The sequence below is a fragment of the Paenarthrobacter nitroguajacolicus genome, from assembly GCF_051027655.1.
GTDB lineage: Bacteria > Actinomycetota > Actinomycetes > Actinomycetales > Micrococcaceae > Arthrobacter > Arthrobacter nitroguajacolicus.
The window spans coordinates 3192775-3247740 of the sequence record NZ_CP073234.1 but is presented as its reverse complement, the minus strand read 5'-3'; the positions used below and the strand labels follow the sequence as shown (position 1 = coordinate 3247740).

Annotated in this window: 59 protein-coding genes (2 of these 59 cut by a window edge); 37 read left to right on the top strand and 22 right to left on the bottom strand. The window is 61.1% G+C overall.

Annotation, left to right across the window (positions count from 1 at the left end; genetic code table 11):
- The 3 genes in view from KCX59_RS15385 to KCX59_RS15375 are tightly spaced (at most 54 nt apart) and all read right to left on the bottom strand, a layout consistent with a single transcriptional unit that may run on beyond the window.
- A protein-coding gene (locus KCX59_RS15385; RefSeq protein ID WP_026539896.1) for an Lrp/AsnC family transcriptional regulator crosses the window boundary here: on the bottom strand, nucleotides 1-388 show its 5' portion. Its footprint begins 119 nt before the window's first position; only the first 388 of its 507 coding nucleotides appear in the window; the start codon lies at nucleotides 386-388; its stop codon lies beyond the left edge, outside the window.
- Between the two features lie 54 nt (nucleotides 389-442).
- A complete protein-coding gene (locus tag KCX59_RS15380; protein ID WP_091468831.1) occupies nucleotides 443-1084 on the bottom strand; it encodes a TMEM175 family protein in 642 nt (213 codons plus the stop codon).
- A 31-nt stretch (nucleotides 1085-1115) separates the two neighbouring features.
- Entirely contained in the window at nucleotides 1116-2345 is a 1230-nt protein-coding gene (locus KCX59_RS15375) for an MFS transporter (protein ID WP_179019787.1), read from the bottom strand.
- Between the two features lie 100 nt (nucleotides 2346-2445).
- On the opposite strand from KCX59_RS15375, the gene KCX59_RS15370 reads away from it, so the two are divergent.
- Entirely contained in the window at nucleotides 2446-3420 is a 975-nt protein-coding gene (locus KCX59_RS15370) for a LysR family transcriptional regulator (protein WP_091468826.1), read from the top strand.
- Here KCX59_RS15370 and KCX59_RS15365 read toward each other — a convergent pair.
- Nucleotides 3395-4426, bottom strand: a complete 1032-nt coding sequence (locus tag KCX59_RS15365; RefSeq protein WP_179019788.1) for a nitronate monooxygenase — start codon at nucleotides 4424-4426, stop codon at nucleotides 3395-3397. The two genes, KCX59_RS15370 and KCX59_RS15365, sit on opposite strands and share 26 nt — an antisense overlap.
- A gap of 41 nt (nucleotides 4427-4467) precedes the next feature.
- Between KCX59_RS15365 and KCX59_RS15360 the strand changes: the two genes are divergently transcribed.
- The gene (locus KCX59_RS15360) at nucleotides 4468-5403 is read left to right on the top strand and encodes an N-acetylglucosamine kinase (protein WP_178997077.1); all 936 of its coding nucleotides are present in this window, start codon (nucleotides 4468-4470) and stop codon (nucleotides 5401-5403) included.
- An 11-nt stretch (nucleotides 5404-5414) separates the two neighbouring features.
- Here the strand turns inward: KCX59_RS15360 and KCX59_RS15355 are convergent, their stop codons facing one another.
- The gene (locus tag KCX59_RS15355; protein WP_179019789.1) at nucleotides 5415-6446 is read right to left on the bottom strand and encodes a pirin family protein; all 1032 of its coding nucleotides are present in this window, start codon (nucleotides 6444-6446) and stop codon (nucleotides 5415-5417) included.
- A 50-nt stretch (nucleotides 6447-6496) separates the two neighbouring features.
- On the opposite strand from KCX59_RS15355, the gene KCX59_RS15350 reads away from it, so the two are divergent.
- From KCX59_RS15350 to KCX59_RS15305, 10 genes are all read left to right on the top strand, one after another.
- The gene (locus KCX59_RS15350) at nucleotides 6497-8293 is read left to right on the top strand and encodes a glycoside hydrolase family 35 protein (protein ID WP_179019790.1); all 1797 of its coding nucleotides are present in this window, start codon (nucleotides 6497-6499) and stop codon (nucleotides 8291-8293) included.
- 29 nt (nucleotides 8294-8322) lie between these two features.
- Complete coding sequence (locus KCX59_RS15345; RefSeq protein WP_178997072.1) at nucleotides 8323-8775, top strand: NUDIX hydrolase; 453 nt, start codon at nucleotides 8323-8325, stop codon at nucleotides 8773-8775.
- A gap of 46 nt (nucleotides 8776-8821) precedes the next feature.
- Nucleotides 8822-8980 carry a hypothetical protein gene (locus KCX59_RS15340; protein WP_179019417.1) on the top strand — a complete coding sequence of 53 codons (159 nt, stop codon included), beginning with the start codon at nucleotides 8822-8824 and terminating at the stop codon, nucleotides 8978-8980.
- A 28-nt stretch (nucleotides 8981-9008) separates the two neighbouring features.
- Nucleotides 9009-10190, top strand: coding sequence for a ribosome small subunit-dependent GTPase A (gene rsgA, locus KCX59_RS15335; protein WP_178997068.1), 1182 nt, complete (start codon nucleotides 9009-9011; stop codon nucleotides 10188-10190).
- Between the two features lie 154 nt (nucleotides 10191-10344).
- On the top strand, nucleotides 10345-11439 hold the full coding sequence (locus tag KCX59_RS15330) for an ABC transporter ATP-binding protein (RefSeq protein WP_091468810.1): 1095 nt from the start codon (nucleotides 10345-10347) through the stop codon (nucleotides 11437-11439).
- A complete protein-coding gene (locus KCX59_RS15325) occupies nucleotides 11439-12179 on the top strand; it encodes an ABC transporter permease (protein ID WP_179019791.1) in 741 nt (246 codons plus the stop codon). The genes KCX59_RS15330 and KCX59_RS15325 overlap by 1 nt, the downstream gene beginning before the upstream one ends.
- Nucleotides 12176-12919, top strand: a complete 744-nt coding sequence (locus KCX59_RS15320) for an ABC transporter permease (RefSeq protein WP_179019793.1) — start codon at nucleotides 12176-12178, stop codon at nucleotides 12917-12919. The genes KCX59_RS15325 and KCX59_RS15320 overlap by 4 nt, the downstream gene beginning before the upstream one ends.
- Nucleotides 12916-13872: an ABC transporter substrate-binding protein gene (locus KCX59_RS15315; protein ID WP_091468803.1), complete on the top strand. Its 957-nt coding sequence runs from the start codon at nucleotides 12916-12918 to the stop codon at nucleotides 13870-13872. Before KCX59_RS15320 ends, KCX59_RS15315 begins: the two co-directional genes overlap by 4 nt.
- Nucleotides 13873-13992: 120 nt before the next feature.
- Nucleotides 13993-15213, top strand: coding sequence for a pyridoxal phosphate-dependent aminotransferase (locus tag KCX59_RS15310; RefSeq protein ID WP_179019794.1), 1221 nt, complete (start codon nucleotides 13993-13995; stop codon nucleotides 15211-15213).
- A gap of 53 nt (nucleotides 15214-15266) precedes the next feature.
- Entirely contained in the window at nucleotides 15267-16121 is an 855-nt protein-coding gene (locus KCX59_RS15305; RefSeq protein WP_179019795.1) for a polyphosphate kinase 2 family protein, read from the top strand.
- A gap of 19 nt (nucleotides 16122-16140) precedes the next feature.
- On the opposite strand, the gene KCX59_RS15300 is transcribed toward KCX59_RS15305, so the two are convergent.
- Together KCX59_RS15300 and xseA are read right to left on the bottom strand one after the other, a co-directional pair.
- Nucleotides 16141-16392, bottom strand: coding sequence for an exodeoxyribonuclease VII small subunit (locus KCX59_RS15300; protein ID WP_178997058.1), 252 nt, complete (start codon nucleotides 16390-16392; stop codon nucleotides 16141-16143).
- A 40-nt stretch (nucleotides 16393-16432) separates the two neighbouring features.
- Complete coding sequence (gene xseA / locus KCX59_RS15295) at nucleotides 16433-17710, bottom strand: exodeoxyribonuclease VII large subunit (protein ID WP_179019796.1); 1278 nt, start codon at nucleotides 17708-17710, stop codon at nucleotides 16433-16435.
- A 182-nt stretch (nucleotides 17711-17892) separates the two neighbouring features.
- On the opposite strand from xseA, the gene KCX59_RS15290 reads away from it, so the two are divergent.
- Both KCX59_RS15290 and KCX59_RS15285 read left to right on the top strand, forming a co-directional pair.
- A complete protein-coding gene (locus KCX59_RS15290) occupies nucleotides 17893-18756 on the top strand; it encodes a hypothetical protein (protein ID WP_178997054.1) in 864 nt (287 codons plus the stop codon).
- A 50-nt stretch (nucleotides 18757-18806) separates the two neighbouring features.
- Nucleotides 18807-19892, top strand: coding sequence for a 4-hydroxy-3-methylbut-2-enyl diphosphate reductase (locus KCX59_RS15285; RefSeq protein ID WP_024817476.1), 1086 nt, complete (start codon nucleotides 18807-18809; stop codon nucleotides 19890-19892).
- A 90-nt stretch (nucleotides 19893-19982) separates the two neighbouring features.
- Here the strand turns inward: KCX59_RS15285 and KCX59_RS15280 are convergent, their stop codons facing one another.
- A complete protein-coding gene (locus KCX59_RS15280; protein WP_178997051.1) occupies nucleotides 19983-21257 on the bottom strand; it encodes a DNA recombination protein RmuC in 1275 nt (424 codons plus the stop codon).
- 111 nt (nucleotides 21258-21368) lie between these two features.
- On the opposite strand from KCX59_RS15280, the gene ychF reads away from it, so the two are divergent.
- A complete protein-coding gene (ychF, locus tag KCX59_RS15275; protein ID WP_179019797.1) occupies nucleotides 21369-22454 on the top strand; it encodes a redox-regulated ATPase YchF in 1086 nt (361 codons plus the stop codon).
- Nucleotides 22455-22888: 434 nt separating this feature from the next.
- Here the strand turns inward: ychF and KCX59_RS15270 are convergent, their stop codons facing one another.
- Nucleotides 22889-23314 carry an Lsr2 dimerization domain-containing protein gene (locus KCX59_RS15270; protein WP_179019798.1) on the bottom strand — a complete coding sequence of 142 codons (426 nt, stop codon included), beginning with the start codon at nucleotides 23312-23314 and terminating at the stop codon, nucleotides 22889-22891.
- Between the two features lie 465 nt (nucleotides 23315-23779).
- Here KCX59_RS15270 and KCX59_RS15265 point away from each other — a divergent pair, with 465 nt between their 5' ends.
- The 3 genes from KCX59_RS15265 to KCX59_RS15255 all read left to right on the top strand — a co-directional run bounded on the left by KCX59_RS15265 (nucleotide 23780) and on the right by KCX59_RS15255 (nucleotide 25708).
- Nucleotides 23780-24397: a hypothetical protein gene (locus tag KCX59_RS15265; protein WP_179019800.1), complete on the top strand. Its 618-nt coding sequence runs from the start codon at nucleotides 23780-23782 to the stop codon at nucleotides 24395-24397.
- 142 nt (nucleotides 24398-24539) lie between these two features.
- Complete coding sequence (locus KCX59_RS15260; protein ID WP_218649820.1) at nucleotides 24540-25340, top strand: hypothetical protein; 801 nt, start codon at nucleotides 24540-24542, stop codon at nucleotides 25338-25340.
- A gap of 41 nt (nucleotides 25341-25381) precedes the next feature.
- On the top strand, nucleotides 25382-25708 hold the full coding sequence (locus tag KCX59_RS15255) for a hypothetical protein (protein WP_179019804.1): 327 nt from the start codon (nucleotides 25382-25384) through the stop codon (nucleotides 25706-25708).
- Between the two features lie 51 nt (nucleotides 25709-25759).
- Here the strand turns inward: KCX59_RS15255 and KCX59_RS15250 are convergent, their stop codons facing one another.
- From KCX59_RS15250 to KCX59_RS15235, 4 genes are all read right to left on the bottom strand, one after another.
- Nucleotides 25760-25897, bottom strand: coding sequence for a hypothetical protein (locus KCX59_RS15250; RefSeq protein WP_179019806.1), 138 nt, complete (start codon nucleotides 25895-25897; stop codon nucleotides 25760-25762).
- Entirely contained in the window at nucleotides 25894-26058 is a 165-nt protein-coding gene (locus KCX59_RS15245) for a hypothetical protein (RefSeq protein WP_179019808.1), read from the bottom strand. The genes KCX59_RS15250 and KCX59_RS15245 overlap by 4 nt, the downstream gene beginning before the upstream one ends.
- On the bottom strand, nucleotides 26058-26294 hold the full coding sequence (locus KCX59_RS15240) for a hypothetical protein (protein ID WP_179019810.1): 237 nt from the start codon (nucleotides 26292-26294) through the stop codon (nucleotides 26058-26060). Before KCX59_RS15240 ends, KCX59_RS15245 begins: the two co-directional genes overlap by 1 nt.
- A 68-nt stretch (nucleotides 26295-26362) precedes the next feature.
- Entirely contained in the window at nucleotides 26363-26602 is a 240-nt protein-coding gene (locus tag KCX59_RS15235; protein ID WP_179019812.1) for a hypothetical protein, read from the bottom strand.
- Between the two features lie 224 nt (nucleotides 26603-26826).
- Here KCX59_RS15235 and KCX59_RS15230 point away from each other — a divergent pair, with 224 nt between their 5' ends.
- Nucleotides 26827-27039: a hypothetical protein gene (locus tag KCX59_RS15230; protein WP_434122464.1), complete on the top strand. Its 213-nt coding sequence runs from the start codon at nucleotides 26827-26829 to the stop codon at nucleotides 27037-27039.
- A gap of 231 nt (nucleotides 27040-27270) precedes the next feature.
- Here KCX59_RS15230 and KCX59_RS15225 read toward each other — a convergent pair whose 3' ends face one another.
- Nucleotides 27271-27720, bottom strand: a complete 450-nt coding sequence (locus KCX59_RS15225; protein ID WP_179019815.1) for a hypothetical protein — start codon at nucleotides 27718-27720, stop codon at nucleotides 27271-27273.
- Between the two features lie 40 nt (nucleotides 27721-27760).
- The gene (locus KCX59_RS15220; protein ID WP_179019817.1) at nucleotides 27761-29119 is read right to left on the bottom strand and encodes a replication-relaxation family protein; all 1359 of its coding nucleotides are present in this window, start codon (nucleotides 29117-29119) and stop codon (nucleotides 27761-27763) included.
- Between the two features lie 699 nt (nucleotides 29120-29818).
- Between KCX59_RS15220 and KCX59_RS15215 the strand changes: the two genes are divergently transcribed.
- The 8 genes from KCX59_RS15215 (at nucleotide 29819) to KCX59_RS15180 (ending at nucleotide 36047) form a co-directional block, all read left to right on the top strand.
- Nucleotides 29819-30097, top strand: coding sequence for a hypothetical protein (locus KCX59_RS15215; protein ID WP_179019819.1), 279 nt, complete (start codon nucleotides 29819-29821; stop codon nucleotides 30095-30097).
- On the top strand, nucleotides 30097-31038 hold the full coding sequence (locus KCX59_RS15210; protein WP_179019821.1) for a hypothetical protein: 942 nt from the start codon (nucleotides 30097-30099) through the stop codon (nucleotides 31036-31038). The genes KCX59_RS15215 and KCX59_RS15210 overlap by 1 nt, the downstream gene beginning before the upstream one ends.
- Nucleotides 31039-31230: 192 nt before the next feature.
- Nucleotides 31231-31842 carry a hypothetical protein gene (locus tag KCX59_RS15205; protein ID WP_179019823.1) on the top strand — a complete coding sequence of 204 codons (612 nt, stop codon included), beginning with the start codon at nucleotides 31231-31233 and terminating at the stop codon, nucleotides 31840-31842.
- A 324-nt stretch (nucleotides 31843-32166) separates the two neighbouring features.
- Nucleotides 32167-32406, top strand: a complete 240-nt coding sequence (locus KCX59_RS15200) for a hypothetical protein (RefSeq protein WP_179019824.1) — start codon at nucleotides 32167-32169, stop codon at nucleotides 32404-32406.
- 125 nt (nucleotides 32407-32531) lie between these two features.
- A complete protein-coding gene (locus tag KCX59_RS15195; protein ID WP_179019826.1) occupies nucleotides 32532-32840 on the top strand; it encodes a hypothetical protein in 309 nt (102 codons plus the stop codon).
- A gap of 755 nt (nucleotides 32841-33595) precedes the next feature.
- Nucleotides 33596-35554: a hypothetical protein gene (locus KCX59_RS15190; protein ID WP_179019828.1), complete on the top strand. Its 1959-nt coding sequence runs from the start codon at nucleotides 33596-33598 to the stop codon at nucleotides 35552-35554.
- A 44-nt stretch (nucleotides 35555-35598) separates the two neighbouring features.
- Nucleotides 35599-35844 carry a hypothetical protein gene (locus tag KCX59_RS15185; protein ID WP_179019830.1) on the top strand — a complete coding sequence of 82 codons (246 nt, stop codon included), beginning with the start codon at nucleotides 35599-35601 and terminating at the stop codon, nucleotides 35842-35844.
- 2 nt (nucleotides 35845-35846) lie between these two features.
- Nucleotides 35847-36047, top strand: coding sequence for a hypothetical protein (locus KCX59_RS15180; protein WP_179019832.1), 201 nt, complete (start codon nucleotides 35847-35849; stop codon nucleotides 36045-36047).
- Between the two features lie 80 nt (nucleotides 36048-36127).
- Here the strand turns inward: KCX59_RS15180 and KCX59_RS15175 are convergent, their stop codons facing one another.
- Both KCX59_RS15175 and KCX59_RS15170 read right to left on the bottom strand, forming a co-directional pair.
- Complete coding sequence (locus KCX59_RS15175) at nucleotides 36128-36640, bottom strand: GNAT family N-acetyltransferase (RefSeq protein ID WP_179019833.1); 513 nt, start codon at nucleotides 36638-36640, stop codon at nucleotides 36128-36130.
- Complete coding sequence (locus KCX59_RS15170; protein WP_179019835.1) at nucleotides 36640-36993, bottom strand: ArsR/SmtB family transcription factor; 354 nt, start codon at nucleotides 36991-36993, stop codon at nucleotides 36640-36642. Before KCX59_RS15170 ends, KCX59_RS15175 begins: the two co-directional genes overlap by 1 nt.
- 86 nt (nucleotides 36994-37079) lie before the next feature.
- Here KCX59_RS15170 and KCX59_RS15165 point away from each other — a divergent pair, with 86 nt between their 5' ends.
- The gene (locus KCX59_RS15165) at nucleotides 37080-38399 is read left to right on the top strand and encodes an FAD-dependent oxidoreductase (protein ID WP_370629255.1); all 1320 of its coding nucleotides are present in this window, start codon (nucleotides 37080-37082) and stop codon (nucleotides 38397-38399) included.
- A 54-nt stretch (nucleotides 38400-38453) separates the two neighbouring features.
- On the opposite strand, the gene KCX59_RS15160 is transcribed toward KCX59_RS15165, so the two are convergent.
- From KCX59_RS15160 to KCX59_RS15145, 4 genes are all read right to left on the bottom strand, one after another.
- On the bottom strand, nucleotides 38454-38861 hold the full coding sequence (locus KCX59_RS15160) for an arsenate reductase ArsC (protein WP_179019839.1): 408 nt from the start codon (nucleotides 38859-38861) through the stop codon (nucleotides 38454-38456).
- A gap of 14 nt (nucleotides 38862-38875) precedes the next feature.
- On the bottom strand, nucleotides 38876-39871 hold the full coding sequence (locus KCX59_RS15155) for a metalloregulator ArsR/SmtB family transcription factor (protein WP_179019841.1): 996 nt from the start codon (nucleotides 39869-39871) through the stop codon (nucleotides 38876-38878).
- Nucleotides 39868-40959, bottom strand: coding sequence for an ACR3 family arsenite efflux transporter (gene arsB, locus KCX59_RS15150; RefSeq protein WP_179019843.1), 1092 nt, complete (start codon nucleotides 40957-40959; stop codon nucleotides 39868-39870). The genes KCX59_RS15155 and arsB overlap by 4 nt, the downstream gene beginning before the upstream one ends.
- 62 nt (nucleotides 40960-41021) lie before the next feature.
- Nucleotides 41022-41843: a hypothetical protein gene (locus KCX59_RS15145; protein WP_179019845.1), complete on the bottom strand. Its 822-nt coding sequence runs from the start codon at nucleotides 41841-41843 to the stop codon at nucleotides 41022-41024.
- A gap of 169 nt (nucleotides 41844-42012) precedes the next feature.
- Here KCX59_RS15145 and KCX59_RS15140 point away from each other — a divergent pair, with 169 nt between their 5' ends.
- From KCX59_RS15140 to KCX59_RS15125, 4 genes are all read left to right on the top strand, one after another.
- On the top strand, nucleotides 42013-42657 hold the full coding sequence (locus tag KCX59_RS15140) for a hypothetical protein (protein WP_179019847.1): 645 nt from the start codon (nucleotides 42013-42015) through the stop codon (nucleotides 42655-42657).
- 2 nt (nucleotides 42658-42659) lie between these two features.
- Nucleotides 42660-43571, top strand: coding sequence for a recombinase family protein (locus KCX59_RS15135; RefSeq protein WP_179019848.1), 912 nt, complete (start codon nucleotides 42660-42662; stop codon nucleotides 43569-43571).
- A 226-nt stretch (nucleotides 43572-43797) separates the two neighbouring features.
- Nucleotides 43798-44943 (top strand): DUF262 domain-containing protein, encoded by a 1146-nt coding sequence (locus KCX59_RS15130; protein ID WP_179019850.1) that lies wholly within the window; start codon nucleotides 43798-43800, stop codon nucleotides 44941-44943.
- Nucleotides 44940-45467, top strand: coding sequence for a HEPN domain-containing protein (locus tag KCX59_RS15125; protein ID WP_179019852.1), 528 nt, complete (start codon nucleotides 44940-44942; stop codon nucleotides 45465-45467). The genes KCX59_RS15130 and KCX59_RS15125 overlap by 4 nt, the downstream gene beginning before the upstream one ends.
- Nucleotides 45468-45605: 138 nt before the next feature.
- Here KCX59_RS15125 and KCX59_RS15120 read toward each other — a convergent pair whose 3' ends face one another.
- Nucleotides 45606-47546 (bottom strand): hypothetical protein, encoded by a 1941-nt coding sequence (locus tag KCX59_RS15120; protein WP_179019854.1) that lies wholly within the window; start codon nucleotides 47544-47546, stop codon nucleotides 45606-45608.
- Between the two features lie 288 nt (nucleotides 47547-47834).
- On the opposite strand from KCX59_RS15120, the gene KCX59_RS15115 reads away from it, so the two are divergent.
- The 5 genes from KCX59_RS15115 to KCX59_RS15095 all read left to right on the top strand — a co-directional run.
- Complete coding sequence (locus tag KCX59_RS15115) at nucleotides 47835-50366, top strand: hypothetical protein (RefSeq protein WP_179019856.1); 2532 nt, start codon at nucleotides 47835-47837, stop codon at nucleotides 50364-50366.
- Nucleotides 50367-51151: 785 nt separating this feature from the next.
- Entirely contained in the window at nucleotides 51152-52834 is a 1683-nt protein-coding gene (locus KCX59_RS15110) for a peptide ABC transporter substrate-binding protein (RefSeq protein ID WP_178997017.1), read from the top strand.
- 124 nt (nucleotides 52835-52958) lie between these two features.
- The gene (locus tag KCX59_RS15105; RefSeq protein WP_017200386.1) at nucleotides 52959-53888 is read left to right on the top strand and encodes an ABC transporter permease; all 930 of its coding nucleotides are present in this window, start codon (nucleotides 52959-52961) and stop codon (nucleotides 53886-53888) included.
- Complete coding sequence (locus KCX59_RS15100) at nucleotides 53878-54822, top strand: ABC transporter permease (protein ID WP_091468781.1); 945 nt, start codon at nucleotides 53878-53880, stop codon at nucleotides 54820-54822. The genes KCX59_RS15105 and KCX59_RS15100 overlap by 11 nt, the downstream gene beginning before the upstream one ends.
- Before the next feature lie 10 nt (nucleotides 54823-54832).
- Nucleotides 54833-54966, top strand: partial view of a dipeptide ABC transporter ATP-binding protein gene (locus tag KCX59_RS15095; RefSeq protein ID WP_178997016.1) — the start only. It continues 1576 nt past the right edge of the window; the window shows 134 of its 1710 coding nt (coding positions 1-134); its start codon is at nucleotides 54833-54835; its stop codon lies off the right edge, out of view.

Below are 54966 nucleotides of genomic sequence, written 5' to 3'. Positions count from 1 at the left end.
TATTGGCGACGGCGATGTGCAACAGGTAGTCCACTGAACCGGTGGTGTGGAAAGTGGAAATGACGGCCGGGAGTTTGGGAACCCGCGCCGTAAAGCGGTCGATTTGGTCACGGTCATGGGCGCGGAGGCGAACCGCAATGAGGGCCTGAACAGAACGGCCGATGGCCGGCAGGCTCAAGACCGCTTCAAATCCCTCAATGATTCCCCGTTCGGAGAGCGCCCTGGTGCGCATCAGGGCAGTGGAGGGGGCGATTCCTACAAGTTCAGCCAGCTGCTTGTTGGAGATCCGGGCGTCGTCCACCAACGCGGCGAGGATTCGTTCGTCGATCGCGTCGAGCGGCTCTGCGCTGCCCGGGCTTGACCGAACATTCTTCGTGGGGTTGCTCACGGATCCTCCTGAAATTGCCTTTTGTCCATCCTAATCCGTGAAATCTTCAGGTGACTATCGTTTGGCGGGGCGTCGGCGGGCCCATCTCCGATCAAGCCGTTGGAGAGGCTCACTAAGCAGCATCACCAGCAGCGGCCAGTTTCCTGCGCCCGGAATGACAAGGGCCAAAACAAGCGCCAACAGGAAAAGTCCGGAAACGATGCCGCTCGCTCGAATTCCTGACACCGCATCGGCGTCATCCATGGTGTGGAGATCGGGGTGGGTCCGCAAATAGGCACGGGCCAGAAGGAGCATGAGGCTGGTGGCGAACAGGGTTCCAATGTAGACAAGGGGCTGCGCCCAGTCAGACTGCATCTGGGTGGACAGTGATGTGGCCACGGGCATCACCACAATGGTGAACATCCATGCCACCGTCAGCCACAACAAGCCCGGGTCCACGCGCTTGACGCTGCGGAACAGCTTGTGGTGGTGCACCCAAAAAACGGCAATCAGGATGAAGCTTAGGACAAACCCGAGCAGGGCGTACTGTTCTTCCGCCAACCACTCGGCCGTTGTGCCGTCGTGGTCCGCCAGTTCACCCACACTCTCCATGAGGGGCAGGATCAACAACGTCAAAGCAATCGCCACCACGGCATCCGTAAACGCCTGCAAACGCTCCGGCGACGACAGTTCCCGGCTTTTCGTGACCTGTGTCATGCCTCCGATTGTAGGGGCAGCCCGGCTGAAATCAGCGGGAGTTTAGCCGTGGGCGGTGCACTATCAAGGTGACTGCCGCCGTCGTACATGACAGTGCGATGACGCTCAACGCCAAAGCCGGCCACCCAAACGCCTGAAAGGCAAGTCCGCCGGCCCAACCGATGACGCTGGAACCCAGGTAGTAGGACAGGTTGTACAGTGACGCTGCCTGCGCTCGGCCCGTGGTGGCGATAGCTCCCGTCCATCCGGACCCAACGCTATGGGCAGCGAAGAAGCCGCCAGTGAAGATCACCAGCCCGGCAAGGGTGGCTGCGAGGTTCTCCACCAACGTCATTGCCAAACCTGCCGACATGATGGCAATACCTGCCACCAGGACGTTCCGCCGACCGAACCTGGTGGTCAGCCCCGCGGCCCATCGTGAGCTGATGGTCCCGGATAGGTACGCCAGGAAAATTAGGCTGACTACGGTGGCAGGAAGTCCAAAAGGTTCGGCATGCAATCGGAATCCGAGGTAGTTGTAAACGGCAACAAAGCCACCCATGAGCAGGAAGGCCTGCAGGTACAGCGACACCAACTTGGGATTACTCGAGTGCCGGCCGAGGGTTCGCAGGGCGCCGCGAAATCCCATGGGCGGGGCGGGGCTGAACCGGCGTTGCTTCGGAACAAGAACCAGGAACAAGACTGCTGAAGCGGTGGCCAGCAGGGAAACAGCCAGCGCCGCGGCGCGCCACCCCCAAAGTTCTCCAACAGGTCCGGCGACCAGACGCCCGGCCAAACCACCCAAGGTAGTTCCGGCAACGTAGGTTCCCGCGGCGAGGGCGGTATGGATTTTAGTAACTTCCTCATTGAGGTAGGCGATGGCGATGGCCGGGATTCCGCCCAGGGCCATACCTTCCAGAGTTCGGAGCCCCAACAGCCAGGGCACTGTGGGTGCCAGAGGCACCAGCAACCCCAAGAGCGTGGCGACGGCGATGCCGATGGCCATGGCGCGGACCCGGCCAATCCTGTCGGCCACAAAGGACCACGGCAGCACAGTGACTGCCAAGCCCACAGTGGCGAGGGAAATGCTCAAGGCCGCTTCGGCCGCCGTGATCCGGAGGTCCGCGGCCATGAGTGGAAGTACGGCCTGCGTGGAGTACAACTGCGCGAAGGTCGCAACCCCGGCAAGCGCCAAAGCGGCCAGGACGCGACTATAACCGCGGGAACCTTTGACGTGTCCGTCCCAGGAGTCGGTGCTGGGCTTGGAGGTTGCTTTGCTCACCGAGCCAGATTAGGGCTGGGTGGACACCATGTTCCAATGCATAGGTCACTTAGGATTGATGCAATAGTGCATGAATTGATCCTGCCAATAATGGAGCTTTATGGAACCCGATCACCAACAGCTCGTTCAACTGCTCCCTCTGCTGCCTGTCTTGGCGGAACTCGGCCGGACGGAACACATGACCGAAACAGCCGAGATCCTCGGCGTTCCACAGTCGACAGTGAGCAGGGCTGTTGCACGGGCCAGCGCCATCGTGGGGATGGACCTCCTGATCCGCGAGGGTCGTGGCATTCGCCTGACACCGGCCGCGCGGACGCTGCTGCCCTACATCGAAGCAGCGCTGGAGGACTTCCAAGCCGGGCTGGACAGGGTGCGGCACGAATCTGACGTTGTGAGGGGCAGGATCGGGGTTTCGTTCCAACACACCTTCGGTGAAGCCACCCTTCCCTTGCTCATCAGCGCCTTCCGCGCCCACCACCCGCACACGGTGTTCGAACTCTGGCAGGGTCCACGCGACGATTGCCTCAGGCAGCTGGCTAACGGGGACATGGATTTCGCGTTGACGGCACCCATCGCGCCGGAGGGGCGGGGTATTCGTGCTCTGCCTTTGTACCGCGAGCCATTGCGCGCGGTGCTGCACTACCGGCACCCTCTGGCCGGAAAGTCCAGCGTCCGCCTCTCCGAACTCCGGCACGAACCGTACATCACCCTCCCGGAGGGGGTGGGCCTTCGGGCGTTGGGCGAAGCGCTCCTGCGCGAAGCCGGATTCAGGCCGCGGATTGCTTTTGAAGTCCAGGAGTCCACCTCTGCCCGTGGATTGGTCTCGGCCGGGCTGGGCTTTAGCATCCTGCCGCCAGCGGGACCCGGTTCAGGGACCGGCCAGTTCCTTCCCGAGGCCGAACTTGGGCTCGTTGAAGTCGCTATCGAATCGGACCTGGCATTCCGGCAGATCGGTATCGCCTGGAGGGAGCGGAGTTTCGAACCGGACGCCGTCAGGCTGTTCCGGGAACTCGTGGTCACCGAGGGCGGCGACTTGCTCGCCGAACTTGTCAGAGCCCGTTCAGGAACTCCCTGACCACGTCCTTCGCAGATCCTTCCCTGGCCTGCTGCCAGCCGGTCCCTGCCCACAGGTTGAGGCGATGGGGATCACCTGCCGCGGATGATGCAGCCCGGACGGGACTGGTGAGGTGGTGGATGGCCGGATAACCCTCCGGCGCGTCCTGATGGTCGCGGACGAATTCATTGACCAGCGAACGTGCCCAGCGCCCCGTGAATGCCCGGGTCATTGCTGTCCCCGTGAAGGCAGGGTCACCCAGCGCGTCCTTGTGCGGTTTCCGTGCACCGCTCTCGTCAGTCCGAACCAGGGCGGTCCCGACTTGCGCTGCTACCGCGCCACCGGCCAGCACGTCGCGCAGCACTGCGGTATTCATGATGGCTCCGGCAGCGATGAGGGGAAGTCCGACGGCGGCACGCACCTGGGCCACCAGTTCCGCCGTCGTACGGGCTGCTGGTCCCTGCCGGCCAGGCAGGAAGGCTGCCGTGTGTCCGCCCGCGGAGCTGTGCTGCACTGCGATGGCATCGGGGCCCTCCTCTGCAGCCGCAAGAGCCTCGTCCACACTGGTAACACTGGAAATGACCCTGGTGCCTGCTTTTTGCAGGGCCTGGACCACCGGCTTTCCCGGCAGGCCGAAGGCGAAGCTCACGAACTCCACGGGGTCGGCCAGCAGGGCATCGATCTTGTCCTGCCAGGCGTCGTCGTCATCGAGCCGGAGGGGAGGTAGCGTCACGCCGTAACGGGCCGCCTCGGGTTCCAGTTCCGCCCGGTATGCCTCAAGTTCCGCCCGTGCTTCAGGACCGGGCGGGAGCTGGCTTGGGTCCGGTACGAACACGTTCATGCCAAACGGAATATTAAGTTCCCGCGTGGCAGCAATTTCAGCCGTCATGGCTTCGGGGCTCTTGTAGCCGGCAGCGATGAAACCCAGTCCACCACCCTCATGAACTGCTTTCACCAACGCCGGCGTGGACGTTCCCCCGGCCATGGGAGCTGCAACAAACGGTGTACCAAACAGGGATTCAGGCATGTGCGGTTTCTCCTCCGGACGCTCCAAGCTAGTCTTTCACGGTGAACAATCCTGACTCTGCCCAGCATTCCCACGCCGCCCCGGAAGCCGTGAGCGGCACCGTCATCGGGCTCGACATCGGCGGCACGAAAACCCGCGGCGTGCGGTTCCTCAACGGATCGCCGATCCGGGATGAGAGCGCAGGCAGCTCCAACGTTCAAAACGTTAGCCGGGAAGTGGCCGCAGCGAACCTCGCTGAGTTGTTCGGGAAAATCGGTGGCGGCCACATTGACCAGGTGTACGCCGGTGCAGGGGGGATCGATACGGACGAAGACGCCCAGGCGCTCGCCGACCTCATCGCACCGCACGCCCCGGGCGCCCGCATCACAGTGGTTCACGACTCACGGCTGTTGCTGGCGGCTGGGGGAGCGGGCACGGGCGTCGCGGTCATTGCCGGGACCGGCTCGGCCGCGTGGGGAAAGAACGACGCCGGCGAGGAAGCCCGGGCAGGTGGCTGGGGCTACCTCCTGGGCGACGAAGGAAGCGGCTACTGGCTGGGGCGCGAGGCCGTCCGGCACAGCCTGCGCCGGATGAACCAAGGCCTGGAGCCTGACCGGCTCAGCCGTGCACTGTTGGACTCCGTCGGTGTGGAGGAACCCGGCAAGCTAATCGCACTGTTCCACTCCCCGGACACCGGCCGCCGCTACTGGGCGCAGCAGGCCCGGTTGGTAGTGGAAGCCGCCGACGCCGGTGACGACATGAGTCGGGCACTAGTGGAGCAAGCAGGCCGCGACTTGGCTGAACTCGCCGAACAAGCCGTCCGCCAATTGGGCCTGGACGGTCCAGTGATCCTCGGCAGCGGACTCGGCATGAACGTCCCGCGGCTCCAGGAAGCGTTCAAGGCCAGGCTGGCCCAACACGGCATTACTGATGTGCGCATTCTTCAACAGGATCCCGTGTTCGGCGTCCCGCGGCTCGTAGCGGAGCAGCGGGACTAACCGTACGAAACTTAGCCGCGGGTTCGTGGCCGTAGCTTGACGCCCGGGAGCGGCGGGGCGGGAATGCGGCCAGCCTCCGGTCCTGCGTCAGGACCATGCCCGGGGACGAAGCCGAAGCGTGAGCTGGCGGCAGCGTCGTCGTCGAGCGATCCTTCGGCTTCCCACTCCTCACGGGCCTTTTCCACTTCCTCATGCGTCCTGCCCACGAAGTTCCACCACATGAGCAGGTCTTCGCCGAACGGTTCGCCGCCGAGGAGCATGAAGCGGGTGTTCGGCTGCGCCTGGGCGGCAAGGCTGGACCTGCCGGCCCCCAAGTAGGCCAGGGGACCAGCCTCGATGTCCTGGCCATCGATCACGACGTGGCCATCCAGGACCAGTACGGCGTGCTCAAAATCGGGCCGCAAGGGCAATTCGAGGGAGCCCGTGCCCGTGATGTCGGCTCCAACAATCGGGCTGAACATCGTGGCGGGGGAGCGCTGTCCGGCGAATTCGCCCACCATCACGGTGGCCGTAAAGCCTTCGCCCACCGCTATCGGCAGGTCCCTCACCTGTTCAAATGACGGCGCACGGTGCCTGTGCTCGTCCGGAAGGGCAACCCACAGCTGGAGTCCTCGGGACATCGGAATTTCTTCCACCAGCGGACTGGACCCGGTCTCGGTAGTGGCCGGAAGGACGGAGAACTCGGAATGGGAGATGCCATGGCCTGCCGTCATGATGTTCAGCTCGCCGGGCCTGACCACTACATCGCTGCCAACGCTGTCGCGGTGCCGTACGGCGCCTTCCAGGGGCCATGTGACAGTTTGAAGTCCGCAGTGTGGGTGGGGGAGTACGCTCATGGCCACCCGGTCCGGCCCGAAACTGTCCAGGAAACACCAGGCACCCACGGTCGGCAGTCCCCGCTGGGGCAGCGTCCTCATGACGTTCATGGCGCGCACGCCGCCCAAGGGAACCTCGCGCTCGGGCCACAACTGAACGCAGGGACCTTGACCTTCCGGCACAGCGGGGCAGACTTCCTCTGCGGGGGAAGTATCAAGATTGGTCATGTGATCATCGCCTGTGCATAAATGTTGGAAATTGAGCTAATCTGTTCCACGTGAACAACGCCCTCCTGAGCTACCGAGACGCCGTCCTTTACCGTTCGGGTGAACCGTATCGCATCCTCGCCGGAGCCATCCACTACTTCCGTGTTCACCCGGACCTGTGGCAGGACCGGCTGCGTCGACTTAAAGCGATGGGCGCTAACACGGTGGACACATATGTTGCCTGGAACTTCCACCAGCCTACGCGCGATGAGGCGCCGGACTTCAGTGGTTGGCGGGACCTGGGCCACTTCATTGACCTGGCGGCCGAGGAGGGGCTCGACGTCATTGTCCGCCCTGGCCCGTATATCTGCGCCGAGTGGGACAACGGTGGCTTCCCCGCCTGGCTGACCGGCATTCCCGGCATCGGCCTGCGCTGCATGGACCCGGAATTCACAGGTGCCATCGAGAAATGGTTCGATCAGCTCCTCCCGATCATCGCCTCACGGCAGGCGTCAGCGGGCGGTCCTGTGGTGGCCGTTCAGATTGAAAACGAATACGGCAGCTACGGCGACGACCACGAGTACATCCGCTGGAGCCGACGCGTCCTGGAGGATCGCGGCATCACTGAGCTCCTGTTCACGGCCGACGGCGGCACGGACTATTTCCTCGACGGCGGTTCCATCGAGGGAACCTGGGCGACCGCAACGCTGGGAAGCCGGGGCGACGAAGCGGTGGCCACATGGCAGCGACGCCGGCCCGGCGAGCCGTTCTTCAACGTTGAGTTCTGGGGCGGCTGGTTCGACCACTGGGGCGAACACCATCACCGCCGGGACGCCGAGGACGCCGCGTTGGAAGCACGCAAGATGCTCGATCTCGGTGGCTCACTCTGCGCCTATATGGCCCACGGCGGGACTAACTTCGGCCTCACTTCCGGCAGCAATCACGATGGCACCATGCTGCAGCCGACGGTTACCAGCTACGACTCAGACGCGCCCATCGCAGAGAACGGGGCCCTGACGCCCAAGTTCCATGCTTTCCGCAGGGAGTTCTTCCTGGCACAGGGCATAGAGGAGCTACCCGACCTCCCTCTGGAGTTGTTGGCTGACGCACCGGTACTTGCGGCGCAGTCCTTGCCTCTGACCGCGGGCCCGGATCTGCTGGAGCTTGTGCGGGAAGCCGGCAAACCTGTCAGCAGCGTGAGGCCACTTAGCTTCGAGCAGCTGGGACTCGACGCGGGCATGATCCTCTACGCCGCCGAAGCCATCCTTCCTGGCCGCCCGGACGCTCCCTCGGAGAGCCGGCTGAAGATCACTGGCCTGAATGACCGTGCCTACGTGTGGGTGGACGGCACCTTTGCTGGTGTCCTGGACGACGTCAACGGTTCCGAGGGGTTGCCCGTCAGCGGCACGGGCATCCTCGCCAAGCTTGAGATCCTGGTGGAGAACCTCGGCCGCATCAACTACGGACCTCTGACGGGTCATGGGAAGGGAATTCTGGGCGGTGTCCTCGTCAACCAGCGCTACACGTTCCACTGGACGCAGACACCTGTTGCACTCGCGGACTGGACGCAGGAAGACCTTGAGGGGTTGGCAGGCGTCGACTTCGAGGTCCGGGAACCGGCCGACACTTACATTGCCTTGCCCGACTCGGGGAAGGGCTTCGTCTGGCTCAATGGCTTCCTCCTGGGCAGGTACTGGGATAAGGGCCCACAGGTGACGCTCTACGCACCGGCTCCTTTGCTTAAAACCGGCCGAAACAGCATTAAGGTGCTGGAACTCGGGAAACCAGGGACCGTCGTCGAACTTCGCGAAGCGCCTGACTTGGGTCCGGAAGAAGCAGGTACGATCTCGGCGGCCGAGCTTCCGTAGAGTCCGACCCGAGGATTTATGCTGACTCCATGACCCTCCAGTTCGATACCCGCCCAGCCGCTTACGCCGTGATTGTCCAAGAGGACAAGATCCTGCTTGCGTACTGGAAACAGGACGGCAAGGAAGGCTGGACGCTACCGGGCGGAGGCCTGGATCTGGCGGAACATCCGGTGGACGGTTGCAGGCGTGAAGTCTTCGAGGAAACCGGGTATGAAGCGCGCATCGATCGCATGCTGGGTATCGACGTCGGCCATTGGCCTGCTGATGTCCGCCCCGACGGTTCGGTCAAGGATTTTCAGGCCATCCGACTGGTCTACGAGGCAACGGTGGTGGGCGGAGAACTGACCCATGAGGTGGACGGGAGCACCACGCACGCCGCGTGGATCCCCCTGAAGGACATTGGGAAACTTAACCGGGTGTCGTTGGTGGACACAGCACTGCGCCTGCACCGGGAGCGCCCGGCGGACGGGAAGCTGAGCTAAGCCAACCGGAAGGTGGGCCATAAGGCCTAGCCAAAAGGGCCCGATGTTGGCTACGCTGAACATCGTTGCCGGCCCATCAGCTGCCGGCCTGGATGCCGAGGAGGTGGATTTGATGATTGCCACGATCTTGCGCGCCCCGCACTACGTTGCGGCGCGCCGTCATCAGCCCACCATTCCTGCCCCGGCATCAGCCTGCCAAAACTAGGCGGCCGGGCCTCCTCAGAGGCATTACATTGAACACTTACGCTTCAAGCGACCCTTCTTTTAGTTCCATCAAGCAGCTGCCCACTCACCCATTAAACGGACCAGTGGAGTACGGCTTCACCGACAAAACCGCGGAGCTTTTCCGCGCCCACAGCGCCCCCGGGAACCAGGAAACGGCCACACCCGGCCGCGTAGTGCGCCTGGACAGGAACCGGGTCCTCGTCGCATCGGCCCAAGGTCTCCTGCATTTGCCCTATCCCACGCATGGGCTTGTTCCGGCTACCGGAGACTGGGTATGGCTAGGCCACAACAACGCTGGCGAGCCCGCCGTCGTCGAGGTCCTTCCCCGCCATTCGGCGCTGAGCCGCAAGCGGGCCTTTGAAGCCTCGTCGGAAGAACAGATACTGGGCAGCAACATCGACATTGTTGCGGTGGTGGTCCCTGTGGACCGTCCGCTGACCCATAACCGACTTGAACGGACATTGGTGGCTGCGTGGGACTCCGGCGCCACGCCGCTGGTGGTCATCACCAAGGCTGACCTCGCCCACCTCGCGGACGACGTCGTGGAGGAAGTCATCCTTCAGGCCGCGGGCGTTGACGTCGTTACCACCTCCGCGGAGCAGGGCGATGGCCTCGACGAATTGATGCAGCGAATTCCTCAAGGCGCCACCTTGGTTCTCCTGGGTCCTTCCGGTGCCGGGAAATCGACGCTTATCAACGCCCTCGCGGGGCGTGAGCTCCAGCAGACAGGCGAGGTCCGGGCAGGCGACGGCAAGGGCAAACACACCACCACCTCGCGGGAGTTGGTACCTCTGGCGGGCGGCTCCGTGCTGATGGATACGCCGGGAGTCCGCGGGTTCGGGCTCTTCGACGCCGACGAGGGCATGGACGAGATGTTTGGCGATCTGGAGGAACTTTTCTCCCGGTGCCGCTTCACGGACTGCGCCCATCAAGCAGAGCCGGGATGCGCAGTCCAGGAGGCGCTCGCGGAGGAAACCCTGGATCCCCGGCGCTGGGCCAGCTACCTGAAGCTGCAACGCGAACTGGCGGCCTTGGCCAGGAAGCATGACGCTGCGGCTCGCCGTGCCTACCAGCGCGAATGGCACCAAAGGGTGATGTCAGCGGACCGAGGCCAGCGTGCAGCGGAACGTTACAAGCACGACCAAGCCGAGGAACGGACCGGAAAGGGCGGCAAGCGACGAAAACGCTGAACATTGCCGATTCATTACGGAACTCGTGGCGACGCTGACATCGTCGGTGGTGCTGGCTACGCTGGGTGAAGATTGCTTTGCAGCCAAGTAATAAGAGTGCATATGATCATCTGGCTCTACCGATGTTCTCTACCACAGATAGGTAAGCCCGGGTATGGCCGAAGCCATGATTGATTTCAAGAGCGTCACCAAGCAATACCAGGGCGGGCAACCGGCGGTGGATTCTCTCACCATGTCCATCGACAAGGGCGCCATAACCGTGTTTGTGGGCCCTTCGGGCTGCGGAAAGACCACTTCCCTGCGCATGATCAACCGAATGGTGGAGCCCACCAGCGGAACCATCACTGTTGCAGGGGAAGATGTCTCCCAGGTTCCCGCGGCCAAGCTCCGCCGCTCCATGGGCTATGTCATGCAGTCATCCGGCTTGCTTCCGCACCGATCCGTGCTGGATAACATCGCCACCGTTCCACGGCTCAACGGCGTACCCAAGGCGGCTGCGCGGAAACGCGCGGAGGAACTGCTCGACGTCGTCGGGCTGGCTTCCGTCTTGGGCAAGCGATACCCGTCACAACTCTCGGGTGGTCAGCAGCAGCGCGTTGGAGTTGCCAGGGCGCTCGCTGCTGATCCGCCGGTCCTGCTGATGGACGAACCTTTCAGCGCAGTTGATCCTGTGGTCCGTGACGAACTGCAACAGGAACTTCTGCGTCTGCAGCGGGAACTGGCCAAGACCATTGTGTTTGTCACGCACGACATCGACGAAGCCACTGTTCTTGGTGACAAGGTGGCTGTCTTCGCCGTCGGGGGCAAGCTCGCGCAATACGCGGCTCCTGAAGAGATCCTTCGGGCACCTGCGAATGACTTCGTGGCCTCCTTCGTGGGACGCGACCGCGGCTTCCGCCACCTTGCCTTCAACGCCGCAGACGCCGTGACGCTGCACCCTGTCACCATGGTGAGTCCTTCCGACGGCCACCATGCGGGCCGCCAATCGGGGGAGTGGGCGCTGGTTGTCGACGACGATTCGCGGCCGCTCGGATGGTCTTCACCGCGGGACGGCGCCGGGCTGATCCCCGGAGGTTCGCTCTTCCGCAAGGGAGATACGCTGCGGCGCGCGCTGGATGCGGCGTTGTCGTCGCCGTCGGGCCTTGGCGTCGCGGTTGACGACGACGGCCGGGTGGCCGGAGTCCTGAAGGCGCCGGAAGTCCTGGCACTTATCGAAGAAGTCCGGCACCACAGGGAGGACGCCACCTGATGGAGTGGTTCCTTGCCAACAGTGGCATGGTCCTGGGGTTGGCCGGTCAGCACATGGTGCTCGCGATCATTCCCATGATCTTCGGATTGCTGATTTCGGTCCCCTTGGCCCAGCTGGCCAGGCGCAACAGCACGCTCAGGTCAGTGGTGGCAACAGCAACCTCATTGCTGTACACCATTCCCTCGCTGGCCCTGTTCATCATTCTTCCCACCATCCTTGGCACGCGTATTTTGGATCCGCTGAACGTGGTGGTGGCACTGACCATCTATGCCGTGGCATTGCTGGTCCGTGCCGCGATGGACGCCTTCGACTCCGTGGATGATGACCTCCGAAACGCTGCCGTTGCCATGGGTTTCAAGCCCCTGGCCCGCTTCTTCCAGGTGGACCTTCCGTTGTCTTTGCCTGTGCTGTTCGCAGGACTTCGAGTGGTGTCAGTCAGCAATATCTCCCTGGTGAGCGTGGCGGCCCTGCTTGGTGTGGGCAACCTTGGGGTTCTGTTCACTGACGGCCTGCAGCGCACGTTCATCACCGAAGTTGTGGTGGGCATCATCGCAATCCTGGTGTTGGCGCTGTTGATGGATGCGGTTCTGGTGGTGTTGGAGCGGCTCTTGACGCCATGGACCCGTGCGGCAGGTGGAAGTTCGTCGCGTCCGGATGGAAACGCGTTGCTCACCGAGCCCAAAGCGGGACCCGCGAAGCCGCACGCGGCCCTTCGCCCGGACTCGGGGGCGTCCGCATGAACATCTTTGCTGAGACCATTGCCTGGCTGACAAACCCCAAGAACTGGACCGGCAGCGGTGGAATCCCCACCCGCTTGCTGGAGCACTTGCAGTACAGCGCACTGGTGCTACTCATCGCCGCCGCCATTGCAGTGCCAATCGGTCTCTACATCGGGCACACCGGGCGCGGCCGCGTTGTCGCAGTGGCTGTCGCCGGAGCATTGCGTGCCCTCCCGACGCTCGGTTTGCTGGTCCTCTTCGCGTTGCTCGCCGGGAGTGGCTTGATGCCTCCAGTGTGGGCGCTGGTCATCCTCACAGTGCCGCCGCTTCTGGCCGGGACCTATGCCGGCATTGCCAGCGTTGATGCCACGGTGGTGGACGCTGCCCGGGCCATGGGCATGACCGAACTTCAGATCCTGTTCCGCGTGGAACTGCCCAACGGACTGCAGGTGATGTTCGGCGGCATCCGCACCGCGGTTCTGCAGGTCATCGCGACAGTCTCTGTGGTTGCCTACCTTCCGTTGGGTGGGCTTGGCCGGTATCTGTTCGACGGCCTCGTGCTGCAGGATTTCCCCAGGATGCTCGGAGGCTCCCTGCTCATCGCGGGGTTGGCCATCGCAGTGGACCTGATCCTGGCCGGCATACAAAGGCTCGTCATCTCGCCCGGCCTGACCCTCGACTCAAGCGGCCGCCAGAAGGCAGCCGACGATCTCACAGCCACGGTTCCCGCCGGGGCTGCCGTTCAAGGAGGTACATCATGAAAAACCCCGTCCCCATGACTCTTACGCGCCGTGGTCTCGGCGGCCTTGCCACTGGACTGGGTGTGGCCCTCGCGTTGAGCGCCTGCGGCGGCAGTCCCTTGGCCACGCCTTCCACCTCGGCGCCCAGCGGTTCCTCCGCCGGAGGCTCACTGGTAGTCGGTTCGGCAGACTTCCCGGAGAGCCAGGTCATCGCAGAGATCTATGTGGGTGCCCTCAACGCGGCTGGTCTCACGGCCACGTCCAAGCCGAACATCGGGTCGCGCGAGATCTACTTCAAGGCTGTCCAGGACGGCTCCGTGGACCTCGTGCCGGACTACTCCGGCAACCTTCTCTCCTATGTGGACACGGAGGCCGCTGAGGTATCTGCCGAGGACGTCTACAAGGCGCTCCCGGGCAAGCTTCCGGAAGGCCTCGCGGTCCTGGAGCCGGCCAAGGCCGAGTCCAAGGACGCCATGGTGGTCACCAAGGCCACGGCGGAGAAGTACCAGTTGAAGTCCATCGAGGACCTGGCCAAGGTCTGCAAGGACTTCACCATGGCTGCACCGGCCACCTTCGAGACCCGTGCCTACGGCTTCCCGGGGCTGAAGGCGAACTATGGTTGCGAGCTCAAGGGCCTGCAGCCCTTCAACGACGGCGGTGGCAACCTGACCCTCCAGGCTCTCCTGGAGGACAAGGTTCAGGTGGCGGACATCTACACCACCACGCCGTCCATCGCAGATAACGACCTCGTCGTCCTGGAAGATCCGAAGAACAACTTCAAGGCACAGCAGGTCCTGCCGTTGGTCAAGGAAGCCAAGATGACGGACAAGGCCAAGGAAGCGCTCAACAACGTTTCCAAAATCCTTACCACCGACGACCTGATCAACCTGAACCGCGCAGTAAGCGGCGACCAGAAGCAGTCGCCCAAGGATGCCGCAGCCGCATGGCTGAAGGACAAAGGCATCGTCAAGTAGTACCTGAACAAAACCGCGTACGACGGCGGTGACGGACCCGCGCGGGACCGTCACCGCCGTCGTCGTATGTGTGAGTCAGGTCTCAGCTGAACTCCATCACCCGTGTGGCATATTTGAGGGATGGCGAATTTCAAGCAGTCCACCAAGCTTCATAATGTCCTCTACGACATCCGTGGACCGATTCTTCAGGCCGCCCAGCAAATGGAAGCGGAGGGTCACCGAATCCTCAAACTGAACATCGGAAACCCGGCCCCTTTTGGTTTCGAAGCGCCCGACGCCATCTTGGTGGACATGATCCGCCACTTGCCCAACGCTCAGGGCTACAGCGATTCCCGCGGCATTTTCTCGGCCAGGACCGCCGTCTCGCAGTACTACCAGACGCGCGGCATCCAGAACATCCACGTTGACGACATCTACCTCGGCAACGGTGTCAGTGAGCTCATCACCATGTCCCTCATGGCACTCCTGGACGACGGTGACGAAGTGCTGATTCCTACGCCGGACTACCCGCTGTGGACGGCATCTGTAGCCCTCGCCGGCGGCCGACCCGTGCACTACCTCTGTGATGAAGAGTCCGGATGGCAGCCGGATCTTGAGGACATGGAATCCAAGATCACGCCGCGGACCAAGGGCATTGTGGTGATCAACCCCAACAACCCCACCGGCGCCGTCTACCCGGAGGAGACCCTCAAGGAGATCGTCGCGTTGGCAGAGAAGCACGGACTGGTTCTCTTCGCTGACGAAATCTACGAGAAAATCCTCTACGAAGACGCAGTTCACGTTAACCTCGCCGGGCTTACCGGTGATGACGTCCTGTGCCTGACGTTCAGTGGCCTGTCCAAGGCCTACCGCGTCTGCGGATACCGCGCGGGTTGGATGGCGATTTCCGGGCCAAAGAAGGAGGCCGCCGATTACCTTGAGGGCATCAACCTGCTGGCCAACATGCGCTTGTGTGCCAACGTACCTGCACAGCACGCCATCCAAACCGCGCTCGGCGGCTACCAGAGCATCAACGATCTCATCCTTCCCGGTGGCAGGCTCCTGGAGCAGCGCAATAAGGCCTACGACCTCCTGAACGCCATCCCCGGCGTCAGCACCCAGCAGGCCAGGGGTGCCCTTTATCTATTCCCGAAGTTGGACCCAGAGGTCTACCACATCAGGGACGACGAGAAGTTTGTCCTGGACCTGTTGAAAGAACAGAAAATCCTGGTGTCCCATGGGCGTGCGTTCAACTGGGTTCGTCCGGATCACTTCCGAATGGTCACCTTGCCCAACGTCAAGGACATCGAAGAAGCCATTGGCCGCATGGCGGACTTCCTGTCGAGGTACCCGGGCAACTAGCCTGAGGTCCATAGCCGCGCCACGGGGGCGCGGCCGGGCAGAAAGGCATGCCAATGGCTGCTGCAGTTGAGTTCGCCAAAAGTCCGGCCGAGGTACTCAGGGTGGGCTCGGGGTTTACGCTGGCAGGCGTGGACCCTGAATCCACCCCGGGCTACACCGGTGTGAAAGCTGATGGCAAGGCGCTGCTGGCCGCCCAAGATACACAGCTTGCCGAACTGCAGGAAAAGCTCTTTGCCGAAGGCAGGGCGGGCAGCGGGAAGCGGCTCCTGTTGATACTCCAAGCTATGGATACCGCCGGGAAAGGTGGCATCGTCAGCCACGTAGTGGGCGCCATGGATGTGCAAGGCGTTCACGTGTCCGCGTTCAAGGCCCCAACTGACGAGGAAAAGTCGCACGACTTCCTGTGGCGGATCGAAAAGCAGGTTCCCGAGGCTGGGATAGTGGGAGTCTTCGACCGCTCACACTACGAAGACGTCTTGATTCACCGCGTCCACGGGTGGGCCGACGCTTCCGAGCTGGAGCGCCGGTATGCCGCGATCAATGACTTCGAGGCCCGCCTTGCCGACCAGGGAACCACCATCGTCAAGGTCATGCTCAACATCGGCAAGGACGAGCAAAAGAAGCGCCTCATTGCCAGGCTTGATGATCCCACCAAACACTGGAAATACAGCCGGACTGACCTCGCCGAGCGGGCGTTCTGGGATGACTACATGGACGCGTACAGCACGGCGTTCGAGAATACGTCAACCGAGATCGCACCTTGGCACGTGGTGCCCGCCAACAAGAAGTGGTACGCCCGCATCGCCGTCCAGCAACTGCTGTTGGATGCCCTGGGTGGTTTGCAACTGGATTGGCCCAAGGCTGACTTTGATGTCGCTGCTGAGCGTGCCCTCGTGATGGAGTCGTAAGCCGCCTCCATCAGGGATATCAGTCGGAGACGGCGGCAGCCCCGCCCTCGCTGTTTGCATCACGGGCCGTGGCAAGACGCTTGCGTGCGCCCTCAAGCCAGTCCTCGCAGCGTTTAGCCAGTGCCTCGCCACGCTCCCAGAGCGCCAGTGATTCTTCGAGGCTGGCTCCGCCGGCCTCCAAGCGCCCTACGACGGCCACGAGTTGTTCGCGGGCTTCCTCATAGCTCAAGCTGTCCAGGGAATCCGGTGCCGTTGGATTGTTCTCAGTCATGGTGTCCTTTGATGTGGTGGTGACGGTGGCTTCAGCAGTCTTAGTGTTCGACGAGTTGTCCTTGGCCGGCGGAGACAGCCCTGAAACGGCCCTCAGCTACGCGGATGCTTAGCGGCGTCCCGTCCGGTGCCTCTTCTGGGCTGCTCACCACGTGGTGCCCCGCCTGGTCCTCGCCGAGGAGCTGGACAACGGCATAACCGCGGTTCAGGGTCTTTTGTGGTGAAAGGGCACGGACCTGCGCACGCAAGTGGTGGACTTGGTCCAGCGCCCTAAGGACCGCAGTGCTGACCGCTGAATGGGTCCTGCGCTGCAAGCGGTGGATATCTTCGGAGCGGGCATCCACCATCGAAGCAGGAGTGGCCAATACGGGCCGGGACCTCAGTGCATGGAGTCGATCAGTCTCGCGGTCCACCATGCGGCTGATACCTCGGCGGAGATGGTCCCGGGCCTGGCGAACCATGGCCAGTTCTTCGGCCACATCCGGAACTATGCGCTTGGCCGCGTCTGTGGGTGTTGACGCACGTAAGTCCGCCACGTCGTCCAGGATCGGACGATCAGCTTCATGGCCGATTGCACTAACAATCGGAGTGGTCGCGGCCGAGACGGCTCGAATGAGGTCTTCATTGCTGAATGGCAGGAGATCCTCCAGCGCGCCGCCACCGCGGGCGAGGACAATGACATCCACGTGGGGGTCGGCATCCAGTTTCTTTAGGGCCGCGATGATCTGCGAAACGGCGGTGTTGCCTTGGACAGCCACTTCGCGAACGTCAAACTCAACTGCTGGCCAACGCAACGCTGCATTGCGAAGGACGTCCTTCTTGGCATCGGAATCCCGACCGGTGATGAGGCCGATGCGGTGGGGGAGCAACGGGAGTTTGCGCTTCCGCGAATCCGCGAACAGTCCCTCGGCTGCCAAAGCCTGGCGAAGTCGTTCGATCCTTGCCAGTAGATCGCCCAGGCCTACCGGACGAATGTCCTTGACGGACATGTTCAAGCGGCCGGTCTTGACCCAGAAGTCCGCCTTGACCAAGGCAACCACCCGGGAACCCCGTTCCAGGGGTATCTTCTGGCGGTCAAGCACCGTTGACCAGACCGATGCCGGAAGTGAAATTTCTGCGTCAACATCACGCAGGGTCAGGAAAGCGTTACCGCCCCGGCGGTTCAGTTCAATGACCTGACCCTCGATCCATGCAGCCGGAGCCCGCTCTATGTGTGCCTTGAGCTTGCGGGACAGCAATTGCAGGGGCCAGGGGTTGTCCGGGCTGGTTTCGGCGGCAGTCCCCGGCAGCGTGGATCCCGGTGTCGCTTCAGCGGACATGGTGGGTCCATGGCTGGTTCAGTCGCCGTGTTTTTTCCTGCATTGTCATAGTCCTCGCTCAGGGGTGCGGCTGTGGTTGCCAACCGGCCTTCCAACTCTATCCATAGCTTGGGCGACGCCTCCGACATTTTTTCTGCCATGTGGACAGACCTAGGATGGTGCCATAGCCCCCGAGCCTGAGGATGACCTTGCGTACTTTTGTTTCAGCATTGGGAGTTATCCTCGCCTTAATCCTTACGGCTGTGGCCGTTCCAACGGCATGGATTGACCAGAACATCGTCAAAGAAGAGGGCTTTGTTCGCATAGCAGGTGAATTAGGCAACGATCCGGAATTCCAAGACCGCCTGGCCACGGCCGCTGTTGGAACCTTCGAGTCCTCCGTGGATCTTCCAGGACCTATCCAGTCCTTGGCGGCCGACGCGCTCCGCAGCGCTGCATCGGGCATGCAATCGTGGAGCGACTACCCTCAAGCGTGGGAAGAGACAGTACGCAACAGCCACAGGTTGAACTTCGGCGCAGCGAACCAACCTGAGGAGGCCGCCACCACCACTGCCCTGGTCCTTGATATCAGCCCTTTGGTTCGGCTCATTCGTGATCATTTTGCCGAGGCCACCCGGATTCGGATTGATGTTCCTGCGGAAAGTCTGGTGTCCCTGGGGGAGCCCTCCCACCGCCAATTGGTGGAGCGGGTGGCGGCATTCGCACCCCTGTGGTGGGTGGCCGCACTCGGTGCCCTGATATCCATGCTCCTGGCGCTTGTCGCCGCGCGCCGGCGGTCCTTGGTGTTGGTCTTCCTCGGACTGGGCGGCTTGGCGCTTGCTGCTCTCTGGACGGCCGGGGCGGATCTTGCCGGGGGAGTGGTTGGCAGTCTGTCCAGCGCAAACGGCGTGGCTGAGCTGTTCAAGCAGGAGTTCCTCACGGCAGCCAAGGCAGGCTTCGGGGAGTGGATCCTCATGGCAGCGGTGGCGTCCGGTGGAGTCTTTGTGGCCGGCATCATAGCTTCCGTTGTGTCAGGGCGACGAGGGTCACGTTCGGCCAGCAGCTAAAGTCCTACCCGATAGCAGGGAGGCAAAGTCCGGCCCGGTAGCATGGAGGAATGACCAGCACAGCAGTTTCCATTCCTATGCCCACGGTGCCCCGTAGACGCCGTTCCCCGGAAGAGGTTCAGGCAGCGGCGCCCGTCACGGGCCCCAAGAAGGTTCTGTTGGCGGCTCCCCGCGGTTATTGCGCCGGCGTGGACCGGGCTGTCATTGCTGTGGAGAAGGCCCTGGAGCACTACGGCCCTCCCGTTTATGTGCGCAAGCAGATCGTTCACAATGTGCATGTGGTCAGTTCCCTCGAGGAACAAGGAGCCATCTTCGTCGAGGAGACCGACGAGGTTCCCGAAGGTGCCTTGGTCATCTTCTCGGCACACGGTGTCTCTCCTGCAGTGGTCCAATCAGCCGAGGACCGCGGACTGCGTACCATCGACGCGACGTGCCCACTGGTGACTAAAGTCCACAAGGAAGCCGTGCGCTTCGCCAAGGAAGACTACGACATCCTGCTCATCGGCCACGAAGGCCATGAGGAAGTCGAAGGAACCGCCGGTGAGGCCCCGGAGCATATCCAGATCATCAACGGACCGCACGAGGTAGACAAGGTCACCGTGCGGGATCCGGAGAAGACCATCTGGCTTTCGCAGACCACTCTCAGCGTGGACGAAACCATGGAGACGGTTCGCCTCCTTAAGGACCGGTTCCCCACGCTGCAGGATCCGCCCAGCGATGACATTTGCTACGCCACCACAAACCGTCAGGTGGCCATTAAGAAGATCGCACCGCAGGCTGACCTCGTGATCGTTGTGGGTTCGGCCAACTCGTCCAATTCCGTGCGATTGGTTGAGGTAGCCCTCGAATATGGTGCTAAGAGCTCGTACCGAGTGGACTTCGCCAATGAAGTGGACGAGTCCTGGTTCGAGGGCGTCGCCACCGTGGGCGTGACCTCCGGCGCTTCTGTCCCTGAAGTGCTCGTCAAAGATGTTCTGCGGCTTCTGGCTGACTACGGTTACGGCGAGGTCCAGGAAGTGGTGACAGCAGAGGAAGACCTGCTTTTCTCGCTTCCAAAGGAACTGCGGGCCACCTTGAAGAAGGCCGGCGACGTGACACGTGCCCTTGGCGGCCGTGGAAACCGTCAGACCTCCTAGCTCTTTCTCCATACAAAACTGGCCCGCCATGGTCGCCTTCCTACGGGAAAGCTTCCACGACGGGCCAGTTTCGTTAGGAGGGGTTACGTCCTAAGCGGCTGACTCCTGGTCTTCGCTGTCCTCGTGTTCGCTGGTCGAGTCCTGGTGCCCGAGGGTGTCCACGGCGAGCAGTTCAGGGGCTGCCAAGGCGCGGGGGACAGCCTCCACAGACATGGGAGCGGCAAGACCCGCATCGTCCATGGTGTTGAGCTTGCGCGCGGTCGGGAGTACCCGAGCCTCCAGCGTGCCCACCATGGCGTTGTAGCGATCCACGGATGTCTTCAGTGAGCTTCCCAACTTGCCGACGTTCTCGCCAAGTGTGCCCATGCGCTCGTACAGTTGCTTGGCGAGCTCGAACAGCTCGTGGGCGCTGTCCGTTAGGACGTCCTGTCGCCAAGTGAAGGCAACCGACTTGAGGACCGCCAGCAAAGTCCCGGGCGACGCCAGAACCACGTTCCTGGACAAGGCATGTTCAAGCAAGGCCGGATCGGATTCGAGGGCTGACGCCAGAATGGATTCCGCCGGTAGGAAGCAGATCACCAGCTCAGGCGAGTTCCCCGGAATGTCCCAGTATTTCTTGGCCGCCAAAGCGTCGATGTGGGCCTTGAGCGCCTTTGCATGCTGTGCCAGCAGAGTCTTGGAGTCATGGTTGACGGTAGGTCCCACCGACTCGCCGAACGAGCCGTCTCCGTGGAGTTGTTCCTGCGCGGCGAGGTAGGAAGCCAGCGGTACCTTGGCATCCACCACCAGTTGCTTGCCCCCGGGAAGCTGGACCACCAGGTCCGGCCGCAGGGTGTTGTCACTACGTCCGGAATGAACCTGCTCATGGAAATCCACGTGCCGGAGCATCCCGGAGGCCTCCACCACCCTGCGCAGCTGCACCTCGCCCCACTGGCCGCGGGCGCTATTGGAACGGAGCGCTGAGGCCAAAGCATGGGTTGACCGCAGGAGCTGTTCGTCGGACGAACGCGCATCCTGAAGTTGCTGGGCGAGTTGCCCGTACTGCTCCACCCTGTCCCGTTCGAGGAGCGAAACCTGTTGCTGGACTGCCGTCAGCTTTTCCGCCACGGGAGCGAGCGCACGCAGGACGCTGCCGTCAGAATTCCTTGCTGCGTTCAGCTCACGGTTTTGTGTAAACAAAAGCCGGCGTTCGGCGTCGGCCGCTGCCAGCTGTGCCGTCACCTCCGAAAGCCGTGACGAAACGGCGTCGAAGTCTTCTTCCAAGCCGGCGCCCCGACGCCGGAAGACAACATAGCCGGCCGCGAGGCCAACCGCAGCGCCAATCATCAGCATGAGCAAGGCCAAAACCAATCCAAATCCATCCATGTAGCAACCCTGTCACAGGGGTACGACAGTTTTAGCGAGGCTGCAGCTGCAGGCACGAATTGGAGGAGTGAACAACCGCGGACACGGTTCCAACGGGTAGAATCAATGCTCGTGGCTCTTACTATTGGCATCGTCGGACTGCCCAACGTCGGCAAATCAACTCTTTTCAACGCACTGACCCGTAATCAGGTGCTCGCGGCGAACTATCCGTTCGCAACCATCGAGCCCAACGTCGGAGTGGTCAACCTTCCTGATCCCCGTCTGGCGAAGCTGGCGGAGATCTTCGGTTCGCAGAAGTTGCTTCCCGCTCCCGTGTCCTTCGTGGACATCGCCGGCATCGTGAAGGGCGCCTCCGAGGGCGAAGGCCTGGGCAACAAGTTCCTTGCCAACATCCGCGAGGCAGAGGCCATCGCGCAGGTCGTCCGCGTATTTGACGACCCCGACGTGATCCACGTCGACGGCAAGGTTGATCCGCGCTCCGACATGGAGACCATCAACACCGAGCTGATCTTGGCAGACCTTCAGACGATCGAAAACGCGATCCCGCGCATCGAAAAAGAAGTCAAGATCAAGAAGCGTGAAGCAGCCGAACTCGCCGCCATCAAGGCAGCCCAGGCAGTTCTGGAACGCGGCGACACCATCTTCTCCTCCATCAAGAGTGACAAGCTGGAGATGGGGCACCTCAAGGAGCTCGGACTTCTCACTGCAAAGCCCTTTATCTACGTCTTCAACGCCGATGAAGGCATTCTCGGCGATCAGGAGAAGCAGGACGAACTGCGAGCCCTCGTTGCGCCGGCAGATGCCGTGTTCCTTGACGCCAAGCTCGAAGCCGACCTCGTCGAACTGGACGAGGAAGAAGCACGCGAGATGTTGGAAATGAACGGCCAGAGCGAATCCGGCCTGGATCAGCTGGCGCGCGTCGGTTTCCACACCCTTGGCCTGCAGACCTACCTCACGGCCGGTCCCAAGGAAACCCGGGCCTGGACCATTCGCCAGGGCGATACCGCACCGCAGGCTGCCGGCGTGATCCACTCTGACTTCCAGCGTGGCTTCATCAAGGCCGAGGTTGTCTCCTTCGACGACCTCATCGACGCCGGTTCCATGGCCGAGGCAAAGTCCCGTGGCAAGGTCCGCATCGAAGGCAAAGAGTACGTGATGGCCGACGGCGATGTGGTGGAGTGGCGTTTTAATGTCTAGAAGCGCGTAAACTCGCGCTTTTTTCGGGCCGGTTTGACACGGAAATGATGTCACATCGGCCCTTCTGTGTCAGCTTTGTGTCAAGATCCTGAGCCTGACACAGTGCCAGGCTGCGATCTCAGCCCGTCGATGGTCGAGGCGGTTCGATTGATCGATTCGACGCTGTGAGTGCCCGAGGTCGCCCCCTACAGGCTGGAGCGACACCGTCCGTCGCTGTAACTGAGCAGGGGGAGTGGGGGCGGTGTCGTTCTCTCGCGGTATCGAATGGCAGGACTGACGGCGAGCGCGCTGCACACACACACGAGCCCGGGGCAATGTTGCCCCGGGCTTTGTCGTAGCTGCCTGCTCATGCGCCCATCATCACGAGATCGATCGATCACCCCGGCCTGCCAGGATCAGCGCCGAGATCGCCTCCTATGGTCAGCGAGGTTGTGTCAGCGCTTCGAAGGGTGCTGGGGTGCGGTGTCGTAGGCGGGAAGGCCGTAGTGCCGTTCGTAGATCTCCCGGAACTCCTTCTTGAGCGGTCCCATCTGGTTGAACTCGATGCCCTGCTCTTGCAGCCATTCCCTCGCGGCCACCGTGTCATAGGGCTTCTTACCCGCTGCCAAATTACGCTGTGCCTCCGCCTGGAGGAGCTGTGCGCGGGCTCGCTCGGTTTCCCCGAGGGGCACCGCCGGGGCTGCTACCTCTCGTGCCTTCTCGATGTAGGGAGCGAGTAACTTCGCCAGTTCCTCCTCGTGAGCGTTGGTCAGGTCGATCTCGAAGTGCCTGCCGAGGAAGCCGAAGCTGACCGACCCCCCGCCTTCTGGAGGGATCGGAGTCCCGTCGAGGTCATCGACTTTCATCACCACATCTGCCATGGGTTCATCTTATACTCGCGGACACTTCTCCACCAGTGACGGGAGCGAGTCTCATAGACTCTGAAGAACCCAGAGAGTCCGATTTGGCCCCTTCGTCGGGCTTCGTCCAAAAGTTTTTTCAGAAATTTTCTGCAGATCGGCTGGACTCGCCCGCGGAATCATGCGGCAAAACCGGGCATGAACCCCGTGTCCCTTGGGGGTGGCGGAGTGGTGGCCATTTTCGGCTTGAGTCTCAGAGACTGATTCTGTAAAGTCGAAGACACGAAGCAACCCCGCGGAGGAAACGAGGAACCGGTCAAGAGCTTCTGAACCTTGACAACTCAATCAGATTTTTCAGAGAGGGGCCCCGAGCGGCTCCCTCAAGAGCGCGCCATTGGCGTAACAACAGACCTCGGCGGAGCGCAGGCTCCGTCCGACCCACAGAAACCGGCTCACGCGAGCCACCAACTAACAAGGAGGCCCACCATGGGCAAAGCAGCACGCAACAAGAAGAACAGCAAGCACAAGAAGACAACACGGCGTTTCATGCTCGAGAGTCGCGACCCCGCCGCCGAGGGATCCTTTGCGGCTGGGGGTGAGATCAATCGCATCCACGAAGTGAACCGGTTCCTCCTGGATATGTTGACAACGGGAGACGAGATCTGGGCAGATCTGGATCTGATCGGGAGAGTGAATCGGCTCACGCCGCGTGAGTTTGATCTAGCAGTTGACTCGCTGCTGCACGATCCCAAGATCGCGACTTTCCGCACGGAGGGTGGCCATACGATGCGCGGCTACATCGCTGGCCGAATTGCCGAAGGAAGCCTGGACGCAGAGTACATCCCGGCGCTGATCATCGTTGAGTTCCACGCACGGGCGCTCATCAACGCGCTGTACCAGGTCCACGAGGCCTTTGGGTACAGTCTCGGCGCATCCGAGTTCAACCAAGTTTCGAATGCCGTCGGCAGCTACATGGGGGCTCTGGCAGCCCAGTTCCCTGACCTCAACTTCGCGGAGATCGAGCGGGCGGCCGAAGAGAAGGCCCGCTGGAGAGCGGCAGATGTGCTTCTCCACGCGGTGGCCTTCCCGAGCGCAGCCGCCTAGCCCTGAGCAGTACTGGGGTCGCTACTCACAGCGGGTAGCGACCCCTTTGAATCACTACAGATTGGAATCAACCATGCAACACACTCAAAGCAAGCCGAAGCACACCCACGCTCATCACAGCTCACCCTTTGCTGGGCAGCTCGTGAAGATCGCGCTAGTCCCCACCCCTGAACACGCTCAGCGCTACAGCCGAATGGATCAGAGGCCTTATCTTCCTACGGAGACTCCCTGGGCCGAGTTCGATGCTGAGTCCTACGCGATCTATGCGTCAGGCGCCTCAGCCGTCGTGGAGGTAACGCTTCGAAACCAACCGAACTTTTACCCCTCGCTGCTCTGGGGTGATCGAGTCAAGGTGCAGGTCGGAGGTGGGCGACAGCCCACGGTGACGCCAAGTCCAAGCATTGCTGAGGTCGAACGGGATGCACAGTTCGAAAGCTCGCCGATCGACCGCGCAGTAGATCTGGCGCACGGAATCCTTGCACTCACCAGCGAGCAGAGCCTCACGCAGGCTGAGCTTCTGACCGGCTTCTATCGAGCGGCAATCGCAGCAATTCCGGGACTCATCGCCCAGGACTTCATCTCCGATCTCGGGAGCGCAACCCGAGGGGAACTTCCACCCGTGGCGGTCGTTGGCGACATGCTGAGCTGGCCGCTCGCGGAGATCTTCATCTCGCTCTCCCTTGACCGCGAGGCAGAGAAGATTGGTTCGAATCAGCGCTACGACACGACAGTTGGTGAGTTCCGAGCTGGGCACTCTAGCGACCCTCGGCTTACAGAAATCCACAGGGCACTGGTCGCACTCGAAGGGACTTTTGGCCCCGTCGATTGGGACGCGGTTTACGCGCAGACTCGGCGGCTGGCCGTGCGTGTCATGAGTCATCTGCGCGGTGCGATGTGGCTCAAAGAACTCGACTGGGCGACCGTACTCAAGATGCACGGATAAGCAGACATTTCACCGTTAGACAACTACGAAAGGAACCAACTATGAGCACAACAACCACCGCAACAGATGCCGAGATCATCGAGTTCTTTGCCGAGAACTTCGACCTGCCCGAGGATGAGCAGAACATTGACGGGTGCTGGCACGCACTCCTCTGCGAGATCGCGCCCCCGCTCGAAGACCCAGACATCCTCATGGGTGGCTTTCGCGATTCGCTTGCCGATACCGAGCGCGCTCACTGTGATCACACCTGCGATTGCGCCTACTTCAAGCGGGTGCAGCGAGCGGCTGAACTCTTCGGGCTAACAGCCGAGCAAATCGCGGACGGCGACTACGAGCTTGCACCGCGATTCGCAGACCAGCTCGAATGAAACAAGCAAGAGCCCCGGCCAATGGTCGGGGCTCTTTGTGTCAGTGCGAGGCTAGCGCGCCAGCCGATCAGCGATCCACTGCGCTCCGTCGTGGAGCCAAGGCCCGCTGATCTCCCAGCCGTCCTGGATCGCCTGAAGCATGATCTCGACAGCCTGCCGAAGCAGCTCCATCAGCTCGAAGAAGGTCACGACTTGTCCCTCACGGAGTAGAGCAAGGGCACGCCGTTGCCGACGATGACGGAGTAGACCTCCTGGCCCTGGGCCTCAGCATCGGCCAGAGCCTTCTTGAACTCGTCCATCAGCTCGGGCTTGATGTGCTTGTGGGCCTCGCTTGCATCGTAGGTTGCCATCAGTTCTCCTCCTCGTCGGGGCTGTAGAAGAGATCCGTGGAGGGTGAGTCGATGATCGAGCCGTAGGTTGCGCCGTAGTGCTGCCCGTTGTTGAGCACAATCACGGAATCAGCGCCGTAGACCTCGATGGCCTGTTCGACCTCTTCGAGGAGCCGGGCCAGCGTGAAGCTGGTGCTGATCTGATCCGGGGCGTAGCCCTGGTTGTCGGAGATGTTGAGGAGAACCTGCGAAGCCATGATCTGCTTTCTGAGTGGGTGGTTAATGAGGAAGGGCCGGGGATGATCCCCGGCCCTGCTGGTTCCGATCAGTCCTGCTTCTTGAGCGTGTCGATCCGGTCGGCCAGCTCGTTGAGAACCTTGATCGCCGCGTCGCGCTTCGCGGTGGCCTCCTCCTTGCTCTTGGCGTAGAAGGGGCGGGTGCGCTGTGCATCGTCGACGAGGCCGCCGACCTCGTGGCGGAGCCGAGCGAACATGCGAGTGAGGTCCTTGCGGTCGAACTCGTCAGCCTTGACGGAGGGAGCCTGGGGAGCGGTGGTGGTTGCCATGATGGTTGCCTTTCGAGCGGTGGTTGTGGTGTGAACATGGCCAACAATATTGAGAAGCTACTAGGAGTCAACTCCTCTGCAAAAATACTTTTGACCTGGGTTTTCCCTTTCGCCAGGCTCCGCGTATCGCCGCCGCATGGACAACTACTGGAAGCAGTATCAGCTCACGCTCGACCGCATCGAGAAGGAGAAGCCGCAGACCTTTGATGGGGTGAAGGCCATCCTTGATCTCTTCGAACCTCCCTCGTCCGGGGAGGCCTTTCTTCCCCGGCGGTGCTGATGAAACGCTCGGTGATTCTCTCTCAAAGGCTGGCTGGCACATCGACTGGCGAGAGGGCGACTACCTCTGGCTCGGTACATCCAAGACGGGCGAGCTCATCAGCTATGTGGAGGGCGATCTCTACCGGGGCAACGCCTTCAAACCGCGCCGAGACTGACCATCGGCAGGATGCAGAAAAACTGTTCTGAGCGCGCCCGCTACAGCCCCGATGTCATCGATCGTCTGGACTGTGCTCCAGCCTTAGGCGGACAACCGTGGGCTGAGAGTGGCCATCCTCGATGACGATTCGAGGAGCATCGATTCTCAGAGGAACATGACGACCTCTCCAGGCACAAAAGACGGCGGCGAGGGTGGTAGATCCTCGCCGCCGTTGGTGTGCGCGCACCTATCAGCTCGCCTCCTCCCAGGTGCTTGCTGTCTGGGGAGAGTTCAGCCTGCCAGTGTGGCCAGGAGTCCACATGTCCTCCATGTTGCTGATCCCGATCTCCCGCTCTACAAAGTGTCGAGCGGTGTCCTTGTCGCCGTACTCTCGGATCAGCTCATAGGCAGCGTTCCAGCGGATGAGCCGTTCGCCCTCATCGAGGTAGCGACCGAATCGGCGGATTTCGATCTCTGTCTTGAATCCGTCGTCTGTCAGTAGCGCCTCCATGTCATCCACGAGATCGAGCAGCTTGCCGGGGTACTCATGCAGACTGGAGCCGTCAGGGTGCACTCCTGAGAAGGCGTACCTGACCGCCTTCTCCAGCGGCACCCAGCCAGAATGAGGGAGGCTCGCCTTGCCGACAAGCTCTGCTCCAGCAGCCACAGCGGTGATGAATGGGCTGAGTTTCTTTTCCATTATGACCTCCTCAGGTCAGTAGAAGGTCTGTGGTAGGTCGTCAGAGCGTCCAGGCTTTACCGTCGAAGCGGTTTCCGGCGGCGTCTTTCAGCTCAAGGATTCGAACCAGGTACCTTTGATCTCGGTTCTCCAAGACCTCCTTCGCAGCGCGTTTCACAGCCGTGCTGATCGCTGGAGTGGGTGTGAGGTAGGCGAGGACATCGAGAGATGCGAAGCCGTGATCCGTCTTGTTTTGCCAGAAACTGTTGAGGATCTTCTTCAGCTCGACCGGCTGCTTCGCTGAAAGCTCGACCTCAACGCCGATGGAGACGGGCTTGTCCAGGTCATGGCGTAGGTGTTCGAGGTCGATCACAAGGTCGGCTGGGTGGCTCTCCTTGGTGGTGCTCGCATGGACCTTTTTGTTCACGACGGTCCAAAGAGCGGGGTAAGCATGCATCACTTCGGATGCGTGAAGGTGGCCATTCCGCACATCCATGGTGGCTCCCTCTCGGATATCTCGAGCGATTTCGACCGGCTTGTACTTGCCCCTCTTGTCGAAAGTTGCCCGCGAGTACTCACTGTTCATGTAGTACTCAGGGACAAGGAATGGGAGCAGATCGATGCCGGTAGCCAGCTCGACCGGTGCGAGCTTGAGTAGATCTGACTTGCCTCCGACGAGTTGAGCGATCACATGATTCACCGCGAGCGTGTGCTCAAGCTTGCTCGGAACTCCCTTGCCAGCGTGGTATCTCTTCGAGATTCGATGATCAGTGATGCCCATGAAGTCCAGAACTTCGTAGCCCTTCTGTGTCAGATACCAGAGCTGAGTCATGCCGAAAACCTTGTCTGAGCCAATCAGGCCGATCTCCTTGAGGCCGAGCGCTCGCTTGTGAGCGGTCGAAGTAGCCACATTGAGAGCGATGCCGATCTGCTTCGAAGTGCTGAATCCACACTTCCGAACCAATGCCATCAGCAGGTAGTCAGCAGGGCGGAGAGCTGTTCTTCCATACTTGGGAGCAGCCGGATTCACCTTCCGCTTACGCTTCTTGGCTGTCGGCTCAGCGTCTGATTCGACCGCTTCCACAGTCTCCTCAGCGGCAGTAGCGGTCTGCTTAGGTGCTGAAACAGGTGCGTTGGGAGTCGGCTTCGGTGGCTCCTCATCATCGAAATCGTCCATATCTCCAGCGAGAATCGCGTTGTATTCAGCCGTCTCGGCCTGCGAGTCTGCGCCGATCGTGGCGCTGTCGGATGTTCTATCTGCACCGATGGTGGCGTTTTCAGCGGTCTTGGACTCTGGCTCAGTGCTGTTCTCAGGCTGTTGGATGGTCCCTGGCATCATCTGGGTGATGGAATCATCTTCCTCGTCCAGAAGGAAGTTTGGGACGCCTGAGTCGGTGTTCTGGGTGTCTGTAGCGGTCATCTCTGTTCTCCTCTGTGATGAGATCGGCGCTTAGGATCGTTCTCCTGGCTGTTTTCTCGCCAGCAAATGTTCCTTGCGAGTCCCATATCAAAGGAGTTGCAGCGAAGGTTGCAGTAGAAGCGCGAAAAGGTATGCAGCGGGAGCGCGAACTGCTTTTGCTGGTCCTACTGACGCTCTTACGCCATCAGATTGGCGCGAGATCTCGCCTTAGAACAGCTCTCCTAGAACCGGCTGTAAAAACAGGTTGATGAGCTTCAGCAAGGAGCGGAAGCCGGAGCAGCGGCGGCCAGTATCCAGTGGTCTTTATTTTTTGCTGACGCTTAGGATGCGTCTCCTGCTTGATCCTAAGCGCGAGTCAACAGGAGTTGTTGGCAACGGTCAACCTTGGACTAGGAGGATGACGCTCACCGATGTTCTATCTGCACCGATGGTGGCGCGTCGTCGGCTGATAGTAGTCGCTGGGGTGATTCACCATGGAAAGAGCAAAACCACTGGGTGAGTGGGTCGGCTACCACGCCGATCCTGAATGGCCTGAGCCAACAGTGTGCTGGCCGCCCTGTAGCGACTGCCGCTCGGGCATGATCCGCTACGAGGACGAAGAGGAAGCCGAAAGGGTACTCGCAGAGCTTCGGCGCTGATGTTCTATCTGCACCGATGTTGATATGCCCTCCGACTCAACACGAGAAGGAGGAATCGATCATGGAGCAACTAACACCGGCAGAGAAAGCAACTCTGGCGACTCTGGTCTTTCACTTGCCCTGGGGAGCCGCTGAACCCGGGTGGTGCGAAGACCCAGAGACATGCTCGCTCGGTGGCGGCCATGTGGTCGGGATCGAAGCGGCAGAACAGATGCGACCGAACCGAGACGCGGCCGCAGCCAAGCTACTGCCATCGTTCACAAAGAAGGATCTCCCGATGCTCCGGGAGAGCGAGCGCACCGGCAGATCAATCTTCGAGCTACGCAAGGAGGGCTGGTGATGGCTACCGCAACAAAGACCAGGCTCCACTACTCCCCGGAACTCGGTAGGTACATGCGCTGTGTCGCCCTGGAGAGCTGTCCCTACGGTGACGCGCACACCGATGTGGCAGGGATCGCAGACGCTGGCGGTGGGCAGGCTGTGCCCAATGGACGGACGCTCGATGTCAGCCCGATGATCGACGGCCACTACACAGTCGGTACCCCCAACAGGACGCAGACCTTCACCCAGGAGGGCCGGAAGCTCACTCCTGTTGAAGCTCGACGGAGGCGGCGAGAGCTGGAGAAGCGAGCCGAACAGGCGAAGGCTCAGGCCGGGGAGGCGGGAGCGGCGACCATCGATCTCGGTCCACGAATCAAGGAGTTCGAGCTAGCCGAGACAACCACGGACCCGGGAGTTCTTTCGATGCTCGCCGGTTCAAAGGATCCGGCTGTTCGGCTCGTGGTGCTCCGCAATCCAGCGGTTGCTACATCTACCCTGGAACAGCTCGCCATGAGCGAGGATCAGGGCTGGAAGGTCTACCGGCTCGCAGCGTTCGAGGAGCTGGGCTTCCGCTACCAGGATGAAGAAGATGCTCGCGAACTCGAGATCGATCGACAGCTCGCACTCAAGGCTCCCGCTGCCGCTGTGCTGTCCGCAATGCCCGAGCCTGTCTTCCAGAGGAAGACTCCGACCGAGCGGCGCTCGCTCATCGGCAAGGCTGTCGAGCAACTGGCGCGAATGCTCAAGCTGTCCGTGAAGTTCGCTGGCTGGGCGAACCGAGCGGCCTGGAAGGTCGCCATCGGATCTGATGGAGTCAAGATGGTCTCACTCCCGAGGAGGGTGGCCCGCGATCTGAGCCGCAAGGGAGTCCTCGGATTCCTGATGGAGATGTTCATCGCGGTAGCGGAGAAGCCCTTCAGCTCGAAGAGCCTGTCGAAGCAGCTCGGCTTCGGCTGGTGAACCGTTGTGATATGGAGCCACGATGCCTGTTCGGTGGATAGGGCATCGCCTCCCGATGTGAAACAGGGGCCGTAAGCAGATGCCGTGTTCTGCTTACGGCCCCTTCCTTGTGTCCGGGGAGATGTTCTATCTGCACCGCTGCCGTCGTATTGATATGGGTCTGTGTTCTCACACAACAGGAGGAAGAACACCATGGATAAGACCACTCAACTCCCCGAATCCGCAATCGCAGCGAAGGAGCGAAACAGATTCCGGCTCACCCTCGCTCTCATCATCGTGGCGGCTTTCGTGCTCTCGATGCTTGCAGGCTGGCTCGGCCTCGTGAAGCCCTCGGCAGCCACCCTGTCCAACGGAGGCTTCTGCATCATGGCGACGGGCTACGACGGCGAGTTCACGGGCAAGGCTGGAGCGAAGAACTGCGGGTCGGCGGAGGTACCACCCGTTGTGACTCACCCAGTACCCAAGCCCAACCTTACGATCACGGGCTGCACGATCACGAACAATGGCCTCGGCATTTTGGCTAGCGCACGGCTTACCTGGACAAGCGCTCAGCCCTACAGTGCGGTGAGCGGCACGATTGACGGACGAGAGATTCCGGGATCGGAGATCACGACGACCGGACCCACCGCAGGCACCTATACCTACACGATGACCCTCAGCAAGACTCAGCTCGATACGCTCATGGGGAAGACTGGTGGCTACTCAGCTAGTCTCAGGGTCGATGCAAGGCTCGGCGACGAGGTTTCATACGGAACGCGCTCGCTTACCGTTGGGGCCAACGGCTTCGGATCTGCCTGCAGCTGACCACTCGATAGACAAAACCGCCCGGCACTCCCACAGTGCCGGGCGGTTCTCTGTGTCCGAAGTGAGCACCCCAGATGCCTGCTTTCGGAGCATGCTGAATGATGCTGAGATCGCAGTCTCAGCGCGCAGCCCAGAGCATCGATCCCCTCGACGCTGTAGCGCGCATCTCAGCCCGTAGCCTGCGACCTCGGGTGAGATTCGTCCAGCGCGCATGACGATACATGGACATCGATTCCCTGGCGATTGTTGACCCTCCTCGCGCGCGGGTGTGCGACACAACAGCCGGCGCCTCTTGTTAGAACAGGCTTCGACCAAGGAGGAACCATGAACAGACTTGAGCAGGCCCGGGCTGCAGCTCGCCGCTCATCCGAGATCGCAGCAGCTCGAAGGGCCAGAATCCCCGGCTGGACTGAGCCGACAGAAGAGATGACAGAGCGCAGACGGCTCATGAATCGAGAGTTCGTCAAGGCTCAGGGAGCCGCTGACATCTTCTATGCGCTGAAGGCCGAGCGCCTGGCAGCACAGGAAGGAACATCTGTTGACTCGCCCGAGACTGCGATCTGAGACACCATCTGTCATTTCGCGCACATGCTGACCGCCTGACAATCATCGACGCTGAGACGGGCAGGTAGCGATGCCCCTCGATATGAGCCATGTCCCACCAGGGACAGGACTCATCTGGAGGAATCATGGAAACACTCAACCTGCTCGCCCTCGGCGATCTCGTCAACTCTGCAATCAGCGATTGGATCGGCCCCGTGCTGGTCGGCATCATCGCTGTAGTGGCGATCGTCCTACTCTGGAAGCGCCAGTTCGCTGGCTTCCTGACCTTCGCAGCGATGGCCGTACTCGCGGCTCTCTTCGTCTTCTTCGGCGGCGACCTCTTCGGCAAGAACGGAAACATCACGAAGGCTGGAAAGGATGTGGCCAAGAAGATCAACGCTGTCGATCTGACCGCAACCACCTACGCTCAGGACTTCCTCACGCTGGATCGCTGAGCGTAGCGACTACTACTACGCAGGCGGGATGGTGCTTCGGCACTGTCCCGCCTTCTTCTTGGTCAGCGTGGCCTTTTGCTGATGTGCGACACCACGGCTAAGGCGATTCTCGGATCACTGTGGTGACACACAACTACCTCCTCAGCTCCTGCCGGAATCCCGTCTTGGTACCTACGATCTGGGCCGACACGGGACCGTCCCGACCACGGAGAGGGGCTGAAACCCCGATCTCATCGATGTTCTGGCAGGAATCCTGGGGTGTGTCGGGGTGCCGACGGTGTGCCGGGTTGCCGACACACCCAGAACCGCGATCTCATCGATGCTCTGGGCTGAGTGTGTCGGTGTGTCGGGTATTTCAGGACCATCCCTCTACGCGAGATCAGAAGTATTCCATTTCTTGTTGAGGAGAAGTAGCCGCAGAAATGACGGCACACCGACACAGCGCGCTACAGCCCCGATATAGCTGCCTATCTGGCGTGCCGTGCCGCCGACACACGCAGTGGCACACGGCACACCGTGCAGATGTGCGACACCACGATAGCTGTGGCCGTTTTGATATGAGAGTTGTGCAGCTTGCGGCTGGGGCTTTGGGGTGGTTCCCAAATGCTTACGGCCCGGAGCGGTGGATTGAGTTTGGCTTCCAGTGCCTGTGTGTCCTCTCCGCCGCTCCGGGCCGTTTCTTTCGTTGTGACCGTTTTGATATACCTCCCGTTCCCCGACCAGGAACACAGACGCACTTAAAACCTGGAGGACTCATGTCCAATAAAGACATTGCCGCTCAGCTCGCCCAACTCCGCATTGAGGAGGGCGACCGGATGGAAATTTTCTGCGAGAACTACAAGCCCTATGGCGGCTGGGATAGCGATGAGCTGAAGGATGCATACCTGCGATCTCTCTCCGGCGAGGAGATCGAGGAATCCGCTGTGCCGTCAGTCTCAACTGGCGCTGATCGCAAGAGGTCACCCGCCAAGAAGGGTGCCGACAGCGATGGGCTGATCCCGGAGCGCTACGACGAGTCCGGGCTCGGTGATGCTTTCATTGAGGCACATCCCGAGCTGATCTGGAACAGCACCCGGCGCACTTGGATGCGCTACGACAGCTCGCGGGGTGTTTGGGATGTCTTCGGTAGTGAGGCCGCTGAGAAGATGATCGATGAGTTCCTCAAGAAGGTTCAGCGGGACGGCGAGGAAGCCTTCGGCAAGGACGACTTTGCTGCAGGGAAGCGTCTAGGAGACCAGCGCACACAGGAAGCGGTGGCGAAGAAGATCAAGACTAAGCGGCACATCGAGCAGCGGCACCTTGACGCAGATCCATACCGCCGGGTCTTCCGCAATGGGGTCTTCGATCCTCGATTCCCTGAGAGGGGCATGGCCCCCTTCGACCCAGAGTTGTACGCTACGCGCTGCGTGGACCTCGACTACAGGCCGGAGGCGACTCACCCCCGGGTCAAGGATGTCCTGGCGCCCCTGCCGGACGACGCCCACGAGTGGTTCCAGCTCATGGCCGGCCAATCGCTGCTGGGCTTCCAGCCCGCCGCTGAGTTCGCCATATTCCTCCACGGTCCTACTGCTGGCAACGGCAAATCCATGGAGGTCGACTGGCTGGAGTCAACGGCGGGGAAGTACATCGAAGAGGACCCGGACCAGAGCGGATATTCCGGCAGGCCGGACCAGGCCACGCTTCTCGCTGGAGATAACTATGACCTCGTCAGCTTCGAGGGGTTGAGCCAGGCGATCATCGAGGAGCTGCCCGACAAGCACATCCACTCTTCGCCCTTCAAGCGGCTCATCGGCACCGACAGCTTCAAGGGGAGACAGATCCGGGAGAAGCACCGGATGATCCACAACCGGGCAACCATCTGGATCACCTGCAACATCTTCCCCTCAATCGACAGCTCGGATCAGGGAGTCATCCGACGAATCAAGGTGGTCCCGTTCACGAAGAAGTTCGTGGACACCCCCGAGGAGCTGAGCAAGTATCCCGCTGGAACCGCGTTCCTGAAAGACCCCAGCCTCAAGAAGATGGTGAAAGAGGATAAGGGGCTCAAAGAGGCGCTGCTGGCATGGCGCATGGTGGGAGCGATCCGCTGGTGTGCGACACCAGAGTCCAAGCGTGCCGCCCTCGAGGGTGCTGTGCCCGCGAGCGTTGCCCGTGCCACTGCCGCTCAACTTGAGCGAGAAGACACCATCCAGGCGTGGCTCGATGACTGCATCATCTTCGATCCCCGCGAGGACGAGAACGGCGAGCCGTTGGCCCCTGCACACTACTGCCTCACGATGGATCTTTACCGGAGCTACAGCGCTCATCTGAAGGCGAGCGGCCACGCTTATGGGGTGAAGCTCAACACCTTCCAGGATCGGTTTGAGCTCAACCCGAAGGTGCAGGCCAACCAGCTCCAGAAGGTGCGGGGACGAGTGAGTGGACTAACCCACTCGCGCTACGAGACGGCTGATGGCGAGTTCGAGAAGCCCGGTGCAACGCCACGCCATGTGAAAGGAATCCGCTTCCGCACGGTGCTAGATGACAACGAAATCAAGCCTGGCCTGACTGCCGTAGAGGCTAAGCGACTCAAGATCGTCGATCTCGTTAACCAGATGGAGCTTGCAGGAATCACACCTGAAGACCTGGCAGAGGCTATTGCGAATGACCGCCGCGTGCTCGTTCCAGCAGAGGCCTCAACTGACGATCTCGACGACCTGAATGACACCCACTAACCCACAACCCCGCTGAGGCGGGAGGAACGAGGAGCTCATGCACCATGCAACTAATCAACAGCGAAGCACCTACTGTCCCATTCGGCAGGTACAAGGGCCGTAGCCTCCAGGAACTCGTGCAGTTCGATCACCAGTACGCCAACTGGATGGTCTCACTTCCGAACTTCCATACGGAGTACCCGAAGCACTATGACGAGCTACTGACCTTCCTCAAGATGGCGGGCCTCTACAAGGCTGCCGGTCTTCGGGAGCCGTGGCGGGCACCGCTCAACTGGAAGAGGAGGCGCTGACCATGGCTCGCTATACACCGAATCAGATGGCGGCACTTCGAGCGAAGTTTCAGGAAGCCGCTGAGGAAGCGATCATGCAGGCAGGCATTCCAGATCCGGAGGGAACACGGACGCGGAAGCTCATCCGGTTCTTCTATGAGGACATCGATGAGTGGGCGCTGGTGCTCGGCTTCGCACCGAGAGACAGCCAATCGCGGAAGTAGCCCGATGATCAAGAGATGGTGTCACACACCTACTGGGCCACGATCCGAAGTTGGATCGTGGCCCTTCTGCTCAAGTGGATCTATGCCTGGTTTGCGCGGCGTTCGATGAGGATGGTATCCCGCCAAGTGCCCTGCTGCGGCCCATAGCTCATCTTGGCGATGCGGTCCCTACGACCCACTACGCGGAAGCCCGCTGACTCGTGGAGCTTAAGGCTCGCAGTGTTCTCCGGGAAGATTGAGGACTGAACTGTCCAGACCCCAACTCGGTCGGCCAGCTCAAGAAGAGCTGCGAGTAGTCGGGTCCCGACGCCTTGACCTGATGCTTCCGGATGAATGTAAATCGAGTGCTCAACGACTCCGCGATAGACCGCCCGCGATGATACGGGTGAGGCTGCGACCCAGCCAAGGAGTTTGCCGCTGGGATCGATCGCTACGAGTCGAAGATCAGGCCGCTTGCTCATGTCGAACTCAGACCAGCTCGCTGGTGGAGCGGCTTCGAATGTAGCTTGGCCTGTGGCGATACCCGCTCGGTAGATCTCCTCAACGGCGGGCCAATCCTCCGAGGTCATCGGCCGGAACTCTAGCTCGATCATCAGGTCGTTAAGTTCTTCGCTGCCTCCACGAGGGCGCCGGTCGTAGGCCGGTAGTAGGCCCAGCGTCCGCGCTGCTCCCGGCTCACAAGACCCGCCTCCACGAGGAGCTTCATGTGGTGGGAGACGGTTGGCTGAGAAAGGCCAACAGGCTCGGTGAGATCGCAGGCGCACAGCTCACCCTCCGGGCTCGCCGCGATGAGCGAAAGTAGCTTCACTCGGGCGGGATCTCCGAGTGCCTTGAACACCTTGGCGAGATCCTGCGCCGTGCCGTCATCGATCACGCCACCACTCGCCGGGTTGCAGCAGGATGTCTCGGCGCTGGTGGGTTCGATGGTGACAGGGAGTGTGGCCATGGATCCATTCTGCCTCACATATTGACATCTGTCGATGTGTCAGTCAGGCTTGTCACATCGAAGATCATCAATCTATGGAGGTTGGGATGTATCCCGTTGCTGTGATCGGTGCTGGCCCGCAGGGTCTGGCCGCTGCTGCCCATCTGTTGGAGCGCGGGCTTGATCCCCTCGTGCTGGAAGCCGGAGGTAGCGCCGCATCTGCGGTTGCCGAGTGGGGCCATGTGCGGCTCTTCTCGCCCTGGTCGGAGCTGACTGATCCAGCAGCTCGCAGGCTTCTGGAACCGACCGGCTGGAATGCACCGGCCAAGGGCTACCCGACTGGAGCGCAGTGGATCGAAGGCTACCTCGCTCCGCTCGCTGAGCAGCTTGGGGACCGAGTCCGCTACGGCTCCCGTGTGGTGGGGGTCGGGCGGAAGGGCCGCGATCTCTCCGTGGATGGTGGGCGAGCTGAACAGCCTTTCGTGGTTCGTGTGCAGCGAGCGGACGGCCAGGAGGAGCGCATCGAGGTATCCGCCGTGGTCGACGCCTCCGGCACCTGGCGAACCCCGAGCCCTGCTGGAGCCGATGGACTCCCAGCCCTCGGGGAGAAGAAGGCACAGGAAGCGGGACTGCTCGACTACAGGATTCCCAGCGTAAAAGAAGCGGCCGAGCTTGCTGGCAAGCATGTGGTCGTAGTGGGGAGCGGCCATTCGGCTGCCACGGCGGTCAACACTCTCGCTCGAATCGCCAAGCGAGAACCAGGCACCCGGATCTCCTGGGTTCTTCGGCGCGGGGCTGTCGGCAACACCTTCGGGGGTGGCGCGGCGGATGAGCTGCCTGAGCGAGGCTTGCTAGGCCAGCGGGCGAAGGAGTTTGTCGAAAGCGGAGCCGTTGACCTCCTCACCGGGTTCCGCGCCGAGCATGTGGGCATCGATGATGGGCGTGCTGTTCTGACCTCGGAGGATGGCCGCCAGCTTCCCCCAGCGGATCAGGTATTCGTGCTGACCGGGTTCCGCCCGGATCTGACATTCCTCTCGGAGATCCGCCTTGATCTCGATGTGCGGCTCCAGGCTCCTGCCCGGATCGCCGCCGAAGTTGACCCGAACATCCACTCCTGTGGCTCGGTCAGAGCAACGGGGGCAGCGGATCTTGCCCACCCGGAGCCTGGCTTCTACATCGTGGGGGCCAAGTCCTACGGACGGGCGCCCACCTTCCTCGCGCTCACCGGCTTCGAGCAGGTGCGCAGCGTGGTCGCCGAGCTCGCTGGAGACAGGGAAGCCGCAGCTCGGGTCGAGCTGGCACTTCCAGACACTGGAGTCTGCGGTGGGTCCGGCGTCTTCGACGCCCCGGAGGATAGCAATGCAGGGTCCTGCTGTGCACCCACGCCGCAGCTCATCCAGCTCGGCACCGCACCAGCGTCTCGCTGAATAGCAAAAGAGGGCGGACAAGGAGCATCCTTGTCCGCCCTCTCTGCGTAGTCCTCAACCGAGGAGGTCAGAAGCCAGGGCTTGAATCCGGGCTTTGATCTCATCTCGAATCGGTCGCACTGCATCGATGCCCTGCCCTGCGGGATCGTCGAGCTTCCAGTCTTCGTAGCGCTTGCCAGGGAAGAACGGGCACTCGTCTCCGCAGCCCATGGTGATGACCACATCGGAAGCTTGCACAGCTTCGGGGGTGAGGATCTTGGGCTCTTCCGCCGTGATGTCGATGCCTTCTTCCCGCATTGCTTCGACGGCGACGGGGTTGATCTGGTCGGCGGGCATCGAGCCCGCTGAGCGCACCTCGATGCGGTCGCCGCCGAGCTGGCGAAGGTAGCCGGCAGCCATCTGGGAGCGTCCGGCATTGTGGACACAGACGAAGAGCACCGAAGGCTTCTGCGTGGTTGTCATTGGAGTTCCTTTGGTCAGTGAATTGCGAGAGTTTCAAGGAGGCCACGGACGCGGGTTTCGATGTCTCCCCGGATTGCTTCGATGCCTTCCGGTGAAGCGAGCGCGGGATCTCCCACGGCCCAGTCCTCGTAACGGACTCCAGGAATGACCGGGCACACATCGCCGCAGCCCATGGTGACCACCACATCAGCAGCTCGCACCGCATCATCGGTCAGCGGCTTCGGATAAGCATCATCTGCCTCCTGCTCGCCCTCGATCTCCGCAAGCAGTGAGCGCACATGGGGGTGAACATCTGTGGCCGGAGTCGAGCCAGCAGAGCGGGCAACAACCTTGCCGCCCGAGAGCTGATTGACGATGGCCGCAGCGAGCTGGGAGCGTCCGGCGTTCTGCACGCAGACGAAGAGCACCTGGGGGGCTCCAGTCTTACGGTCCCGAGTGAGGTCAGAGAGCCGCTGTCTGGCGAAGCGCTCAGTCAGCGGGATCATGTGCTGAGTGAGCTTGGCGGAACGAACGAGGCTAGCGTAGGACTCCCGCACAATAGCCACGACAAGATCCCGGTTGAGGCTGGTCAGCTCATCTGCAAGCTCCTCCGCCAGTCGGGACACTCGGGCGTCCATCGTCTTCAACGCCTCTTCACGCCCTTCGGCAACCTCGGGTGCTTCGAGGACCGCGGCCGGAGCGAAGGCATCGAGCAGCGCAGCCGTCGCCGCCCGGCGAGCTGGAGCGATCCGGTAGTAGACCCAGGTTCCCCGCCGCTCCGAGAGGAGCATGCCGGTCTCCTTGAGCACCTTGAGGTGATGGGAAACCGTGGGCTGAGAAACCTGCGCCAGCTCCGAGAGGTCGCAGACGCAGCACTCGCCTCGGGGGTCAGTGGCGATGGCCGAGAGCATCCGGAGCCGAAGAGGATCAGCGAGTGCTTTCAGCGAGTCCGTCAGCGCGGCGGCTGCCTCAGTACTGATGGCATGAGTCGGTGCTGGAGCACAATCCTGTGCTGTAGGGGCTGGGCTCATGATGCGTTCCCTTCATAGGGGTCAGTGTGGAACCAGGCCCGAGCGGCCCAGAGCGAGACATAGACGAGGCCGACGAGCACCGGCACTTCGATGAGCGGGCCGACGACTCCGGCGAGTGCCTGACCTGACGCAGCACCGAAAGTTCCGATGGCCACGGCGATGGCCAGTTCGAAGTTGTTTCCCGCCGCAGTGAAAGCGAGGGTGGTGGAGCGTGCGTAACTGAGCCCCAGTCCTTTCCCGAGCAGCAGGCCGAGGAACCACATCAGGCCGAAGTAGATCAGCAGCGGCAGAGCGATCCGAACCACATCGAGCGGGCGCGAAGTGATCGCGTCTCCTTGGAGAGCGAAAAGCAGCACGATTGTGCAGAGCAACCCGTAGAGTGCCCAGGGGCCGATCTTCGGGAGGAAGCTCGCCTCGTACCAGTCGCGTCCTCGGCGCTTTTCCCCGATCCAGCGCGAAGCGAAGCCTGCGATGAGCGGAACGCCGAGGAAGACGAGCACATTGAGAGCGATCTGCCAGACAGAAACCTCGAGGCCTTGGGAGTCCAGGCCGAGCCAGCCCGGAAGCACGCTGAGGTAGAACCAGCCCAGCAGCGAGAAAGCCACCACCTGGAAGATGGAGTTGATCGCTACCAGGACGGCGGTTGCTTCCCGGTCCCCACAGGCCAAGTCATTCCAGATCACTACCATGGCGATGCAGCGAGCAAGGCCGACGATGATGAGCCCTGTCCGGTACTCGGGGAGATCGGGTAGGAACATCCAGGCGAGAGCGAACATCACGGCAGGGCCGATGAGCCAGTTGAGTACTAGCGACGAGAAGAGGAGCTTCTGGTCGCCCGTGACTGCAGCGACCTTGTCATAGCGCACCTTGGCGAGCACGGGATACATCATCACGAGCAGACCCAAACCGATGGGCACTGAGATCCCGCCGATCTCAAGCCGCGAGAGAAGATCGGCAAGACCGGGGACGAAGCGCCCGAGGATGAGACCCGCGACCATGGCCAGCCCGATCCATGCGGGAAGCCAACGGTCCAGGGTTGAGAGCTTCCTGGTTGCAGGAGGAGCTTGCGACTCCGCTTGTATCGACATGCTTCTATATTGACTCTCATCGAATCAGACTGCAACTGGATCGAGAGCTGTTCACCGCATGTTCAATTCCGGGCGGGCAGCGCCTTCGGCTCGCTCCTCTGTTCAAAGCTGTCGAGGAGAGTCTTGGTTCTGAAAAGTGCCGTGGAGTAGAACGAGGCGACGAAGCTCAGCCTGGAGGTTCGAGTCACGGACTCACCCAGCGCGCCCTCCGGGTGGCGTTCCATTATGTTGATGAGTGACACCTGGTTGGCATGGGTGACGGCGCTACAAAGCCTCCAGACTTCGAGCCCCGTGAACACATCGAAGTCGCTGCTCTGCGATGGATGGTTCCGGTCGACTGCTGCGATCACATCAGTAGACTTCACTGCCTTCTCGAAATCCGTAGGGTGGATTCCCTTGAGGTTCAGGTGGCAGGCCTCCGCGAAATCGGAGAGTTGCGCGTGCCTACCCGAGTTCCGTCCCACCACTGTCTTCCAGAGCGTGCGGTCGGACTCGATGTTCTGTCGGTAGATCCGCAGAGTTCTGCTCGCTGCGATCTGTTCGTTCTTACCGTCGAGGATCCAGAGCCCGAGTGAAGCCGACTCCATCGCGGCTCGGATCATCGAGTAGAGCGAGTACAGCGGCAGCCTCTTCTTCAGAGTGTTGTTCACTTCCTGAAGGTTCTCCGCTGCGACCTGCGCGAATACCCGCACCTGTTGGGAAGTTTCAAATGGCGTTGTGAGGGTGTCGAGCTTGCCGAGCCAGCTCTCGGCAGACGGTGGGGGCAATTCGCGACTGCGCTTCACCGTGTGGAACAGCATCACCCGAGACCGTTCGATGTGCTGTTGAGCCCAGCGCTCGGCAATTGGTCCCTCTCGGGTGTCGAGCACTTCTTGCAGATCCATGCTTTGACCGTATCTCAGCTTCGAGCGCTTGATTCTGGTCTTCATCCGGGGTGCTCACGGGAGCTGTTCGCAAACGAACGGTTGCGAACAGCTCAGGAGCGAGACGATTCGAGGGCGCTCCGATATGACATTTCGTCGGTGCCAAAGAACCGCACCGCGAAGGAGAATCATGACCAAGATCGGACTTACGAGGCCTAGTGCCCGGAGGAAGGAACCCACTCCCGACGAGCAAACTCAGCTTTTACTTGACTACGGCGTAGCCGCTGAGAGAGTCCATCAGTCTGTCGAAGCGGTGCTTACCGAGATGCTGCTTGCCCTGGATGGCGAAACTGCGCTGGACGAAGAGATCGAGATCGTGGTCAGCTCGCTTGCGAGGCTAGGACCGAAGATCAGGGATCTACTCCAGAAGTTGGACGCAATCAACTTCGGAGAAGCGAAGCTCACCGTGCTCGGGCCTGAGTACCAGTCTCAATCCATTCAGGAATGGCGAATCACGGTGAGGAACATCGCGGACATGTTTCTCGAAGACATCGCCGAGAAGAAGAGCGATGCAGCGGCGGCAGCTCGTGGAAGAGGAGTGCCCATCGGCCCTACGCCGAAGCTCAGCCAAGCAGATGTGGATTGGATCTGGGAACGCCGGGAGGCAGACGGGTGGGGGCCGGATCGTATCGTCAATGGACTGAAGCGGGACCGCAACATTGCTGTCGGCAAGAGAACCGTCATGCGAGTGCTCGGCCTCATCAAGGGGGCTTCACCATATGTTCCGCGAGACAACCACAAGTACCTGAAGCGCGATGCCGAGAGGAGGGGCTGAGCATGGCGAAATCACCTGACCCAATCGCGCTCGGCTGGGCGCGGGTCTCCACGGACAAGGAAGACAAGAGAGAGCAGACGCTCGAACAGCAGATCGATGCGCTGCTGAAGTACGGTGTCCCGGCTGAGAACATTTACAAGGACAAGATCAGCGGCACCATCAGCCTGGACAGAAGTGAGGAGTGGGCCGCCCTCAGTGAGCGCGCCCTTGCTCCCAGTCAGCCTGTCGAGATCGTTCTCGCGAGTTGGTCGCGGCTTAGCCGAGACTTCTGGAAGTTCCTCGCCGCTGTCAACCACTACGCTTCCGAGGGATGTGTATTTACCATCCTTGGTGATCCTCGCTACCAGCGGTACGCACCGAGGGATTCCGCTGATGGTCTGATGCTCGCCATCGAAGCCTTCGGTTCGACCAGCCTCCGAGAGAAGATCTCCATCGCGACCAAGGCAAAGCTGGACTACCTGAAGAGTCAGGGGATCAAGCTCGGCAGACCGGAGAAGCTGACGCTGGCGGACTGTGACGAGATCAATCGGCTCGCCCAGCTTGAGGACTTCAAGAATCCTCGGCTCATCGCTGAGGAGATCAGCGCACACCGGCTGGCGGCGATCCCAGAAGGTCTGGATGATCCCGAGCGCGAGAGGGCCGAGAAGCACGCCCGAGTGTCCCGGCCAATCGTCTACCGCTACCTCGCCCTGACCGGGCTTGCTGAATCTGACTTCATGCTGATCGATGTGCTCAGATCGCAGCATGGCGATGACTGTGAGGCCATCGCCAAGGATCTCACCGCCGCCCGTATCGCTTCGATCCCGGAGGAGACCGCCGACGATGAGGAGGCCTACGCCAAGGCGCTCAAGGCGTCAACGGTGCTGCGCTCATCCGTTTACCGATACCTGGCCAAGGAGGCCGCTGATGCGTAGGCGGGAGAAGGACTACATGAAAGATAAGCGCTGGTTCGACTGGTTGATGGACGGACTGTCGTGGCTCCTGTTCCTGATCCCGTTCCGCTGATGAGTACAAGAAGGCCAGGGATCAGACCTCGACCCCTGGCCTTCCTTGTGCCGTCCTGTCACTGTCCTGCGAAGGCCCGAAGCGCGACACCCCGTGTTTCCGGGCCGAGCCGCTGAACATCGGTAGTCTGGCCGCATGAGTAAGAAGAACCCCGCCGTCGATCAGGTCGAGGACGATCAGGATCTGGCAGTAGCCGAGCCCGAGGATCTGACGGACGATGAGCGGCAGGCCGCCATCGAGTCCGAGGGCGAAGCGGAGGCGGTGAGCTATCAGGGGACCGACTTCGACGCCGAGGGTCTGGTGCGGCGTCTGAACCGGCAGGACATTGTGATCCCGAGCTTCGGCCACGGAGATGATGATGTGGAGTTGGCTGCCTTCCAGCGCAGCTTCGTGTGGACTCGGCCGCAGATGGATCGCTTCATTGAATCTCTCCTGCTGGGGTTCCCCGTGCCGGGCATCATGCTCGTGCAGCAATCGGACAAGCGGTATCTGGTGCTCGACGGTCAGCAGCGCCTCCGGACGCTCCAGGCCTTCTACAACGGAATCCACCGCAAGCGTGAGTTCTCCCTCGAGAATGTGGCCGAGGAGTTCAAGGGGCTGACCTACAAGACCCTGGAACCCGAGCAAAAGCGCGTGCTCGACAACAGCTTCATCCAGGCCACCATCGTGAAGACTGACGGAACGGCTGAATCTCGCGAGTCCGTTTACCAGATCTTCGAGCGGCTCAACTCAGGTGGCACACAGTTGACCCCGCACGAGATCCGCATCGCCCTCTATCCCGGACCGTTTGTTGACTTCCTCGGTGAGCTGAACCAGATCGAATCCTGGCGTAACATCTACGGCTCTGTCTCGCCCCGAGTCCGGGACCACGAACTGCTCCTTCGAGTCGTGGCGCTCTATGTCAGCTCCGAGGAGTACTTCCGCCCGCTGAAGAGGTTCCTCAACAGCTTCCTTGGGCGGCATCGTGCCTTGGACAAGCTCTCGGCTGACGATCTTCGCCACCACTTCACGAAGGCCATCGACGCGCTCGATGAGGCTGACGCGCGGGACTACCTGCGCCCTCCTCGTGCTCGACTGAATGTTGCTACCTTCGATGCAGTGATGGTTGGGGCGATGAGGCGCGTGGCTGCCACTGGTGAGCTGTACCCGGAAGAGGCAGCGGCAGCGATCGCCGAGCTGCAAGCTAACTCAGATTTCACCGAGGCAACATCCACGCAGACCGACACCGAGGAGAATGTTCGGAACCGTCTGCGGATCGCCACGGCAGCGTTCGCGAAATGACCAAGAGTATCCGGTGGCCACCGCCGGATCTACGCCGGCTGGAACGCTCGCTCGATGAACTTGCTGAGTCCGTGCGAGAGCGACCAGAGCATCGCACCGATGACGAACAGGTCTGGCTCGTGCGATTCCTCGTGGTCCGTTCCTGCGGGTATCTGGAACAGGTGATGCACCACTGCGCCATGGGCCATCTCCAAGAGCTGTCCTATGGAACCGCCCGGTCGTACTCGCTCTCTTGGCTGAGCAGAAGCATCAACCCATCGGTCGAGAACATTCGCAATACACTCGGACGGTTCGACGCTGGCTTCGTCGATGAGTTTGAGGCGATGCTGACCGAGGGGGACGGCGAACTCGCCAACGATCTAGGTGCCTTGATCACCAAGCGCCATGCGATCGCTCACGGTGAGAATGAGGGCTTGGGTGATCGCCGCGCGCTGGATCTGTACCAGATGTCCAAGCGGCTCGCGGACTGGATGATCAGACGGCTCAGCCCTGACCCCGGGTGGGGCAGCTCCTTCTCCCGCTAGGTAAGCCTTAGGCTTAGCGCCAAGCGCCCGCAGTGCGCCGTCAGCGTTCACAGGCTGCGATCTCAGGCTGTGGCGCTGCCCGGCTGCACATGCTTACCGTCTGCGGCCAGACGGGCTGAGATCGTGCCCTACGGTCGATCAAAACTCGAACCCCTCGGAGCCGATGCTCTCGTGAAGCACATGGCCGTAGCGAGCCAGAGTGAAAGCGGAATCCGCGTGGCCCATCTCGTCAGCGATGAGTGGGAAGGGCACTCCAGCATGGATTCGGGAGCTGACTGCCCAGTGCCGCAGACCGTGATGAGTCCAACCCTTCCTATCACGGGCATTGGTTCGATGCTCCGGGTACTCGTTGAACTGCTCAGCCACGAAGTCATAGATCGGGTTGACATCCTGCGCGTAGTTGCTCTGTCCCTGGTAGGTGCCAGCACCTTCTACGATCCGGGTCGACTTCCGCCAACCTGGGTCAGTGAGCACATGAGGCTGTCCGTCTCGCCCCTGGCGCGCCTTATTGCGGGTCGGGAACAGCAGCAACTCTCGGAAGTTCAGAATCCGCAGATCGTTGGGCAAGGACTGGATGCAGGGAGCGTTCCACAGCTCGATGAGCCGCTGCTGGATCAGGTAGCCCAGGGGAGTGAAGCCATTGGCCCAGAGTAGGATCGCTTCTTCTTCGGTGGCGTCCCAGAGAGGAATGCCCTCGTCCTTGAATCGTGGAACCAGCTCAGCGATCTGCCGTCTCGTGCTGTCTCGCTTGAAGCCCTGCCAGTTGGGCAGGAATGCTGGAAGGTGAACCGTGCGGCTCTTCCTCAGCCCCTTGGTTCCGGTGATCCAGATCTTGCCCTTGCTCGCCTGGCTTGCCTGCTCTGAGACATCGAGCACACCTCGGAATGCCAGCCGGTCGATTTCCCGCTGTGCGAGTTGGTGGCTGCGCTGGAGCGCGTGCTCTGGGAGCGGGATACCGCGCTGCTTCTGAGGTTGTGGCTGGCGGAGCTCCTTGAACTGTCCACCGATCTCAAGTCCGCGCCGCACCCAGTAGGTTGCCTGCTCTGGAGTCAGGAAGTGCCGAACCCGGAGAGCCAGCACTTCTCCAATGCGGAGGCCTCCACCCGCACCAAGTGCCGTTGTGAGTCCTACCTGCCGGTAGCGGCCAGCAAGCTCCAGAGTTTCGGCCCGTCGCCGTCCCTCGGGATCGGTGTAGTGCTTGGGCATCCCACGCCTACGGGAATCGGTGCCGCGGTTCACCAGCTCGCCTCTCTTGCCGGGAACGAGGTAGACACGGGGGAGTCCGCCGCGAAATCTATCCTCAAGGGGATCAGTCAATCCGGAACCCACCGGCTGACTGTGGATCTCGCTTCCCAAGGTCTTCTCTCCGGTGATGGGATCAACCACCGTGATAGGCGCCGGGGTGATCGCAGTTTCATCCCGCTCTCTGTTGGACGCATCGATGTGCTTGTCCAGTGGTCCAACCTGGAGAGTGCTGTAGGCCGTGATGATGAAGGCTGCAACCAGCTTGCTCGATGGGATGTCGCCCTTGGGTACTCGTGGATTGCGCTTGCCTGCTGCGTTGCCCGAGAGCACGACTGCGCTCACCAGGGTTTCGATCTTCTTTGCTGCCCTGGCAGGATCTCGCTCCAGCCATCCTGCGCTGTGGTTGAAGATTCCTCGAAGTAGTGTGCGCGCCTTCTCCTGCTGTCCCCGGCTGTGCTGTGAGAAGTCAACCTTGCGGATGTCTGCTGGAGCGATCTGGGTTATGGGACGGCTGCCATAGAGGTCGGTGAACTTCTGAGCGAAGTACGCGTAGTGATCATAGGTTCTGCTTGACCAGTGGGCGCGATTCGATTCCAGCCAGAAATCAACGGTTTCCTGAAGCGTGGGCGGGTTGTCGCCGCTCCTCCAGCCTTCGACATATTCGCCGCTGAGATGCCGGGCCTTGTCTTCAGCGTCTTCCTGCGTCTTTCCGCCGCTGGTAGTCTTTCGCTTGCCGGTGGCCCGATCGATGTAGCTGATACGCCATGATTTGTATTTCTCGGTCGGCTCGTAGAGCGTGGCTTCTGTCCCGCGGACTGAGATCCCCTTGGCCATGAGACGCCTCCTCGATGGTCTGTGTCAAACCGTCTGTGTCAAGATCGTATGACACGGGCTGAGATCCGCGTAATCATGCGCTTCGAGGCCTTGGATGACACATAAATCACTGAGTTCCGCTTCAACGTCTAGATTTTTGTTTGATGGAAGAATGCCGCACCTGCAGAACGGAGGGCGGCATTTTTCGTAGTGTGAATGCCGAGGCATTCCACGCGATACGACAACCGCGTGGGATGTATTGGGCTATGGCACCATGAGCAGGAAAAGAACAATAAGGGGGAAATTGTTATGACCGAACCACATCAACCACCTGCCACGCCCGGCGGGCCGCCGCAAAATACCGGCCCGCACAATGCTGCGCCGGACAGCCCACCGGCCGCTGGCACGGAGAACGCCGGCCACAACGAAGCCGGGGCAAAAAGTACACAGGTGTCCACTCTTTTCAGTTCCTTTGACTTCAAATCGCTGATTCCCGGGGCCTTAGTGGGGGCCGTTTCCTATATGGCCGTTCTCATCACGGCACTTCTCTTTCTGATTCTGGCTTTGATAGGTGTAGCCGTCAGCAACGGCGGCAACACCGAGATACCGTCCAATTCAATGGTGTCCGGCGACAGCACAATGCCGTCTCCGTGGTCCCTGCTAGGCCAATTCGCTGTTCAGTTGGTGGTCATGAGCCAGCTTGGCGCGCTTGGCTCAAGCATCGACGCAACCATTCCGTTCGTCGGTAGCGTGCACGGTTCGGCGTCATTCTTTGCTGTTCCACTGTTGCTGACTGCCATCTCGGTTGCGGTCCTGTTTTTTGCCGCACGGTTTGCCGCCAAGCGGTCCGCGGCCCAATCCACAGCCGGATTCTGGATCGAGGCAGCGACAGCAGGCCTCGTTTTCACTCTCTTGGTCAACATCATCGGGGCGATCTTTGCTGTAAGCCTGCCGATTCCCAATGTGAAGATCAGCCCGATCGGGGCAGTGACTTTTGGCTCTGTGGCGTTTGCATTGATCCTCGGAACTCTCGCCGCATATTTGGGGCGCGTGTCAGGTACGCCACGTTTCTCCGTCCGTAGCGGGCTGCGTGCTGCAATTGGCCGGGCCTTTGAAACTGTGGCGGTTCACTATGGTGTATTTTTTGCCATTGCGATTCCCGTCCTGGTGATTGCCATCGGCATAAAGTCCGGATGGCAGGCCTCACTCTCATCGCCCTTGTGGGCGCCAACGGCAGGCTTTTTCATGTTCGGCCTGGGCCACCTGAGTGCCGTCAGCCGCACCTGGAATTCCGGTTCAAGCATGTCTTCATCGTCCAATTCTTCAGGTTCAGACATCAGCTTTGGATTTGGAAACGCGCTCACCCAGTTCGGTGTCCCGGGTTGGGCAGGGTGGTTGATGCTTCTCCTGGCGCTAATTTCCGTCGTGGTGGCTTCCGTCTTCTGGTACCTCCGCCGGGGGCCGGTGGTGAGCAACAAGATCGCCGACTGGATTATGCTCCCTGCAGCCTTCCTCGTTGTCGGGACGCTGATGACGTGGCTCAGCGGCGTGACGGGGACTTTCGACGCCGGGTCGTTGGCTTCGGGCGCCTTCAGCATGACGCTGGCGTGGTGGACGCCGTTCTTCCTGCTGCTGTGGGGCGGCGCAACGGAAGTTTCAGCACGCTATCTGGCGCCCCAGTTGAGCAGGTACGTGCCTTTGCCCTTGGCGTACAAGATCGCTCCTGCCCAGCCAGTCGTCGCGGAACAGGTTGCCACTGCGGCCGTTGACGATCCAAACGGGACGGCTGCCGCTGGAGCTTACCCGGCACTGTCACCGAGAGAGCCCATGACTGCCCAGGCAAAGCGCAAGCTTGGCCTGATTTTGGGGGCAGCCGGTCTCGTCGTCGTACTGATTGTCGGTGGGTTTATCGCTGTCGATGTGATCAAGGGAAACAATGGACCCGACAAGGCCGTTGCCAGCTACCTCCAGGCGCTGCAGAATGGCGAGGCGTCCAAAGCGATGGCCATCGCCGATCCCGGCGTTGCCAATGATCAGCGGGTTCTTCTCTCTGACGAGGTCTATTCCAAGGCGGCCAAGCGCATCGACAGGTTCGACATCGTGTCGACGAATATCTCCAACGACAAAGCCAACGTGGTTGCCGATATGTATCAGGACGGCCGGAAACAGCAAACGACCTATAGTTTGCGTAAGTCCAACCCGGAGTTTTTGGATGACCACTGGGTCATGGAGTCTGCGCCTCCCCGGAACCTGCGTATCTCCTCGGACACCCCGGTGAAGACGGTCCTGATCAACGGACAGCCAGTTGACGTCAACCTTGCCGACAATCGCTCCGTGACCTACCCCGCATTGCCCGGCGAGTACACAGTGGAGTTGCCGTCCTCGGAGAAATACCTGACGGCCCCGAAGCTGACGGCGATGGTGAACATCGGAACTGTTTCAACTTCCCCCGTGGCCAGCCTTGAGGTGGAAGCTTCCGAGACCTTGAAGTCGGAGGCGATGGCCCAAATCGACGCCTACCTGGCTGAATGTGTGAAGTCCACCGAGGCCAGGCCGGCCAACTGCCCGTTGAACAGCTACAGTTCGTCGCGCTATACAAAGAACTTCCGCTGGGCACTCACCACCAAGCCCACGTTCGTTGTGAGCAAGGGCTACGGCACTTCCCCTTGGCGTGTCCGCACGGAGACTCCCGGTAAAGCGACCGTCACCTATGAGAAGGACAACTCATATGGATTCGGGACTTCTGATTGGAAAACTACAACGGACACCACCTCAGTGTCCCTGAGCGCCAATATCAGCGTGGAGGATGGCAAAGTGAAGCTGTCTTTCAACAGCTACTAGGACCCGTGGCACTCTGGCGGGGTCTCTGACACTACCGAAGTTTCGCTGACATCAGAATCCATAAAGTTGAGGCCCTTACCGGCGAACCGGTAAGGGCCTCAACTTGTTGAAGATCTTGGGGGTTATGGACGGCGCATTTGAAAAGCGGCGACGGAACAGCTGACGATTCGCCGCCGGGAGGCGGGAACTGCCCCTCTTCGAGCAACACGCCGCACCGGGCGGCAAGCGCTTCGGCTTCTGCTGGCTTAATCAGTTTTCCAAGTCCGGCGTCGGATTGCAGATACCGCGCGCGATTGCATTCCCGCCATGGACTCGCCTCCGGGAAACTCGACGGCGGATGCTTGGGACTGCACAACGGGCTGTCCTCGCTGCTTGTTTGGGCCCTGTTTGGTCCAAAGGACGCCAGCGGTCCGGCCAGCCAGCATTCCGGTCGCGTTGGCGGTTGCGCGGCCGTGCTGCCCGTGCATAACTGTCTCCATCGGGCCAGCCTAAGCACGGGGCAAACGATGAAGCGTGAACCGGGCTGTTCCCGGAGAAGAGAGGCCCTGTCCTGCTGTCAGACAGCGAATATTACCACCGAGTAGGGTTTGACTTGAAATCCGCGCCAGTTTAGGCATGTGGAGGTTGCGGAACGGTTACAGTTTGGCCAGCATGTCCCAACATCTGGACACAATGTGGGTAGGCTTACACACACATGTAGGCAACGTCACAGTAGGAAACTGTGCCTGTGCCTGGGGGAAATCACGAATTTCCCCTGCTCAACTCCACGACTCATAGGAGGCGGAATGCGTTTCTCGCGCACTTCCAAAGCTCTAGGCGTAGCGGCGATCATCGCCCTCGCAGTGACCGGTTGCGGCGGCGGTGGCGGCAGCAATACGAACAGCTCAGCCGCAACTGACCCGAACAAGGTCATTTCCGCATACAGCAACGAACCGCAGAACCCGCTGCTCCCCGCCAACACCAATGAGGTGTACGGTGGCCGCGTCGTCGAGCTGCTGTTTGAAGGCCTTCGTGCCTACGACTCGGACGGTAAGCCCGTCAACGCGCTGGCGGAGTCGATCGAAACCACCGATTCACAGAACTGGACAATCAAGGTCAAGTCCGGCGCCAAGTTCACCAACGGTGAGGCCATCACGGCCAAGACGTTCGTTGATTCCTGGAACTTCGCCGCGCTGAGCACCAACCTCCAGAACAACGGCTTCTTCTTCGAGTCCATCGAAGGCTACGCCGACGTCAGCGCCGTCACTGAGACCACCAGCGCCGACGGCAAGAAGACCTCGACGCCGGCTCCTACGGCCCAGACCATGTCCGGCCTGGCCGCGACTGACGACCAGACCATCACGGTCAAGCTCGCTCAGCCTGAAGCTGACTGGTCACTGCGCCTTGGTTACTCCGCCTTCTACCCGCTGCCTTCCGAGGCTCTGAAGGACCCGAAGAAGTTCGGCGAGAACCCGATCGGCAACGGCCCGTACAAGTTCGAGAAGGAAGGTGCCTGGGTACACGACCAGTCCATCTCCCTGGTCAAGAACGCTGACTACACCGGCCCGCGTGCTGCCAAGAACGGCGGCGTGACCTTCAAGTTCTACACGGATCCGGGCCCCGCATACACGGATCTCCAGGCCGACAACCTCGACATCACTGACGTTGTTCCCTCGAACGCTTTGAAGACTTACACCACGGACTTCCCGGACCGTAACTCCACGCGCCCGAACGCCAACAACGCAACGTTGAACATCCCGGGCTACAACCCGAACTTCCAGGGTGAAGCCGGTCTGCTGCGTCGCCAGGCTCTGTCCCACGCCATCAACCGTGAAGAGATCACCAAGGTCATCTTCAACGGCACGCGTACCCCGGCCACCGAGTTCACGGCTCCCGTGCTCGACGGCTACAACGACGCCATCCCCGGCAGCGATGTCCTGAAGTTCGACGCCGCCAAGGCCAAGGATCTTTGGGAGCAGGCCGAGAAGATCAAGCCTTACGACGGTTCCAAGCCCCTCCTCATCGCCTCCAACACCGATGGCGGCAACAAGGAATGGATCGACGCCGTTGCCAACGGTTTCAAGAACAACCTCGGCATCCAGGCTGAAATCCAGCCGTTCGCGAAGTTCGCTGAAGTTCTGGACCTGCGTAAGTCGCAGTCCCTCCCGGGCCTGACCCGCGCCGGCTGGCAGGGCGACTACCCGTCGCTCTACAACTTCCTCGGACCTGTTTGGGCAACCAACGCATCGTCCAACTACGAGAAGTACTCGAACCCCGAGTTCGACAAACTCCTCAAGGAAGGCCTTGCAGCCAAGACTCCGGAAGATGCCAACAAGAAGTTCAACGAGGCACAGGAGATCCTGTTCAAGGACCTCCCCGGTCTGCCCTTGTGGTACCGGGCAACCCCGATCGTTTGGAGCAACAACGTTGTCTCAGCTGAAACCGGCTGGAACGGCGGCATCCGTTACTTCGACATCGAGGCCAAGTAGTCCTCAGGATCTGAACTTGCCTTAGGGCAGCGGGGGTCCGGCCAAAGCGCCGGGCCCCCCTTGCTTGCTTGGCAGGAAGGCACACATGACACACCAACGCCCAACCACCGGAGAGGGGTGACCCGTGGTTCGCTTTATCTTCCGTAGGCTCCTTCAGGTCATCCCGGTATTCCTGGGGACCACGCTCCTCGTTTACTACATGGTCTTCGCACTACCTGGCGACCCGATTGCAGCCCTCTTCGGAGATCGCCAGCCGCCGCAGAGCGTCATCGACGCCCTGCGGGCCCAGTACAACCTGGACCAGCCCTTCTGGGTCCAGTACGGGCTCTTCATCAAGAACCTGTTCACCTTCAACCTTGGCGTTGACTTCACCCAGCAACCCATTGCGGACTCCCTGGCGAGGGCTTTCCCTGTCACAGCAATGCTTGCCATTGAAGCCCTCATCATTCAGGCCGTCTTCGGTATTGCCTTCGGTGTCTTCGCCGGCCTGAAGAAGGGCAAACTTTTCGACTCCACCGTTCTGGTCGTTTCCCTTCTGGTGATCGCAGTTCCCACCTTCGTTTTGGGCTTCGTCTTCCAGCTCGTGTTCGGTGTCCAACTTGGCTGGGCCAAACCTACAGTGGGCGCCAACGCCGATTGGGGCAACCTGATCCTCCCGGCAGTCGTGCTGGGACTAGTGTCCTTCGCCTACGTCCTCCGCCTGACTCGAGCCTCTGTCAGCGAGAACATGAACGCGGACTACGTACGCACTGCTACGGCAAAGGGACTGTCCCGGCCCCGCGTCGTGGTGGCCCACATCCTCAGGAACTCGTTGATCCCGGTGGTGACCTACTTGGGCGCCAACCTTGGTGGCCTCATGGGTGGTGCCATTGTTACCGAGGGCATCTTCAACGTCCCCGGAGTGGGTAACAAACTCTTCCAGGCAATCGCACGCAGCGAGGGACCTACCATCGTCGCCATTGTGAGCGTCCTGGTCCTGGTTTTCGTTATCACCAACCTCTTGGTTGACCTCCTGTACGCCTGGCTTGACCCGAGGATCCGCTATGACCAGTAATAATGAACACTTTGTGGCTCCCGTCGAGGAGACACCGCTTCTGGCCACTGACGCTGTCAAAACAGATCAGGCGCCCCTAAGCCTCTGGGCTGATGCCTGGCGCAAGCTTCGCCGCCGCCCCCTGTTCATCGTCTCCTCGCTGCTGATCCTGCTCCTGGTTATTGTTGCCGTGTTCCCGGGGCTGTTCACCAGCGTCGAACCCAACAACGACTGCCAGTTGGCCAACTCCGAGGGCTCGCCCACAGCCGGCCACCCGCTGGGATTCACCCTGCAGGGTTGCGACGTCTATTCACGGGTCATCCACGGTACGCAGGCTTCGCTGTCCGTCGGTGTCCTGTCCGTGCTTGCCGTCGTCATCATTGGTGTCACCCTCGGTGCGCTTGCCGGCTATTACGGTGGCTGGTTGGATTCCGTCCTGGCCCGACTGGGCGACATCTTCTTCGCATTGCCGATTATCCTCGGTGCCCTTGTTATCACGCAGCTCCCGCTGTTCCGTGAGAACCGGAGCGTCTGGACCGTGGTCCTGACAATATCCCTGCTTGCGTGGCCGCAAATGGCACGCATCACCAGAGGCGCGGTTATCGAAGTGCGCAACGCGGACTTTGTGACGGCGGCCCGATCACTGGGTGTTTCCAAGTTTGGCGCCCTGGTCAAGCATGCGCTGCCGAACGCCCTGGCACCCGTGATCGTCCTCGCCACCCTGGAATTGGGCGTCTTCATCGTCCTGGAGGCCACCCTGTCCTTCCTGGGCGTCGGGTTGCCTGGCAGCGTCATGTCGTGGGGTAACGACATCTCCGCGGCCAATGCATCCATTCGTACCAACCCGGGAATCCTGCTTTACCCGGCAGCCGCCCTGTCCATCACCGTCCTGAGCTTCATCATGCTTGGCGACGCCGTCCGCGATGCTCTTGATCCCAAGAGCCGTCAGCGCTAAGGAGGCGAACATGACTTCTGCCAACATCAGAATTGATGAAGCCACAGCACCGGTACGGCCCATCTTGGAAATCAAGGATCTGGCCATCACTTTCAAGACCGGTTCCGGGGAGGTCAAGGCGGTAAAGAACGCCCACTTGTCCAT

Excerpts from the sequence above, each read along its gene's own strand:
- KCX59_RS15380 (WP_091468831.1), bottom strand. The coding sequence starts at position 1,084 with ATGACACAGGTCACGAAAAGCCGGGAACTGTCGTCGCCGGAGCGTTTG.
- KCX59_RS15370 (WP_091468826.1), top strand. The coding sequence starts at position 2,446 with ATGGAACCCGATCACCAACAGCTCGTTCAACTGCTCCCTCTGCTGCCT.
- KCX59_RS15365 (WP_179019788.1), bottom strand. The coding sequence starts at position 4,426 with ATGCCTGAATCCCTGTTTGGTACACCGTTTGTTGCAGCTCCCATGGCC.
- KCX59_RS15355 (WP_179019789.1), bottom strand. The coding sequence starts at position 6,446 with ATGACCAATCTTGATACTTCCCCCGCAGAGGAAGTCTGCCCCGCTGTG.
- KCX59_RS15345 (WP_178997072.1), top strand. The coding sequence starts at position 8,323 with ATGACCCTCCAGTTCGATACCCGCCCAGCCGCTTACGCCGTGATTGTC.
- KCX59_RS15330 (WP_091468810.1), top strand. The coding sequence starts at position 10,345 with ATGGCCGAAGCCATGATTGATTTCAAGAGCGTCACCAAGCAATACCAG.
- KCX59_RS15325 (WP_179019791.1), top strand. The coding sequence starts at position 11,439 with ATGGAGTGGTTCCTTGCCAACAGTGGCATGGTCCTGGGGTTGGCCGGT.
- KCX59_RS15320 (WP_179019793.1), top strand. The coding sequence starts at position 12,176 with ATGAACATCTTTGCTGAGACCATTGCCTGGCTGACAAACCCCAAGAAC.
- KCX59_RS15315 (WP_091468803.1), top strand. The coding sequence starts at position 12,916 with ATGAAAAACCCCGTCCCCATGACTCTTACGCGCCGTGGTCTCGGCGGC.
- KCX59_RS15310 (WP_179019794.1), top strand. The coding sequence starts at position 13,993 with ATGGCGAATTTCAAGCAGTCCACCAAGCTTCATAATGTCCTCTACGAC.
- KCX59_RS15305 (WP_179019795.1), top strand. The coding sequence starts at position 15,267 with ATGGCTGCTGCAGTTGAGTTCGCCAAAAGTCCGGCCGAGGTACTCAGG.
- KCX59_RS15300 (WP_178997058.1), bottom strand. The coding sequence starts at position 16,392 with ATGACTGAGAACAATCCAACGGCACCGGATTCCCTGGACAGCTTGAGC.
- xseA (WP_179019796.1), bottom strand. The coding sequence starts at position 17,710 with ATGTCCGCTGAAGCGACACCGGGATCCACGCTGCCGGGGACTGCCGCC.
- KCX59_RS15290 (WP_178997054.1), top strand. The coding sequence starts at position 17,893 with ATGACCTTGCGTACTTTTGTTTCAGCATTGGGAGTTATCCTCGCCTTA.
- KCX59_RS15285 (WP_024817476.1), top strand. The coding sequence starts at position 18,807 with ATGACCAGCACAGCAGTTTCCATTCCTATGCCCACGGTGCCCCGTAGA.
- KCX59_RS15280 (WP_178997051.1), bottom strand. The coding sequence starts at position 21,257 with ATGGATGGATTTGGATTGGTTTTGGCCTTGCTCATGCTGATGATTGGC.
- KCX59_RS15270 (WP_179019798.1), bottom strand. The coding sequence starts at position 23,314 with ATGGCAGATGTGGTGATGAAAGTCGATGACCTCGACGGGACTCCGATC.
- KCX59_RS15265 (WP_179019800.1), top strand. The coding sequence starts at position 23,780 with ATGGGCAAAGCAGCACGCAACAAGAAGAACAGCAAGCACAAGAAGACA.
- KCX59_RS15255 (WP_179019804.1), top strand. The coding sequence starts at position 25,382 with ATGAGCACAACAACCACCGCAACAGATGCCGAGATCATCGAGTTCTTT.
- KCX59_RS15245 (WP_179019808.1), bottom strand. The coding sequence starts at position 26,058 with ATGGCAACCTACGATGCAAGCGAGGCCCACAAGCACATCAAGCCCGAG.
- KCX59_RS15240 (WP_179019810.1), bottom strand. The coding sequence starts at position 26,294 with ATGGCTTCGCAGGTTCTCCTCAACATCTCCGACAACCAGGGCTACGCC.
- KCX59_RS15235 (WP_179019812.1), bottom strand. The coding sequence starts at position 26,602 with ATGGCAACCACCACCGCTCCCCAGGCTCCCTCCGTCAAGGCTGACGAG.
- KCX59_RS15225 (WP_179019815.1), bottom strand. The coding sequence starts at position 27,720 with ATGGAAAAGAAACTCAGCCCATTCATCACCGCTGTGGCTGCTGGAGCA.
- KCX59_RS15220 (WP_179019817.1), bottom strand. The coding sequence starts at position 29,119 with ATGACCGCTACAGACACCCAGAACACCGACTCAGGCGTCCCAAACTTC.
- KCX59_RS15215 (WP_179019819.1), top strand. The coding sequence starts at position 29,819 with ATGGAGCAACTAACACCGGCAGAGAAAGCAACTCTGGCGACTCTGGTC.
- KCX59_RS15210 (WP_179019821.1), top strand. The coding sequence starts at position 30,097 with ATGGCTACCGCAACAAAGACCAGGCTCCACTACTCCCCGGAACTCGGT.
- KCX59_RS15205 (WP_179019823.1), top strand. The coding sequence starts at position 31,231 with ATGGATAAGACCACTCAACTCCCCGAATCCGCAATCGCAGCGAAGGAG.
- KCX59_RS15200 (WP_179019824.1), top strand. The coding sequence starts at position 32,167 with ATGAACAGACTTGAGCAGGCCCGGGCTGCAGCTCGCCGCTCATCCGAG.
- KCX59_RS15195 (WP_179019826.1), top strand. The coding sequence starts at position 32,532 with ATGGAAACACTCAACCTGCTCGCCCTCGGCGATCTCGTCAACTCTGCA.
- KCX59_RS15190 (WP_179019828.1), top strand. The coding sequence starts at position 33,596 with ATGTCCAATAAAGACATTGCCGCTCAGCTCGCCCAACTCCGCATTGAG.
- KCX59_RS15185 (WP_179019830.1), top strand. The coding sequence starts at position 35,599 with ATGCAACTAATCAACAGCGAAGCACCTACTGTCCCATTCGGCAGGTAC.
- KCX59_RS15180 (WP_179019832.1), top strand. The coding sequence starts at position 35,847 with ATGGCTCGCTATACACCGAATCAGATGGCGGCACTTCGAGCGAAGTTT.
- KCX59_RS15175 (WP_179019833.1), bottom strand. The coding sequence starts at position 36,640 with ATGATCGAGCTAGAGTTCCGGCCGATGACCTCGGAGGATTGGCCCGCC.
- KCX59_RS15170 (WP_179019835.1), bottom strand. The coding sequence starts at position 36,993 with ATGGCCACACTCCCTGTCACCATCGAACCCACCAGCGCCGAGACATCC.
- KCX59_RS15165 (WP_370629255.1), top strand. The coding sequence starts at position 37,080 with ATGTATCCCGTTGCTGTGATCGGTGCTGGCCCGCAGGGTCTGGCCGCT.
- KCX59_RS15160 (WP_179019839.1), bottom strand. The coding sequence starts at position 38,861 with ATGACAACCACGCAGAAGCCTTCGGTGCTCTTCGTCTGTGTCCACAAT.
- KCX59_RS15155 (WP_179019841.1), bottom strand. The coding sequence starts at position 39,871 with ATGAGCCCAGCCCCTACAGCACAGGATTGTGCTCCAGCACCGACTCAT.
- arsB (WP_179019843.1), bottom strand. The coding sequence starts at position 40,959 with ATGTCGATACAAGCGGAGTCGCAAGCTCCTCCTGCAACCAGGAAGCTC.
- KCX59_RS15145 (WP_179019845.1), bottom strand. The coding sequence starts at position 41,843 with ATGGATCTGCAAGAAGTGCTCGACACCCGAGAGGGACCAATTGCCGAG.
- KCX59_RS15140 (WP_179019847.1), top strand. The coding sequence starts at position 42,013 with ATGACCAAGATCGGACTTACGAGGCCTAGTGCCCGGAGGAAGGAACCC.
- KCX59_RS15135 (WP_179019848.1), top strand. The coding sequence starts at position 42,660 with ATGGCGAAATCACCTGACCCAATCGCGCTCGGCTGGGCGCGGGTCTCC.
- KCX59_RS15130 (WP_179019850.1), top strand. The coding sequence starts at position 43,798 with ATGAGTAAGAAGAACCCCGCCGTCGATCAGGTCGAGGACGATCAGGAT.
- KCX59_RS15125 (WP_179019852.1), top strand. The coding sequence starts at position 44,940 with ATGACCAAGAGTATCCGGTGGCCACCGCCGGATCTACGCCGGCTGGAA.
- KCX59_RS15120 (WP_179019854.1), bottom strand. The coding sequence starts at position 47,546 with ATGGCCAAGGGGATCTCAGTCCGCGGGACAGAAGCCACGCTCTACGAG.
- KCX59_RS15115 (WP_179019856.1), top strand. The coding sequence starts at position 47,835 with ATGACCGAACCACATCAACCACCTGCCACGCCCGGCGGGCCGCCGCAA.
- KCX59_RS15110 (WP_178997017.1), top strand. The coding sequence starts at position 51,152 with ATGCGTTTCTCGCGCACTTCCAAAGCTCTAGGCGTAGCGGCGATCATC.
- KCX59_RS15100 (WP_091468781.1), top strand. The coding sequence starts at position 53,878 with ATGACCAGTAATAATGAACACTTTGTGGCTCCCGTCGAGGAGACACCG.